Here is a 53,929-nt window from a genome sequence, read left to right on the forward strand (position 1 = left end):
GCCGCGCGCAGGGCGGCGGCCCAGAGGGCCGCGCAGGAGGCGGCGGCTCAGCAGGCGGCCGCGCAGCCGCAGATGCCCGTGGTCGCGCCCCCGGTGCCGACGCCCGACCCCGTCGCCTCCAGCACTCCGAGCCCGGACCCGACCCCCAGCCCGACGGGCTCCACGGGATGCGCGCACCCGGCGACGGATCCGTGCCCGGGATCCAGCGCGCCCGCGTCCTGACGGTCGCGGGACCTCACCCGGTGCCGACCTCGCCAGACGAACCCGACCTCACCAGACGAACGGGATGAGCCGCTTCCGCGTCGCCGCGAAACGTCGATAGGGCTCGCCGATCGCCGAGAGGAGCGCCGCCTCCTCGACCCTGATCCGCACGACGATCGCCGCCGCGGTCGGCACCCCGGCGATGAGGATCGACAGCACGTCGCCGAGTGCGACGCCGGTCCCGAGGAAGACGAGCAGCAGCCCCGTGTACGACGGGTGCCGCACCGCCCGGTACGGCCCGCGGTCCACGACCGCCTGCCCCTCCCGGACCCGCACCTCGACGGTGAAGGCGCGCCCGAGCACGATCACGGCCCAGATCCGCAGGGCCAGACCGAGCGCGATCAGCACCGCCCCGACGACGAACAACCCCCACCGCCCGACGGGGATCGCGCCGAGCCCGGTGCGCGCCACGAGCAGGGCGCCCGCCATCGCCGCCAGCAGCACGACGACGAGCAGGACGTAGCTCGCGCGTTCGCGCGGTGGCGCCCCGGCCGCGTTGCGCTGCGACGCGAGGCGGATTCCTCCCTCGACGAGCACGAATGCGACGAGCAGACTGGCGAAGACGATGGTCGCCGCGAGATCGTCGAAGGGGATCGGGATCACGTGCGGAAGGTGGGACTCGAACCCACACGCCCGAAGGCACAGGAACCTAAATCCTGCGTGTCTACCGGTTTCACCACTCCCGCGCTGCCGTCAGCCTAGGCGCACCTCAGACGCCGAACAGGCCCTCGCCGTGCCGGTGCACGGCCGCGTAGGCCTCGCGGTAGGTACGCGGGATCGGCTCGTCGGGCGCGTAGGTCGCGAGCAGCAGGGTGAGCAGCCCGATGCCGGGGGGAGAGAGCGGCCGATCGTCGTCGCCGTCCGCAGCCGGGTCGACGGCCTCCGGGTTCGGCGGCGTGTAGAGCGGGAACGTCGTCGGCCAGGTGGACGGATCCCGCGGCGCGTCGAGCGTGAACGCGTTCCGCATCGAGGGTGCATGCCGATCGCGCGCCGTGAGGGCGGGGAGGCCGAAGCGCTCGCTCAGCGTCCGGATGACCGACCCGTGGTGCATCGTGTCGTTGATGACCGTGCGCGCGGGGGTGTAGGCCGAGATGACGATCGCCGGCACCCGCACGCCCAGCCGGTCGAAACGGAATCCCATCTCCGTGTCCGTGAGCCCGCCGGTCGGCGTGACGGGCGGGGGAGGGACATGGTCGTACGTGCCGCCGTGCTCGTCGAAGGTGACGAGCAGTGTCGTGTTGAGGGCGTTCGAGCCCTGGTGCGACGAGCTCGTGCGGATCGCGGTGTAGATCTCGTGCAGGAGCGCGTCGCCCGCACGCACGTCGGAGATGCCTCCGCCTTCGATGAGCGACCCGTCGACGTCGACCCGCGTCGCCGGGCCGACGGGCGGGTGCATGTCGTTGTGGTCGTAGAGCAGCCGGGGCTCGATGAAGCTGTAGGCGGGCAGGCGCCCGTTCGCCGCGTCGTCGTAGAAGTGCGACATGGTCCGGAAGTTCGTCTTCCACTTGGCCTTGGTCTGCGGCGCGTGGAGGAGACCGGTCAGCGAGATGAGCTGACGCTCGTCGTAGTAGATGCGCCACTCGATTCCGGCGTCGTCGAGTCGGGTGAAGATCGCGTCGCCCGAGTTCTTGTCGGGGTCGACCCACTTGCCCGCGTCGGGGTTGAAGCCGTTGGTGACGAAGCCGTGCGAGGTCGAGGCGTGGAAGAAGGAGCGGTTGGGGAAGGTCTGGGACGGCACCGCGCAGTGCCAGTGGTCGTACACCGCGAACTCCCGCGCGAGCGTGGACACCACGGGCATCATCTCGGGGGTGAAGGAGCCCATGATCTGGCGGACCTCGTCGGGCTGCGGATCGCGGCCGCGGTGGTCGGCGCGCCACTTGTCGACGTAGTCCTGCAGGAAGCCCGACATCGCGGGCTTCGTGCCGGCGGGCGGCGCGTTGAACGGCGGCTGCAGCTCCGGGATCCGGTGGTGCACGTTGGCGGGCGGCTCGACCGTGCCGAACAGCTGCGTGTTGACGAAAGGGAACTCCTCGCCCGGGTCGGGGTCGGGGCTCCGCATGACGTCGTCGGTCGGCCCCGTGTACGGATGGACCGCGACCTCCAGGCCGTCGGAGGTGCGGTTCGAGAGCGACCGGCCGTCGACGCCCTCGAAGTGCTGCCCCTCCGGGACCGGCTCGGTCGAGGGTCCGTAGAGATAGCCGAGGAGGTTGTCGAACGACCGGTTCTCGAACATCACGACCACGAGGTGGTCGAAGCCCGGCCCACCGAGGCGGTTCGGGATCGCGGGGACCGGAGCACGGCCGGGCGTCGCGGCGATCGCCGCGTCGCGGGCGGCCGCGCCGCCCGCCCCCGCGGCTGCTCCGACGCCGAGGCCCGCTGCTCCGATGCCGGTGGCGCGCAGGAATCCGCGTCGGGAGGTGCGACGCTCGTCGCCGTCCTCCCCGACGCTCGGCGCGTCGTCGTCGGCCATGGACCGACCCTAACCCGGGCTTCCGACGCTGATCGAGGCGTCGTGAGGGGAGCTGTTACTTCTGGCTGTCGTACCCGCCGCGCACCATCGAGACGGTCGCGCCGACCAGCAGGACGCCCCCGACGACGCTCAGCGCGATGATGGCGATTCCGACGACGATCAGCATCGATGGGCTCCTCTGAGGCTCCGGGCGGGGTCTGCTTCGATCCTCGCAGCCCCCGCGGCGCCGCGCCAGGGGAGGCGCCCGTCTTCCTGTGGACAATGCGCGACGGCCGGCATCGGTGCTCGGCAGACTGCTCGGCGTGACGGACGCGGTCGGGCTCATCACCGGGCGGGTGCGCGACCGGGTGCGCGGCGAGGGCCTCGACCTGGGCGCAAACGGCGCGCACGCCGGCGATGTCGTCCGCGAGGAGGTGCGCCGGTACAGCGAGCACGCGCTCGGCGGATCGCTCCCGCTGCTCGCCGATGAGGAGCTCGTCACCGGCCAGGTCGTCGCACGGCTCATCGGATTCGGCGCGCTGCAGCCGTATCTCGACGACCCCGAGGTCGAGGAGGTGTGGATCAACTCTCCCGACCGCATCTTCGTCGCGCGCGACGGCGTCTCCGAGCGGGTGCCGCTGACTCTGTCGGAGACCGAGGTGCGCGACCTCGTGGAGCGGATGCTGCAGTCCACCGGCCGCCGCGTCGACTTGTCGTCGCCGTTCGTCGACGCCTCCCTGCCGGACGGATCCCGGCTCCACGTGGCCATCCCCGACATCACGCGGCGGCACTGGGCGGTCAACATCCGGCGCTTCCGGCGAGGGATGCGCGACCTGCGCGAGCTGGTCCGGCTGGGCTCGCTCACGGACCAGGCCGCGGCGTTCCTCCACCTCTGCGTGCGGAGCGGTCAGAACATCCTCGTCTCCGGCGCGACGCAGAGCGGCAAGACGACCCTCCTCGGGGCGCTGCTCGCCTCCGCACGACCCGCGGAGCGCATCGTCACGGTCGAGGAGACGTTCGAGCTGTCGCTCGACGCCGCCGACTGGGTGGCGCTGCAGTGCCGTCAGCCATCGCTCGAAGGAACGGGTGAGGTCACGCTGCGGCGTCTCATCAAGGAGGCGCTGCGGATGCGTCCCGACCGTCTCGTCGTCGGGGAGGTCCGCGAGGCGGAGGCGCTCGACCTCCTCATCGCTCTCAACTCCGGGTTGCCCGGGATGTGCTCGCTGCACGCCAACAGCGCCGCCGAGGCTCTGCGCAAGCTGGGCATGCTGCCGCTCCTCGCCGGACGCAACATCGACGCGTCGTTCGTGGTGCCGACGATCGCGGGATCCGTCGACATCGTGGCGCACGCCGAACTGGATCGTGACGGCCGGCGCAGGGTCGTCGAGATCGCGGCGGTCACGGGGTCGATCGGTCCGGACGGTCCGGAGGTCATGCCGCTCTTCGCCCTGCACGGCGGGGAGCTGCGCGCGACGGGACAGCTGCCCCCGCGCAGCGCCAAGTTCGCACGTGCGGGTGTCGAGCCGGCGGTGGTCCTGCGGGGCGCGGCGTGAATCCGATGGCGGTCGGAGTCGGGCTGCTTCTCGGCGCCGGCGTCCTGCTGATCGCGTCGCCGTGGGTGTGGCCTCGCGACGCCGGCCGATCGGCGCGCGGGCGCCGGACGTCGAACGGCGGTCTCGCCGTGCTGCTGCGGCAGGCGGGGATGTCCCGTGTCGTGCCCTCGGTCTTCGTGGCGCTGAGCGTCGTCCTCGGTCTCGCGGCGGCGGCGGTCGCGATCGCGGTGAGCGGCGTCTGGGGGCTCGGCGCGGCGATCGGGCTGCTCGGGTGCGTTCTCCCGACCGTCGCGGTGTCGGGCCGGGCGCGACGACGCCGCCGAGCGGTGCGATCGGCATGGCCGGATCTCGTCGACCACCTCGTCGCCGGGTTGCGCGCCGGTCTCCCGCTCCCGAGCGCGATCGGGTCGCTCGCCGAAGCGGGCACCCCCGAGACCCGTTCGGCCTTCGCCGAGTTCGAGCTGCGAGTGCAGGCGTCCGGCGTCATGGGGCCGGCGCTCGACGAGCTCAAGAACGCGCTCGCCGACCCGGTCGGGGATCGCGTCGTCGAGACGCTGCGACTGGCGCGCGAGGTCGGGGGCACGGAGCTGCCCTCGGTGCTCCGAACCCTGGCCGCGGCGCTGCGGGCCGATGCCGCCGTCCGATCGGAGGCGGAGGCGCGGCAGTCATGGGTCGTGATCGCGGCCCGGCTGGGTGTGGGTGCGCCCTGGGCGGTGCTCCTGCTGATCGCCTCGCGGCCGGAGGCCGCCGCCGCGTACAACTCCGCGGGCGGACTCGCCCTGCTCGGCGGCGGGCTCGTCGTCACGGTCGTCGCCTATCGCCTCATGATCGCGCTCGGGCGGCTGCCCGAGGAGCGGCGGTGGTTAGCATGAGCGCCGCCGTCGCCCTCGCGGTCCCGGTCGGGATCGTCCTGGGACTCGGCCTCTGGACCCTCGTCGCCCTCATCCCGAGGATCGGGGCCCCGCGACTCACCTCGCGGATCGCGCCCTACGTCTCGGCGGTGTCGCCGGCTGCGCGCGACCTCGTGCGACGTCGCCCGGCCGAGCCCGTCTCCGCGCTCGACGAGCTGCTGCGCCCCCTCGCGGATGGATTGCGTCGCGGGCTCTCCGGCATTCTCGGCGGTGACGAGGCGGTGGAGCGTCGCCTGCGCCAGGCGGGGTGGTCGCTGCCCGTCCCGCGCTTCCGATCGCGTCAACTCATCGGCGGCGCCATCGGAGCCGCTGCCGGGGCGGGATCGAGCGCCCTGCTGCTGCGCTTCACGGCCGTGCCCGTGATCGCGGCGATCGCGATCGCCGTGGTCGCGGCGGCGATGGGCCTCCTCGCGCCCGAGCAGATGCTGGCCCGTGCGGCGCGCGCACGCCTCGCGCGCATGGACGCCGAGTACCCGACCGTCGTGGAGCTGCTAACGCTCTCGCTCGCAGCGGGGGAGGGCGTGCTCGATGCGCTGCGCCGTGTCGCGCGGGTCGGCTCCGGCGAGCTCGCGCGCGAACTGGGCATCGTCGTGGCGGAGGTCAACGCCGGAGTCGCCCTCGCCGAAGCACTGACGCGTCGCGCATCCCTCATCGGTCTGCCCACGCTGAGTCGGACGGTCGACCAGCTGGTCGCCGCCCTCGACCGCGGGACCCCGCTCGCCGAGGTCCTCCGCTCCGAGGCTCAGGACGCCCGCGAGGAGACGAAGCGCGCGATCCTCGAAGCCGCCGGCAAGAAGGAGGTCGCGATGCTCGTACCGCTCGTCTTCCTCATCCTGCCCGTGACCGTGCTGGTCGCCATCTGGCCCGGGGTGATGGTGCTGCGGATGGGGTTCTGAGCGATCGGTACGCGCGGGCGCGCACCGAGCCCGATCAGGCCGGAGAGACGAGCAGGCTGAACCCGACGAGCGCCATGCCGCTGACCGCCGACACGATGCCGAAGCGGACGCAGTACACCTTCTGCTTCCACGCCTGCATGAGCGGGAATCCGAGGGTCGGGCAGCCCGCCCAGATGAGCGAGGCGGTACCCGCCGCCGCGGTCACGACGCCGAGCCAGAAGCCCAAGGCGGCCAGCATCGGGAGGTCGGAGGGGCGCCAGCCGGAGGCCAGCAGGGGCCCGAGGCCGACGGCCGACGTGACCAGGACGGCGGCGAGCCAGATGGTGCCGCTCTGGACGATGCGCTGCGTCTCGGCTGCCGGCGTGTCGACCGGATCGGGCGCGGCGTCCGTCGTGGGGTGCAGGGTTTCGACGAGATCGCTCACCATTTCACTATCCACCCGGGACGGTCGTCGCGCGTAATCGGAGCCATCGGCCGGCCTCCGTTCACGGCTCGATCTCAGCGATCGGGGCCTGTGGACAACTCCCGCCGCGCGGTCCGCCGCACGCGCACGATGGCGGCATGCGCGCACGACTGCTTCGAACTCTGCGGGACGAGCGGGGCGACGTCCCCGGCTGGGTGCTCATCACGCTCATGACGGCGGGCCTCGTCATCCTGATCTGGGGGATCGCCGGGCCGGCTCTCGGCAACGTGTTCGAGACCGCGCTGTCGCGGGTCACCGGCTTCTGAAGTGGGCGAGCGCGACGCCGGGTCCGCGGCCGCCGAGTTCGTCATGGTCGCGGCGCTGCTGACCGTGCTGACGCTCGGCGTGCTGCAGCTCGGCGCGGCGCTCCTCGTCCGCAATACGGTGCTCGACGCGGCGGCGGAGGGCGCGCGCTTCGGTGCGCTCGCCGACAACGCGCCGGACGAAGGCGGGGCGCGCACCCGCGACCTCATCTCGACCGCGATCGGACCGGGTTATGCGCGCGACGTCCGCGTCAGCACCGGGTCGTGGCGCGGGCATCCCGCGGTCACGGTGACCGTGCGCACGACGCTCCCCGTCCTCGGTCTGTTCGGGCCCGCGAAGGCGATGGAGGTGGCCGGGCATGCCGCTCGCGAGACGCTGCCGTGATCACGAGCGGGACGAGGGCTCGGCCTCGATCGAGTTCCTGACGGTCGGGCTGCTGCTCCTCGTCCCGCTCGTGTACCTCGTCATCGCTCTCGCCGCCGTGCAGGGCGGTGCCTTGGGCGTGGAGGGCGCTGCGCGGCAGGCGTCTCGGGTGTTCGTGGAGTCTCCCGACGATGCGTCGGCGGAGGCCGCCGCGCGCGACGCCGTCGACGTGACGCTCGCCGACTACGGGATCGCCGACGAGGTCGCGCGGGTGCGGATCGCGTGCGCGCCCGATCCCGACCGCTGCCTGACCCGGCGGGGCTTCGTCACGGTCCGGATCGACGCGACCGTGCCGCTTCCGCTCGTGCCGCCCGCGCTCGCCGCGCATCTGCCGCTGTCGGTCCCCGTCCAGGCGACGGCGACGCAGCAGGTCTCGCGCTTCTGGGGGGCACGGTGAGCGGGCGCACGCGGCGCGGCGACAACGGGTCGACGCTCCCGCTCATCCTCGTGTTCGGGATGCTCGCCCTCGTGCTGGTGCTGGTCGTGGCGGCTGCGACCGATCTGTACCTGGCCCGCAAGCGTCTCTTCACCCTCGCCGACGGGGCGGCGCTGGTAGGCGCGGAGTCCTTCCGGCTCGACGAGGTCCGCTCCGGCCCGGAGGGTGTCCGACCCGCGCTCTCGAGCGACGAGGTGCGCGCCGCGGTCACCGACTACCTCGCGGACGAGCCGATCGACGGGTTCGACGGGCTGCGGCTGGAGGCGGCGACGACGCCGGACGGTCGGAGCGCCGCCGTGACGCTCTCGGCCGAGTGGCGACCGCCGGTGCCCGTGCCGTTCGTGCCGGGCGACGTGCGGATCGAGACCACCGCCACCGCGCGCGCGGTCGTCAGCCGGCCGCCGGGGTCCGGTGCGCGTAGCGGGGGAGGTTCACCCGGAGGATGACCGCGCCGCCGAGCCCCATGATCCCGAGGACCGCCGATGCGAAGGGCAGTGACACGAGCGCGGTGAGGCCCGAGACGATGAGCGGGGCGAGCGCCCCGCCGGTGTCGTTGGTGAAGCGCCAGGCGCCGAGGAACGGCGCCGGATGCCGGGGATCGGCGAGATCGGCGCCGAGCGTCATGAGGATCCCGGCGCCGATCCCGTTGGCGAGCGACAGGAACACTGCGACGGCGACGAACCACGGCTCGCGCGCCGGGAGGAACCAGGTGAGCGCGAGCACGATGTGGCCGATGCCGAGCCCGATCATGGACGGGACGGCGACCCACAGCCGGCCGAAACGGTCCATGATCGAGCCGCCGAGGAAGAACAGCGAGAAATCGACGGCGCCCGCGATGCCGATGATGATCGAGGTCTGCGTCTCGTGCAGCCCGATCGCGACGGCCCACAGCGGCAACACGACCTGCCGGGCGGTGCGCAGCGCCGAGACGAGCATCGACCCGGAGCCGAGGGTCGCGAGCACGCGGCGGTTGGCGGCGATCGTGCGGAACAGCCCCTGCGCCTCCTGCTCGACCTCCTCCTCGCCGGCCGACCGGCTTCCGGTGCGCCCGGCGCGGGCTCCGAACATCCGCTCCGGATCCGGGAGCAGCACGAGCACGATCGCCGCCGCCGCGCAGCCGCCGACGTGCACCCAGTACGCCGACGCGGCGGAGCCGGTGAGCGCGATGACGCCGGCGCCGATGAAGGGCCCGATCAGGTAGCCCAGGCGGAAGGTACCGCCCAGCGTCGAGAGCGCCCGGGCCCGGTACTCCGCGGGCACGAACGTGGTCATGAACGCGTGGCGGGCCAGCGCGAACACGGCGGTCGCGACCCCGACGACGAGGATGCCGACCCCGAGCACGAACGGATTCGGCGCGAGGACCGCGGTCAGCAGTCCGAGCACCGACAGGACCGACGCGCCGATCATCGCGGTGCGCTCGCCGATCCGCGCGATGATGACGCCGCTCGGGATGTCGCCGACCAGCTCCCCGACGACGAGCATCGCCGAGATCAGCCCCGCGACGGCGAGGCTGGCCCCGAGATCACCGGCCGTCACCGGCAGGACCGGGATGATCGCCCCCTCGCCGGTCGAGAACAGCACCGTCGGCAGCAGGGCGGCCACCCCCACCGAGCGCCAGCGGAACGCGGGAGCGGCGGGGGAGGTCATCCCTCGATACGTTACCCGCGCTAACGATCCGCGGCTGCCGCCCCGGCGCCCGCCCGCACACCGAGCCCGCGCCCCGGAGCGCGCATCCGCCCCGCCGGTAGGCTGTCCCGGACATGATCGAGCTCGACCTCGGCGACCAGATCGCCGCCCTCCGCCAGACCTTCTCCGACATCAAGGCCGTGGTCGGGGTGGAGCGGCTGCAGGCGCAGATCGCGGAGCTCGAGACGGCCGCGGGCGCGCCCGACCTCTGGGACGACCCCGAGAACGCGCAGAAGGTCACGAGCCGGCTGAGCCACGCGCAGGCCGACCTGGCCCGCGTGACCGCGGTCGAGCGCCGCCTCGACGACCTCGAGGTGCTCGTGCAGCTCGCCGTCGAGATGGAGGACGAGGACAGCGCGACCGAGGCCCGGCAGGAGCTCGCGTCGCTCGAGAAGACGGTCGGCGACCTCGAGATCCAGACCCTCCTCGACGGCGAGTACGACGACCGCGGCGCGGTGGTCACGATCCGCTCGGGCGCCGGCGGCGACGACGCCACCGATTTCGCCGAGATGCTCATGCGCATGTACCTGCGCTGGGCGGAGAAGCACAAGTACCCGGTCAAGGTGCTCGACACCTCCTACGCCGAGGGCGCCGGCATCAAGTCGGCGACCTTCGAGGTCGACGCGCCCTACGCCTTCGGCACGCTGAGCGTGGAGGCCGGCACGCACCGCCTCGCCCGCATCAGCCCGTTCGGCTCCGCCGACAAGCGGCAGACGAGCTTCGCCGCGGTCGAGGTCATCCCCGTCATGGAGGAGGCGCAGGAGGTCGAGATCCCCGAGAACGACATCCGCGTCGACGTCTTCCGTTCCTCGGGCCCCGGCGGGCAGAGCGTCAACACGACCGACTCGGCGGTCCGGATCACGCACATCCCCACCGGCATCGTCGTCTCGATGCAGAACGAGAAATCGCAGATCCAGAATCGCGCGGTCGCGATGCGCGTGCTGCAGACCCGCCTCATGCTCCTCCAGCGCGAGGAGGAGGCGGCCAAGAAGAAGGAGCTCGCCGGCACGATCACGGCGAGCTGGGGCGACCAGATGCGCTCCTACTTCCTCTACGGGCAGCAGCTGGTGAAGGACCTGCGCACCGGATACGAGGTCGGCAACCCGGCGGTCGTGTTCGACGGCGAGCTCGACGGGTTCATCTCGGCGGGGATCCGCTGGCGCAAGCGCGCGGAGGACTGAGGCCGGGCACCGGGGAGGGTCGCTAGCCGCGGGCGCCGTCCTCGATCGGCAATAGCTCGAGGGTCGTCTCCCGCGCGAGCGGCAGGGTCATCTCGGTCGCGTACGGATCGCCGTACTTGCGCAGGAACTCCGCGTCCACCGCGGCGTCGGCGTCGCTCGCCCGGGCGACCGTCACGTCGGCCTCGATCTCGATGTCCTGCCCCGAGATGTGGGCGCCCTCGCAGGCCAGGATGTCGCGGTACCAGGCCTTCTCGGGCCCCTTCCACGACCGCACGAAGACCCGACCGCCGGTCTCCAGCACCCAGACGAGCCGCCCGGGGGACCGCTCGTCGGCGGGGGTGATCCGGATCTCCTGCACGTCGTGCAGCGTGCCCAGCTGCGAGTCGCTCCAGCCGCTCATGCGGTCAGGGTAGGGCGGAGGGCCGACCCGCGGTCAGTCCTGCGGCTCGCGCACAGGCTCCGTGACGACCGCGCGGACCGCGGCGGCCAGCTCCGCGCGGTCGGCACCGGCGAAGAGCGACCCGTCCAGCTCGGTGAGGGCCGCATCGACCGCGACGAGGGCGCGCGATCCGGCCGGCGTGAGCGCCAGAAGCGGCTCGTGCCCGGACCCCGAGGGCGCCTGCTTGACGTGCCCGACGTCGGTGAGCGAGCGCAGCAGCACCCGCAGATCATCGGGCGTGGTCCGCTGACGGCGGGCGAGATCCCGCGTGGAGAGCCCGGGGACCTCGCCGAGCTCCCGCAGGATCCCGTACTTGCGCAGCGACAGTCCGTGCGGCTCGAGCACGCGGGCGACCGCCAGGTCGACGTCGCGCGCGATGCGGAGGAGGTCGATGCTCGGGTGTCCGGGCGAGGTCACGCCGCGGGCTCCCGCACCGGCACGACGCGCAGCGCGGTCCCGCTCGACTCGACGCTCACGACCGGATCGACGTACTCGCGCGGGTACCTCCCGGCGTACGTCGCCTCGTAGGCCTCGCTGATCGCGTCGGCGAGCGACGGATCGGCGGGCTCGAACGTCCCGTCGTCGTGGACGCGCACCATCCAGATTGTCACGGGGGAGCGAAGCGAGCCGTCCGGTCGGCGGGACGCGATCCGGAGCTCGTGGTCGGTGTCGATCTCGTCGAGCTCCGCCGGGGTCCAGGTCGTCATGCCTCCATCCTCCTCCCTATGAGAACCGGCGCGGCGGGTGTCGCAACCGCGTTCCCGGTGCGACGGTGCCTAGCCTGGCCGCGCCATGATTCGTTTCGATCAGGTCACCAAGACCTACGCCGGGACGTCGCGGCCGGCCCTCGACGGTGTGAACCTCGAGGTGCTCAAGGGGGAATTCGTCTTCCTGGTCGGCGCGTCGGGATCCGGGAAGTCCAGCTTCCTCCGCCTCGTGCTGAAGGAGGAGCGACCCACCCGCGGGCAGATCCACGTGCTCGGCCAGCAGCTCGGGTCGCTGCCCAACCGCAAGGTCCCGTACTTCCGCCGCAACCTCGGCGTGGTGTTCCAGGACTTCCGGCTGTTGCCCAACAAGACCGTGTTCGACAACGTCGCGTTCACCCTGCAGGTGATCGGCAAGTCGAAGGGGTTCATCCAGGAGGCCGTCCCCGACGTGCTCAAGATGGTTGGCCTCGCCGGCAAGCAGGGCCGCTACCCGCACGAGCTCTCCGGCGGTGAGCAGCAGCGCGTCGCGATCGCTCGCGCCATCGTCAACAAGCCGGCGATCCTCCTCGCCGACGAGCCGACCGGCAACCTCGACCCGGCGACGAGCATGGGCATCATGACCCTGCTCGCGACCATCAACGCGAACGGCACGACCGTGCTCATGGCGACGCACGACTCCGGCATCGTCGACCAGATGAAGCGCCGCGTCATCGAGCTCGTCAGCGGGCACATCGTGCGCGACGAGATGGCGGGCGGCTACCAGACGCAGGCGATCCCCGTGCAGCGCCTCGACATCGACGAGAGTCTGGCGCCGCGCGGACCGTCCGCGGCGACCGGGCTCATCTCGACCGTGCGCCCGGATGCGGAGGCCGACAGCGGCGTGGCCGCGGCGGTGCCGCCTCCCGCTCCTGCGTCGGCGTCGGCACCCGCAGCATCCGCGCCGACGCCCACGGCGCCCGCGCCCGAGTCGCCCGCGCCCGAGTCGTCGGCGCCGGAGCAGCAGGCGCCGGAGCAGCAGGCGCCGGAGCGGCAAGCCCCCGAGCCGGCACCCCGCCCCGTGACCACCCCGATCGCCGTGCGCCCCGCGACGCCGAAGCCGGCACCGCAGTCCGCGCCGGCGCCTCAGGCCGCGCCCGCGCGCCGGCCCGCGTCCGGTGACGCCCCGCCACCGCTCGTCGACCCGCTCGCCGCCGACCGGGAGCGCAGCGCATGAGGCTCGGACTGATCCTCGGCGAGGTGGGGCAGGGATTCCGCCGCAACCTCTCGATGGTCGTGTCGGTCATCCTCGTCACGTTCATCTCGCTGACCTTCTTCGGCGCCGCGATCCTGCTCCAGTTCCAGATCGCGCAGACCAAGGGGTACTGGTACGACCGCGCCCAGGTGACGGTCTACTTCTGCACCGACGTCGACCTCGACGCGAAGTGCGCGCAGACCGAGGCGACGAAGGACCAGATCGCCGCGGTCGGCGCCCAGCTCAACGGCCCGACCCTGAAGCCCTATATCAAGCACGTCTACTTCCAGACGCACGAGCAGGAGTTCAAGAACTTCCAGCAGCAGTTCAAGGGCCAGGCGGCCGCTCAGCTGGCGACGCCCGACATCCTGCCGCAGACCTACCGCATCAATCTCAAGGACCCGAACCAGTCGGAGGTCGTGATCGACCAGGTGCACGGGATGCCCGGCGTCGAGAGCGTGGAGGATCAGCGCTCCGTCCTGGAGCCGATCTTCGCGATCATGAACGCCGCGAGCTTCACCGCGATCGGCATCGCGGCGCTCATGCTGGTGACGGCGGTGCTGCTCATCTCGACGACGATCCGGCTGAGCGCCTTCTCACGACGGCGGGAGCTCGGCATCATGCGCCTGGTGGGCGCCTCGAACCGCTTCATCGAGACCCCGTTCATCCTCGAGGGGGTGATCGCGGCCCTCATCGGCGCGGTGCTGGCCGCCGGCGCGGTCGTCGCGCTCGTGCAGTTCTTCGTCCAGGGCTACCTGGTTCCCTCCGTGGGCCCGGGTTTCATCTCGATCGGGCTGAGCGACGCACTCATCGTCGCGCCGATCCTGATCGTCGTCGGCGTGGTGCTCGCGGGGCTGTCGGCGTCGGTCGCGATCCGGCGCTACCTCAAGGTCTAGCCGCCGTCCCCGTAGACTGATGGGCTGGCCCATCGGAGGAGGTGCGAGATGGCGAAGAAGGATCGCGGCAACGGCGTGGTCGCGACGAACCGTCGCGCGCGCCACGACTACCTCATCGAGGACACGTACGAGGCCGGCCTCGTGCTGACCGGTACCGAGGTGAAATCGCTCCGGGAGGGGCGTGCGTCGCTCGTCGACGGCTACGCGTTCGTCGACGGCGGCGAGGCCTGGCTCGACGCGGTGCACATCCCCGAGTACACCGAGGGCACCTGGAACAACCACGCCCCGCGCCGCAAGCGCAAGCTGCTCCTCCACAAGCAGCAGATCATCAAGATCTCCCAGAAGACGGCGCAGGGCGGCTACACGCTCGTCCCACTGCAGATCTACTTCTCGGATGGACGCGCCAAGGTCGAGATCGCCGTCGCCAAGGGCAAGCGCGAGTACGACAAGCGACAGGCCCTGCGGGAGCGGCAGGACCGGCGTGAGGCGGAGCGCGCGATGTCGTCGCGCGGGCACCTGGGCGAATAGCGCGCGTTCCGATCCTGCCGCGACCGTCGCCGTCGCGTAGACTGGAGGGCCGCGCGGGCGACTGCGCGTTCACAACTCCACAGCGCGCGACACGGCCCACTCACCCGAGTGCACATGGGGATGATCGGTTTCGACATCGCCTGCGAAACTGCGAGAAGCGGGCCGAGGATGCAGGGTTATCTCGTAAACGATCTCTGCAAACCATAGGTGCCAATAACAAGCGCACCGCCTTCGCCCTCGCTGCGTAAGCAGCTCGGCATTTAAAAGGCCGTCAGCCCGGGGTCGTCCTCGACCCGGATCCTGGCGTCAGCTAGAGGACTTGCTGCGAACCTGAGTCTCAGGGGTTCGCGGGACTTTCACTGAGGCTGGGCTCGTCGACCTGGATGTCCGTGACAAAGGTCGGAGCCGAGCAGAACGCCTCCACGGACTGCGCCCGGAGAAGGCGCAGAATCACAGCGATGGACGGGGGTTCAATTCCCCCCATCTCCACCATCGGCCGGGTCGCGCGCTGCAGGGGTCCTCGTCCACCGGGTCCGCGAGTGCGAAGATCGATCGCATGAACAGCCTCCGGAGCTGGCGGGCGGGTTCGATCCTCGTCCTGGTCGGCGGAATCCTCGCGACGGCGGAGTGGTTCAGCTCGGGCCGTCTCCCCACCGGATTCGCCGCGGTCGGCGACCTCGCGGTGGGACTCGGCTTCGTCCTGTCCGGCATCGGGATCCGCCGACGCTACCCCGCGTGCTGGCTCCTGATGGTGGTCGGCGGGTCGTGGATGCTCGAGGGGGTCGTGCTCGCCGTCGCCGGAGTCGTTCCACTGCCGCGCTGGCTGCTCACCGCAGTCCTCACGCTCGTGGCCGTCACGACGGTCGCCGCCGCGGTCGGGATGATCGTGCGCGGTCGCGTCGGTGTCGTCGCCCGATGGGCCCTGGTGCTGCCCGCGATCGCGACGACCGTCATCCTGCTCGCGTGGGTGACCGGCATTGCCGTGCCTCTCGCCGCGTTCGCCTCCGCCGTTCTGGCCGGGCCCGCGGTCGCACCGATCATCGTCGGCATCGTGTGGCTCACCGTGCGCGACGAGCCACGACGCGCGCCCGAGCCCGCGATCGCCCCGAGCGCCTGAGCTACCTGCCCGAATCCTTCAGCGTTCCCGTCGTCCTCGCGGCCTTGCCCGACGCGTCGAGCGCGTACACGGTGCAGGTGACCGTCCTGTCGCCCGCGGCCCAGCTGTCTTCGGTCGGGTAGTAGTACGAGACCTGCAGGGAGGAATCCGCCGCCGCGATGCCGACGAAGTTCGCGAAGGCGTCGCCCTGGCAAGCCGTCTGCGACTCCGCCTGCACCGCATCCAGGCCCGGGTAGGAATCGCCCGACAGCGTCACCTCGGCGAAGGCCTCGGAGTCGTGCGGCTCGGAGCACGGCACGATGGCGGCGGTCGCCGTCGTGGAGCCCGCCGCCGCGTCGTCGAGGCAGTCGCCGACAGCGATGTCGCGGGAGCTCGCGTGCGCGCCGCTCGTCGCGCGCGTCGGCGTGGGAGTCGGCGCGGGAGCGGCGGTGGCCGTGCAGCCTGCGAGCGCAGCAGCGGCGAGCACGACCGCGCCGAGCGCGGCCCGGCGGTCGAGTCGGGTCACAACGCGGAAGCCTACGCGGCGGCCACGATGCGCAGAACGCCCCCGTGCAGGTGACCGTTGGTGGCGAGCAGACCGCCGTCGCGGAGCACGTCGTCGCCCCCGTCGAGCGTCGTGACCGTTCCGCCGGCCTCGCGGATGACCGGCACGAGCGCCGCGATGTCCCACGGCTTCAGGTCGAACTCGCCCGCGACGTCGACGGCGCCCTCGGCCAGCAGCATGTACGACCACAGGTCGCCGTACGCGCGGGTGCGGCCCACGGCGCGGCTCAGCTCGAGCAGCTGCGCGGACCGGCCCGCATCGTCCCATCCTTTGAGGCTGTTGTAGCTGACGGAGGCCTCCGCGAGCTCGGCGACGCCGCTCACCGCGAGCCGGCGCGGCTCGTCGTGCCCCTCGCGCAGCCACGCGCCGTGGCCCGTCGCGCCCCACCAGCGGCGGCCGAGCGCCGGCGCGCTGACGACGCCGAGTTCCGGCACACCGTCGATGACGAGGGAGAGGAGCAGCCCCCAGTTCGGCACGCCGCGCACGAAGTTCGACGTGCCGTCGATCGGGTCGACGATCCACTGCCGATGCGGGGCGCCCGCCGGGGCGTCGCTGCCGAACTCCTCGCCCAGGATCGCGTCGCCGGGCCGTGCGGCCTCGAGTTCGCGCCGGACGAGCCGCTCGACCCGCTGATCGGCGTCGGTCACCTGGCTGCGGTCAGGCTTCAGCCGCACATCGAGATCCTGCGCGCGGTAGCGGTCGAGCGCGATGAGGTCGGCATCCGCCGCGATCGCGAGGGCGAGGGCCAGGTCGTCGGCGAGGGCCGGGTCGTCGGTGCGGGCCGGGTCGTCGGTGGGAGTGCGGGCGTCGGTCACCCGGCCACGCTAGCGGGCGCTGGTTATCGTTTCTCCGTGCAGTGCGACTACTTCGACGCGGGCGTCTGCCGCAGCTGCACCCTCATGGGCGTGCCCTACGCGACGCAGCTCGCCGACAAGGAGTCCGCCACGCGCGCGCTGCTCGCCGCCTGGCCCGACCTGGACTGGATGCCCGCGGTCCCGAGCCCGGAGTCCGGCTTCCGCAACAAGGCGAAGATGGTCGTCGGCGGCACCGTGGCGGCCCCGACGCTCGGGATCCTCGACGAGCACCGGCATGGCGTCGACCTCCGTGGGTGCGGCATCTGCGCGCACGAGCTGCACGCCGCGTTCCCGGCGATCGCGGCGTTCATCGACCGGGCCGCGATCCCGCCCTACGACGTGCCGGCGCGCAGCGGCGAGCTGAAGCACGTCCACGTCACCGTGTCGCCGGACGGCGAGCTCATGGTGCGCTTCGTGCTCCGGTCGACGGAGGCGCTCGGCCGGATCCGCAAGCACCTGCCGTGGCTGGAGGAGCGGCTCCCGAGGGCCGCCGTGATCTCCGTCAACCTGCTCCCGGCCCACGTCGCCCTCGTGGAGGGCGAGGAGGAGATCGTGCTGACGGAGCGCGAGGCACTCCCCATGCGGATGCGCGCCGGCACGCTGCTGCTGCCCCCGGGAGGCTTCTTCCAGACCAACACCGGCGTCGCGCAGGGGCTCTACGACCAGGCGCGGGCGTGGACGGACCAGATCATGCCGGAGACGGCATGGGACCTCTACTGCGGTGTCGGCGGCTTCGCGCTGCATCTGGCCGCGCCGGGTCGGACGGTCGTCGGGGTCGAGGTGTCGGAGGCGGCGATCGCGGGGGCGCGAGCGGCGGACGTGCCGGGGACGTCGTTCATCGCGGACGACGCGACGGCCTGGGCCGAGGCGCAGACCGAGCGCCCGGACCTCGTCGTCGTGAATCCGCCGCGGCGCGGCCTCGGGGAGCGGCTCGACGCCTGGCTCGAGGCGTCCGGTGTGCCGTCGGTCGTCTACTCCAGCTGCAATGCGGTGACGCTCGCGCGCGACCTCGCGGCGCTGCCGTCGTACCGGCCGGTGGCCGCGCGGATGTTCGACATGTTCCCGCAGACGGCGCACGTCGAGACGATGGTCCTCCTCAGCCGGCGAGGGAGCTGAGCAGCCGGCGGAAGTCGTCGACGCGGTCCGCGCGCAGCCGCCCGCTCGCGACCGCCTCGTCGAGGGCGCAGTCCGGGGCGTCGGCGAGATGGGTGCACCCCCGAGGGCAGTCCGCGGCGACCTCGGCGAGGTCGGTGAAGGCGCGCAGCACGTTCGCCGGATCGATGTGGCCGAGACCGAAGGAGCGCACGCCGGGGGTGTCGATGATCCACCCGCCCGTCGGCACCCGCAGCGATACGGTCGACGACGACGTGTGCCGCCCGCGCCCGGTGACCGCGTTGACGACCCCGACCGCGCGATCCGTCCCGGGCACGAGCGCGTTGACGAGCGTCGACTTGCCGACACCGGAGTGCCCGACGGCGACCGTGGTGTGGCCGTCGAGGATCGGCGCGAGCTCTGCGAGCGGCCAGGCGCCTCGAGCGCTCCGCACCACGGGCACGTCGAGCGCGGCGAAGTTGGCGAGGAACGGCCCCGGGTCGGCAAGGTCGGTCTTGGTGACGACGATGAGCGGCGCGATCCCGGCGTCGTAGGCGGCGACGAGATAGCGGTCGACGAGCCGCGCCCGAGGCTCGGGGTCGGCCGCCGCGATGACGATCATCAGCTGGTCGGCGTTCGCCACGATGACGCGCTCCACCTGATCCGTGTCGTCGGCGGAGCGGCGGAGGAGCGTCGTGCGCGGGCGGATGCGCACGATCCGGGCGAGCGTCCCCTCCTCGCCGGTGGTGTCGCCGACGACGTCGACGCGGTCGCCGGTCACGATGGCCTCCCGGCGGAGCTCGCGAGCCCGCGTCGTCGTGATGACCCGCTCCTCGGCGCCGTCCTCGTCGGCCATGACCGTGTACCGGCCGCGGTCGACCGACAGCACCCGTCCCACGACCGCGTCCCCGTGGTCCGGTCGGGTCTTCGTGCGCGGCCGGGTGCCCTTCGGATTCGGGCGGATCCGCACGTCCGACTCGTCGAAGCCGAACGCGTCGTCGTCCTCGTCGTCGGGCGGCAGCCAGCTCACCGCGGACCCACCTCGGTCACACGCCCGGCCACAGGAGCGGGTCGACCGAGCGGAGCGGGTCGCCGCCGCGCAGCATCCGCGACCACAGCTCGGGGAACTCGGGGAGCGTCTTCGCCGTGGCACCGATGTCGTCGACCGCCACACCCTCGACCGCGAGCCCCACGAGCGCGCCCGTGGTCGCCATGCGGTGGTCCTCGTAGGAGCGCCACGGCCCGCCCTGCAGTGGCGCCGGCTCGAAGGCCAGCCCGTCGTCGAGCTCGGTGACCCGGGCGCCCAGCCCGCCGAGGTCGGCGGCGAGGGCGGCCAGTCGGTCGGTCTCGTGCCCGCGGAGGTGCGCGATCCCCGTGATCCGCCCGGGCGCGCCGGCCAGCGCGGCGAGGCCCGCGAACGTCGGGGCGAGCTCGCCGCCCTCCGCGAGCTCGAGCTCGACTCCCGCCAATTCGGCCGCCCCGCGGCCGGTGACGGTGACGACGTCGCCGTCGCGGTCGATCCTGGCGCCGTAGCGGGGGAGCAGGTCGAGCAGCCGGTCGCCGACCTGCGTCGTCGAGGCGGGCCAGCCGGTGACGGTGACGCTGCCGCCCGCGACGAGCGCGGCGGCGAGGAACGGGGCGGCGTTCGAGAGGTCGGGCTCGATCGTGACGTCGAGCGCGCGGATCGGCGCGGGCGGCACGATCCAGACCCCGGGTTCCGGCGACTCCACCGTCACGCCCCGGGCGGCGAGCACGGCGATCGTCATCTCGATGTGCGGCATGCTCGGCAGCCGCTCGCCCGTATGCCGGAGCACGAGGCCGTCGATGAAGCGCGGCGCCGCGAGCAGCAGCCCCGACACGAACTGGCTCGACGCGGAGGCGTCGATCGCGAGCTCGCCGCCCTGCACCTCGCCGGTGCCGTGCACGGTGAAGGGGAGCGTGCCGGTGCCGTCGTCGGCGACGTCGACGCCGAGATCCCTGAGCGCCTGGATGGTCGTGCGCATCGGGCGCCGGCGTGCGGACGGGTCGCCGTCGAACGCGACGGGGCCGAGCGCGAGCGCCGCGACGATCGGGACGAAGCGCATCACCGTGCCGGCGAGGCCCGCCTCGATCGAGATCCCGCCCGCGAGCTCGGCGGGCGCGACTCGGAGGTCGGGGCCGAAGCCGCCGTCGCCGGGCTGCTCGTGGATGCCCGCCCCGAGCGCGCGGAGCGCCTCCACCATGAGCGCCGTGTCGCGGGAGTGGAGGGGGCGGCGCACGACCGACGGCCCGTCGGCGAGTGCGGCGAGGACGAGCTCGCGGTTGGTGAGGCTCTTCGAGCCGGGCAGCGACATCCGCGCCCGCAGCGGCCCGGAGCTCGTCGGCGCGATCCACGGGCCGGTCGCCGATCGCCGGTCGGTCTCGCGGTCGCGCGCACCGTCGAGCGGCAGTTCGTCGCGGTCGGAATACCTCATCAGGCCCATCGGTTGTCCACAGTATCGCCCGGTGGGATCGAGAGGAGAGCAGACCGTGTCCGTGCTGCTGCTCGAACGACCCGCCGCGGGTGCCGACGTAGACTTCTCCGCGATGAGCGACCAGCCCGCGGACCCGCAGCAGCACGACCACGACGAGGTCGAGCAGGAGCTGGACGCCCTCGACGAGCTCGACGCCCGACGCGGCCGTCGCCGTTCGACGCTGCCGCCGGAGCAGCTCCGCTCCCTCTTCGAGGAGCAGGCCATCCCGTTCATGGACCAGCTCTACGCGGCGGCCATGCGGATGACACGCAATCCCGCCGACGCCGGCGACCTCGTGCAGGAGACGTACGTCAAGGCGTACGCCGCGTTCGGCCAGTTCGAGCAGGGCACCAATCTCAAGGCGTGGATGTACCGCATCCTCACCAACACGTTCATCAACGGCTACCGCAAGAACCAGCGCCAGCCTTACCAGAACGCGATCGACGACCTCGAGGACTGGCAGCTCGGGTCGGCCGAGACGCTCACGCAGACGCGCTCGACGCGCTCCGCGGAAGCGGAGGCCATCGACCACCTGCCGGACAGCGACGTCAAGGATGCGCTGCAGTCGATCCCCGAGGACTTCCGGCTGGCGGTGTACCTCGCCGACGTCGAGGGCTTCGCGTACCAGGAGATCGCGGACATCATGAAGACCCCCGTCGGCACCGTCATGAGCCGGCTGCATCGCGGCCGTCGGCTCCTGCGCGAGCGTCTCGCCGACTACGCACGGGACCGCGGATTCACGGTTCCCGAACCCGCCACCAGGAGCAAGCGATGACCGACTGCGGTTGCGACCAGGCCAAGGCCGAACTCGAGGAGTACCTGCACCGCGAGCTGAGCGAGCAGGACTACCGCGACGTGTCCGACCACCTCGAGAGCTGCGAGGACTGCTCGGCCGAGCACCTCGTGGGCGTGACGCTCACGCTGAAGATGCAGAAGGCGTGCCGCGAGGTGGCGCCGGCCGACCTCAAGGCGGCGGTCCTGGCGGCGCTCGGCGAGCACTGACCCGCCCGCGGATCGAGTAGCCGCGAAGCGTCGGCGCTACTCGATCCGCCGGGGAGGTCAGACGGTGATCGCCGCCGAGATCAGCGCCGCCAGCTCCGCCGCGCTCCGCTTGCTGGAGCCGGCCGCCGTCGCCGCCGACGCCGGCCGCGACACGACCCGGATCGTGCGGTCGAGCTGCGGCACGACCTGCTGGTTGATGAACGGCCAGGCGCCCTGGTTCTCCGGCTCCTCCTGGACCCACACGACCTCGGCGTTCGGGTACGACGCGATCGTCGCCTTCAGCGCGTCGATCGGGGTCGGGTAGAGCTGCTCGACGCGCACCAGCGCGACCCGCGACTCCCCGGTCTTCTCGAGCTCGCCGAGCAGGTCGTAGTGCAGCTTGCCGGCGTGCAGGAGCACCCGCGTGACGGCGCCCTTGTCGCTGACGCGCGCGTCGTCGATCACCGGCTCGAACCGACCGCTCGTGAACGCGGCGAGGTCGCTCGTCGCGCCGCGGAGACGCAGCATCGACTTCGGGGTGAAGACGACGAGCGGGCGACGCGGGCGCGCGTACGCCTGCCGGCGCAGCAGGTGGAAGTACGACGCCGGCGTCGACGGCCGGGCGATCGTCAGGTTGTCCTCCGCGGCGAGCTGGAGGTACCGCTCCATGCGCGCCGACGAGTGGTCCGGTCCCTGGCCCTCGTTGCCGTGCGGCAGCAGCAGCACCACGGAGGAGCGCTGCCCCCACTTCTGCTCGGCCGACGACACGAAGGTGTCGATCAGGCTCTGCGCGCCGTCGGCGAAGTCGCCGTACTGCGCCTCCCACAGGACGAGCGCGTCGGCCCGCTCGACCGAGTAGCCGTATTCGAACCCCATCGCCCCGTACTCGCTGAGCAGCGAGTCGTAGATCCAGAGGCGCGCCTGGTGCTCGGAGAGGTTCGCGAGCGGCAGCCACTCCTGTCCGTTGACCCGGTCGTGGAGCACGGCCTGCCGCTGCACGAACGTGCCGCGGCGCGAATCCTGGCCGGCGAAGCGCACCGGGGTGCCCTCGAGGAGCACGGAACCGAGCGCGAGGAGCTCGCCGAAGGCCCAGTCGATGCCGCCGTTGCGGCTCATGTCGACGCGCTTCTGCAGCAGCTGCTTGAGCTTCGGGTGGACCGTGAAGCCCTCCGGCACGTTCGCGAACGCGTCGCCGATGAGGTGCACGACCTCCTCGCTCACGCCCGTGGACGCGGGCTCGCCGGCCGAGTCGTCCTGCTGCGAGCTCGGCCGCTCCAGGTCGGTGCCGGAGCCGCCGTCGCCCGAGACGACCGGGATCGCGCCCGTCTGCGCCGCGTGCGTCTCCGCGAAGGCGCGCTCGAGCCGCTCCTGGAAGTCCTGGTGCGCCCGGTCGGCCTCCTCCTGCGTGATGTCGCCGCGGCCGACGAGCGCCTCCATGTAGAGCGTGCGCGTGGAGCGCTTCGCCTCGATGAGGTTGTACATGAGGGGCTGCGTCATCGACGGGTCGTCGCCCTCGTTGTGCCCGCGCCGGCGGTAGCAGACGAGGTCGATGACCACGTCGCGCTTGAACTGCTGGCGGTAGGCGACGGCCATCTCCGAGACGCGGACCACGGCCTCCGGGTCGTCGCCGTTCACGTGGAAGACGGGGGCCTGGATCACCTTGGCGACGTCGGTGGAGTACACCGAGGTGCGTCCGTCGCCGGGCTGGGTGGTGAAGCCGACCTGGTTGTTGATGTTGAGGTGGACCGTGCCGCCGGTCTTGTAGGCCCGCAGCTGCGACATCTGGAAGACCTCGTACACGATGCCCTGGCCCGCCATCGCGGCGTCGCCGTGCACCATGATCGGCAGCACGTTGTAGGTGCCGCTCGGCTGGCGGTCCTGCTTGGCGCGGACGATGCCCTCCATGACCGGGTCGACGGTCTCGAGGTGCGAGGGGTTGGCCGCGAGGTACACGGGGATCTCGGCGCCGTCGAGCGCCGTGAACGTGCCCTCGGTGCCGAGGTGGTACTTGACGTCGCCCGAGCCCTGGACCGTCTTCGGGTCCTGCGTGCCCTCGAACTCGCGGAACACCTGGCCGTAGGTCTTGCCGGCGATGTTGGTGAGCGTGTTGAGGCGGCCGCGGTGGGCCATGCCGATGACGGCCTCCGACAGCCCCGCGTGCGCGGCGGACTGCAGGATCGCGTCGAGCGAGGCGATGTAGGACTCGCCCCCCTCGAGGCTGAAGCGCTTCTGCCCGACGTACTTGGTCTGCAGGAAGGTCTCGAACGCCTCGGCCTCGTTGAGCTTGCCGAGGATGCGGAGCTGCTCCTCCTTGGTCGGCTTCTCGTACTTCTGCTCCAGGCGCTCCTGGAACCAGCGGCGCTGCTCCGGGTCCTCGATGTGCATGTACTCGACGCCGACGGTGCGGCAGTAGGCGTCGCGGAGGACGCCCAGGATGTCGCGGAGGAGCGCCGTCCGCTTGCCGGCGAAGCCGCCGACCACGAACTCCCGGTCGAGGTCCCAGAAGGTGAGGCCGTGGCTCGCGATGTCGAGGTCGGGGTGGCTGCGCTGCTTGTACTCGAGCGGGTCGACGTCGGCCATGAGGTGGCCGCGCTCGCGGTAGGAGTCGATGAGCTCCTGCACGCGCGCCGTCTTGTCGATGCGCGACGAGATGTCGACGTTGATGTCCTCGGCCCAGTGGATCGGGTCGTAGGGGATCCGCAGCGCGGCGAAGATCTCCTCGTAGAAGTCCTTCTGGCCGATGAGGCGCTCGTGGACCTTCTTGAGGAACTCGCCCGAACCGGCGCCCTGGATGACGCGGTGGTCGTAGGTGCTGGTCAGGGTGATGGTCTTGCCGATGCCGAGCTCGGCGAGGGTCTTCGGGCTCGAGCCCTGGAACGCGGCCGGGTACTCGAGGGCGCCCGCGCCGATGATGCAGCCCTGGCCCTTGGTGAGGCGCGGGACCGAGTGCTCGGTGCCGATGCCGCCCGGGTTGGTCAGCGAGATCGTGATGCCCTGGAAGTCGCCCGCCGTGAGCTTGTTGGCGCGGGCGCGCGCGACGACGTCCTCGTAGGCGGCGATGAACTCGCCGAAGGTCATCGTGTCGGCGCGCTTGATGCCCGGCACGAGGAGCGAGCGGGTGCCGTCCGGCTTCGGGATGTCGATCGCGATGCCGAGGGTGACGTGCGCGGGGACGACGACGCTGGGCTTGCCGTCCGGCTCGTCGTAGTAGACGTTCTGGCTCGGGAACTCCTTGAGCGTCTGCACCATCGCCCAGGCGATCAGGTGCGTGAAGGAGATCTTGCCGCCGCGGGCGCGCTTCAGGTGGTTGTTGATGACGATGCGGTTGTCGATCATCAGCTTCGCCGGGATCGTGCGGACGCTCGTCGCGGTCGGGACGGAGAGGCTCGCGTCCATGTTGGCGGCGATGGTCTTGGCGATGCCGCGGAGGGGGGTCACCTCGTCCTGCTCGGCCTCGGTGACGATCGGGTTGGCGCCGGTCTGCGGGGCGTCGGCGGGGACGGGCTGCGGCTTCGGCGGAGCGGACGTCGTGCGGGCGACGGGCTGCTGCGGTGCGGCGGCGGGAGCCGGTGCCGCCGGTGCGGCGGCGGGCTCGGTCGGTGCCGGCAGGTCGGGGGTCACGGCGCCGGCGGACGGCTCCGCCGGGATCAGCGGCTCACTGGTCGGCGGCTCCGGCGCGACGACCTGCGCGGGAGGGAGGGTGATCGCGGCGGTCGGGGTGGGGTCGACGGGGTGGTACGACTCGAGCACCGGCCACCAGCTCCGGTCGACGGAGTTCTTGTCCTGCCGGTAGCGCTCGTAGAGCTCATCCACCAGCCATTCGTTGGCTCCGAACTCCGATGAGTTCGCATCTTCGGACTCGACACCCGTCACGGGGTTGGTCACGGCTGAATCGCCCTCTTTCTCCGTCGACAACGCCCCCAAGTTAACCACCTCGGGGTCCCTCGCGCCGACGCCCGAGGTGGGGGCGAACCCGGAAATCCCCGCGTTCTTGCAGATACCGTGGAGACATGCGATTCCTGGGTGAGCGACCGCCTCACGACCTCACCTACTCGGACGTCTTCCTGGTCCCCAGCCGCTCGGACGTGACGAGCCGGCTCGACGTGGATCTGTCCACCGGCGACGGCACCGGGGCCACGATCCCGATCGTCGCCGCGAACATGAACTCGGTCACCGGACCGCGCCTCGCGGCGACGCTCGCCCGACGCGGCGGCCTCGGTGTGCTGCCGCAGGACCTGCCGCTCCAGGAGCTCGACGCCGCGATCCGCTGGGTCAAGGACCAGCCGATCCTCTGGGACACCCCGCTCGTCCTGCCGCCGTCGGCCACGGTCGCCGACGCGCTCGCCCTGCTGCCGTCGAGCGAGGGCCACGGCATCGTGCTCCGCGGCGACGATGGCGCCCCGCACGGCGCGATCCCCGCGGTGCGCCTCGCGACCGCCCTGCCCGACGCCCGCCTCGGCGACCTCGTGCACGGCGCGATCCCCGCGCTCGACGCGGAGGAGCTGGAGGCCGACCCCCGCGGCGGCGCCCGCGCCGCGTTCGACCTCATGGCCGAGGGCGGGATCGACTTCGCGCTCGTCGAGCGGCACGGCCGCGTCATCGGCACGACGAGCCCGCGCAGCGCCCTCCGCGGCACGCTGTACCGGCCCGCGCTCGACGCGCAGCGCCGGCTCCGCGTCGCGGCGGCCGTCGGCATCAACGGCGACGTCGCCTCCAAGGCGGCGGCGCTCGCCGGGGCCGGTGTCGACGTGCTCGTCGTCGACACCGCCCACGGGCACCAGGAGGGGATGCTGCGCGCGCTCGCCGCGGTGAGCGGCCTCGGCCTCGGCATCCCGATCGTCGCCGGCAACATCGTCACCGCCGACGGCGTGCGCGACCTCGTCGACGCGGGTGCCACGATCCTCAAGGTCGGCGTCGGGCCGGGTGCCATGTGCACGACGCGCATGATGACCGCCGTCGGGCGTCCGCAGTTCTCGGCCGTGCTCGAGACGGCGGAGGCCGCGCGCTCGCTCGGCGCGCACGTGTGGGCCGATGGCGGCGTGCGCTACCCCCGCGACGTCGCGCTCGCCCTCGCGGCCGGGGCGGCCTCCGTCATGATCGGCTCCTGGTTCGCCGGCACGATCGAGGCGCCGGGCCGGCTCGAGCTCGACGAGCGCGGGCGCCTCTACAAGCAGAGCTGGGGGATGGCGTCGACGAAGGCCGTCCACGACCGCTTCGGCCGGCTCGACGCCTACGAGCTCGCCCGCAAGGAGCTCTTCGCCGAGGGGATCTCGAGCTCGCGGATCTATCTCGACCCGCTGCGCCCGTCGCTCGAGGACCTGCTCGACATGATCACCTCGGGTGTCCGCAGCTCCTTCACCTACGCCGGCGCGAACGACCTCGAGGCGTTCCACGAGCGGGCGGCGGTCGGCTTCCAGAGCGCCGCCGGGTACGAGGAGGGCAAGCCGCTCCCCGTCGGCTGGTGAGCCCGCGGCCCGTGAGCGCATGAGGGCGGATGCCCAGGCGACGGGCCCGGCCCTGCCGGTAGACTCGCCGGACCATGGGCGACCCTCCGTCTGAACGCGGCACCCTCCTCCGATGAGCGGCGACATCATCCTGCTGGTGATCGGGATCGTTCTCACGATCGGCACCGGCTTCTTCGTCGCGAGCGAGTTCACGCTCGTCAACCTCGACCGCGCCGATCTGGAGGCGCGTCAGGCCAAGGGCGAGACGATGCTGGGCCCGGTCATCCGCGGCCTCCGGCACACGTCGACGCACCTCTCGAGTGCGCAGCTCGGCATCACGCTGACGACGCTCCTCACGGGCTTCACGCTCGAGCCCGCGTTCAGCGCCTTCCTCGAGCCACCGATCCGCGCCATGGGGCTCCCGCAGGGCGCCGTGGTGCCCGTCGCGTCGATCGTGGCCGTGGCCATCGCGACGCTCCTGTCGATGATCATCGGCGAGCTCGTCCCCAAGAACCTCGCGCTCGCGGTGACGCGGCAGATCGCGAAGATCGTTATCCCGTTCCAGCTCGGTTTCTCGACCGTGTTCAAGCCGGCGGTCTGGCTGCTCAACTCCTCGGCGAACGGCGTGCTCCGCCTGGTCGGGATCGAGCCGAAGGAGGAGCTGAGCTCCGCGCGGACGGCGGAGGAGCTGCGCACGCTCGTCCGCCGCTCGGCGAGCGAGGGATCCCTCGACCGCGACACGGCGACCCTGCTCGCGCGCACGCTCGTGTTCTCGGACCACGACGCGTCCGACGTGATGACGCCGCGCCCGCGGGTCGCGAGCGTCGACCGCTCGCAGAGCGCCCAGGCCGTCGTCGAGCTCGCGCGGCGAACCGGGTACTCCCGGTTCCCGGTCATCGACGACGACATCGACGACGTGACGGGCCTCGTGCACGTGAAGCAGGCGGTCGCCGTGCCGCGCGAGCGCAGAGCCGAGGTGCCGGTGTCGGCGCTCGCGACCGAGGCGCTCCGCGTGCCGGAGACGATGGGGCTCGACATGCTCCTCGGCGAGCTCCGCGGCCGCGGCTACCAGATGGCCGTCGTCGTCGACGAGTACGGCGGCACCGCGGGCGTCGCGACGCTCGAGGACCACGTCGAGGAGCTCGTCGGCGAGGTGTCGGACGAGCACGACCGGAGCCGCCCGGACGTGGTCCGCAGCCGCGACTGGCTGACCTTTCCGGGCGCACTCCGGCCCGACGAGCTGCAGGAGCGCGCGGGCGTGCGGGTGCCGGAGGACGGTCCCTACGAGACCGTGGCCGGCTGGCTCATGAGCGAGCTCGGACGTGTCGCCCGCGCCGGCGACGAGGTCGCGGTGGAGGCCGGGACCTTCCGCGTCGAGCGCATGGACGGACGGCGGATCGACCGGATCCGGTTCACGCCCGCGCCGGACGCCGAGCCGACCGGGGAGCGCTCGTGATCGCCGCGGCCGTCGCGGCCGTCGCCCGTGCGGCAGAGGGCGCCGACGGCCCGAGCGGCGCCGACTGGTGGGGCATCTTCTGGCTCGTCGTGCTCCTCGTCTTCAACGCCTTCTTCGTCGCGGCGGAGTTCGCGATCATCTCCGCCCGCCGATCGCAGATCGAGCCGAAGGCCGACGCCGGCTCCCGCATCGCCAAGACGACGCTCTGGGCGATGGAGCACGCGACGCTCATGCTCGCCTCGACCCAGCTCGGCATCACCATCTGCTCGCTGCTGATCCTCAACGTGTCGGAGCCCGCCATCCACCACCTGCTCGCGGCACCGCTCGGGTTCACGGGCTGGCCCGACGAGGTCATCAGCACCCTCGCGTTCATCGTGACGCTCGTCGTCGTCTCGTTCCTGCACGTCGTGTTCGGCGAGATGATCCCGAAGAACATCTCCTTCTCGATCCCGGACCGCGCGGCGCTCGTGCTGACGCTGCCGCTCGTCGGCTGGGCGACCGTGTTCCGCCCGATCGTCGCGGCGCTCAACGGGATCGCGAACGGCGCGGTGCGCCTGTTCGGCATCGAGCCGAAGACGGAGGCGACGAGCGCGTTCACCGTCGACGAGGTGGCCACGATCGTCGCCACCTCGACCCGCGAGGGGGTGCTGACCGACTCGACGGGCACGCTCGGCAACGCGTTCGAGTTCAGCACGAAGACCGTGCGCGACGTGGCCGTGCCGCTCGCGCAGCTCGTGACGCTTCCGGAGGACGCCACGCCCGCCGACCTGGAGCGCGCGGTCGCCCAGCACGGGTTCAGCCGCTACCCGCTCGTCGACGAGGCGGGCCAGCCGACCGGCTACCTGCACCTCAAGGACGTCATCGACCTCGACGACGACGAGTTCGATGAGCCCGTGCCGCCCAAGCGCATCCGTCAGATCGTGTCGATCTTCCGCGACACCGAGCTGGAGGACGCGCTCGCGATCATGCGGCGGTCGGGTGCGCACCTCGCGCGCTCGTTCGACGAGCAGGGCGCCACCCACGGGGTGCTGTTCCTGGAGGACATCATCGAGGAGCTGGTGGGGCAGGTCGACGACGCGACGCGTCGCTGACGCGGGTCGAGTGTCGGACGCTGCGCGGGCTACTCGACCCGCGTGGGGCGCGCTCGCTCGTAGGCCCCCGGCCAGGGGACGTCGACGCCGAGCTCGTCGGCGGCGCGGAGCGGGAAGTGCGGATCGCGCAGCAGTTCCCGCGCGAGGAGCACGATCTCGGCCATCCCGGAGTCGACGATGTCGGCGATCTGGTGCGCCTCGGTGAGCATGCCCACGGCGCCGACCGGGGCTCCCGACACCTGGTGCACCGTCGCGGCGAACGGGACCTGGTAGCCCGGCCCGGTGCGGATCCGCTGCGCGCCGACGAGCCCGCCGGACGAGACGTCGACGAGGTCGGCCCCCGCCTCCCGCGCCCAGCCGGCGATCTCCCCGACCTCCGCCGGCTCGAGGCCGCCCGGGGTCCAGTCGCTCGCCGAGACGCGGACGAGGAGCGGCATCCCGGCGGGGATCCGCGCGCGCACGGCCCGCACGATGTCGAGCAGGAGTCGCGCTCGGTTCTCGGTCGAGCCGCCGTAGGCGTCGTCCCGCCGGTTGCTGAGCGGCGACAGGAACTGGTGCAGCAGGTAGCCGTGCGCCGCGTGCAGCTCGAGGAGGTCGAATCCCGCGCCCACCGCGCGCTCGGCCGCCGCGGCGAACGTCGCGGGCAGTGCGGCGACCTCGTCGCTGGTCAGCGCCCGCGGCACGGGATGCGTGCCGAAGGGCAGCGCCGACGGAGCGACCGTGCTCCAGCCGCCCGCCCCCTCCGGCTGGTGCCCGCGCCGGCCGTCCTCGTCCCACGGCGCCCACGACGAGGCCTTGCGCCCGGCGTGCGCGAGCTGCATGCCGATCGGGGCGCCCTGGGCGTGCACGAAGTCGACGATGCGCCGCCAGGCGGCGGCCTGCGCGTCGGTCCAGATGCCGGTGTCGCGCGGCGAGATGCGGCCGATCGCCTCGACCGCGGTCGCCTCGGTGAGGATGAGCCCCGCCCCGCCGACGGCGAACTGGCCGAGGTGCATGAGGTGCCAGTCGCCCGGCATGCCGTCGTGCTCCCGGCACTGGTACTGGCACATCGGGGAGACCCAGATGCGGTTGCGCGCGGTGACGTCGCGGAGCGCGTAGGGCTCGAACAGGCGCGTCACGAGGCCAGGCCCTGGAGGAACGCGCGCAGCCCGGCCACCCCGGTGAAGTGGTGCGTCGCGATGCCGAGGGCCGCGGCGGCCTCGACGTTGTCGGCGCGATTGTCGATGAACGCCGTGCCCGTCGGGTCGGTGCCGAGCTCGGCCATGGCGCGGCGATAGATCTCGGGGTCCGGCTTGATGAGATCGAGCTCCGCGCTCACGATGACGGTCTCCATCAGCGAGCCGAGCGGCGAGAAGCGGAACGGGTCGCCGAAGTCGAAGCCCGCGTTCGACAGCAGCGCCAGGCGCGTGCCGCCGTCGTGGAGCTCGGCGAGGAGGTCGAGAACCGCGGGCTCCGGATCGAACCAGCTCGTGAAGTCGCGGGCCCACAGCTCGTGGACGCGGGCCAGGCTCCAGTTCGCGCCGGTCTCGCGCTCGATGGCGCGCCAGTACTCGACGACGCTCAGCCGGCCCTGGTCGAGCGCGTGCCGGTGGCGGTCGTAGGCGGCGCGGAACGACGCCTCGTCGACGCCGGCGAGCGCGACCAGCTCGGCCTGGGACGTCGCCGAGGGGCTCCGGGAGATGACCTCCCCGTAGTCGAAGACGACGACCCGGTCGGGGATGCTGATGGCCACGTCGCCAAACTATCGTGGCTGCATGGACGCGTTCTTCGGCCCCGTCGACGCGGCCCGCTGGATCGCCGTCCCCGGCCCCGACGACGACAAGTACGCGCGCGGCGTGGTCGGCTTCGTGACCGGGTCGGAGCGCTACCCGGGGGCCGCCGTCCTGGGCGTCGAGGCCGCCGCGCGCACCGGGGTCGGGATGATCCGCTACCTCGGGCCGGAGCGGCCGTCCGGGCTCGTGCTGCAGCGCCGCCCGGAGGTCGTGACGGCCGACGGGCGGGTGCAGGCCTGGGTGCTCGGGTCGGGGCAGGAGGCCGCCCGGCGCGACGACGCGGAGCACGCGCAGCTCGTCCACGCCCTGGGGCAGGAGGTGGCGGTCGTGCTCGACGCGGGGGCGCTCGACCTGCACGACCGGGCGCGCGGTCCCGTACTGCTGACGCCCCACGCGGGGGAGCTGGCGCGCGCGGTCGGGAGCTCGGTCGAGGCGGTCCGGGCCGATCCCGAGCGCGCCGCGCGGGATGCCGCGGCCGCCCTCGGCGCCACGGTGCTGCTCAAGGGCCACACCACGCACGTCGCGACGCCGGAGGGCGAGGTCCTCCGCGTGCGGAGCGCCCCGGCCTGGCTCGCGACCGCCGGCGCGGGTGACGCGCTCGCCGGGGTGCTCGGCGCGCTCCTCGCGACCCATGCCGCCGCGATCGCCGACGACCCGGCCGTCGTCGCGCGGCTCGCCGCCACGGGGGCCGTGCTCCACGGGCTCGCCGCCGAGCGCGCGAGCGGCGGCGGTCCGCTGACGGTCCTCGACCTCGCCGCCGCGCTGCCGCGCGTCATCGCCGAACTGCTCGCCGCGTGACGGCGGCGTCCCGCGCGCTCCGGCATCCGCTGCCGCTGTGGATCGCGTTCGTGCTGGTGCACCTGATCGTCGGCGTCGCCGCCTTCTCGTACCCCGACGGCAGCGGCATCGGCGACGTCCGCACCACCTACCCGATCTGGGTTCAGCACGGGTTCGAGACGGGGCGCTGGGTGGGGCTGCAGCTGCCGTGGGTCTACCCGATCCTCGCGCTGCCGCCCATGATCGCGGCCGACGCGCTCGGCCCGGCGTTCGTCGCGCCGATCTGGCTCGGCATCGTGTTCGTCGTCGACGCGGTCGCCTTCGCGTTCGTCGTGCACGGCGACCCGGAGCGTCGGCGGGCGCCGGCCGCGTGGTGGTGGCTCGTGTTCCTGCTGCTGCTCGGGCCGATCGCCCTCACCCGGATCGACTCCCTCGCGACCGCGCCCGCGCTGATCGGGGTGCTGCTGCTGGCCCGGGCGCCGCGCACCGCGGGGGCGCTGCTCGCCGTCGGGGCGTGGGTCAAGGTCTGGCCGGCGGCGCTCGTCGCCGCCGCGGTCGTCGCCGTGCGCCGGCGCTTCGAGGTGCTGCTCGGCGCGGTCGTGCTGACGGTCGTCGTCGTCGCCGTGACGCTCCTGCTCGGCGGGGCCGCTCACCTGCTGTCGTTCGTCACCGAGCAGTCGGGACGGGGCCTGCAGATCGAGTCCGGCCTCGCGACGCCGTGGATGTGGTCGGCGGCGCTGCACCCGGGCGGCCCCATCTCCGTCTACTACGACCTCGGGATCCTGACCTATCAGGTGCGCGGACCGGGCGTCGCGGGCACCGCCGCCCTCGCGACGCCGCTCCTCGTGCTCGCGGTCGGGGCGGTGCTCGTCCTCGGCATCGTCGCGGCACGGCGCGGGTCCGACGCCGCCGAGATCCTGCCCGCGATGGCGCTCGGGTTCACGACGGCGCTCATCGTCGCCAACAAGGTCGGATCGCCGCAGTACGTGGGCTGGATCGCGGTCCCGATCGTGCTGGGGCTCGCGGTCCGCGCGACGGGGCGCGGCCAGTCGTTCGCCGGACCGGCCGGCCTGACGCTCGTGATCGCGATCCTGACCCAGGTCATCTACCCGATGTTCTACGGGCGGCTCCTGAACGTGGATCCGACCCTCGTCCTCGTGCTGACGGTGCGGAACCTCCTGCTCCTCGGGCTCTTCGTCTGGGCCCTCACGCTGCTCGTCCGGCGCGTCGCGCGTCCGGTCGGGGAGGATGGGGAGTGGCTGCCGGCGATCCTCGGCGGCCGTCCCCCTCGACTCGCACTCCGGGAGTGACCATGCTCGTCGCCTTCTCCGTCGCCCCGAGCGGCGATCGCCCCGACGGCGCCCCGCGCCCCGCGGGCACGCCGGAGGACTCCGTGCACGACGCGGTCGCGGCGGCCGTACGGATCGTGCGCGCGTCGGGGCTCCCGAACCGCACCGACGCGATGTTCACCACGATCGAGGGCGAGTGGGACGAGGTCTTCGACGTCGTGAAGCGCGCGACCGAGGCGGTCGGCGCGTACGGGTCGCGCGTGTCGCTCGTGCTGAAGGCCGACATCCGCCCCGGCCACACGGGCGAGCTGACCGGCAAGGTCGAGCGGGTCGAGCGCGCGCTCGGCGACGCGTGACGGGCCTGACGCCCGGACGCACCCGCCTCGCGCTCCTCGCGCTCGCCCTCGGCGGGTTCGGGATCGGCTCCACCGAGTTCGTCGCGTCCGGACTCCTCCCGCAGATCGCGTCCGCGCTGCTGCCGGGACTCGACGCCGCGCACCACGACCAGGCGATCGCCCGGTCCGGGCTCGTCATCTCCGCCTACGCGGCGGGCGTCGTCGTCGGAGCCCCGACCATCGCGATCTTCGCCGCGCGGGCACCGCGGCGGGCGCTGCTCCTCGCCGCGATCGCGGCGTTCGTCGTCGGCTCGATCGGGTCGGCGCTCGCGCCGACCTTCGAGGCGCTCGTGATCGCCCGCTTCGTCGCGGCGCTGCCGCACGGCGCGTACTTCGGCGTCGCCTCGCTCGTCGCGGCGCGGCTGCTCGGGCCAGGCAAGCAGGGCCGGGGCATCGCCTTCGTGATCGGCGGTCTGTCGGTCGCCAACATCGTCGGCGTGCCGGCCATCACCTTCCTCGGCCAGTCCGTGGGCTGGCGCTGGGCGTACGTCGCGGTCGCCGTCGTCTTCGCGCTCTCGTTCGCGGCGATCCTGTGGCTCGTGCCGTCGTCCCCGGGCGACCCGGGCGCGACGCCGGCGCGGGAGCTGCGCGGATTCCGGCATCCCCAGGTCTGGTTCGCCCTGCTCACGGGGATGATCGGCCTCGGCGGCCTGTTCGCGGTGGAGAGCTACATCGCCCCCATCACGACGCGTCTCGTCGGCCTGCCGGCGGACGCGGTGCCGATCGTGCTGGTCCTGTTCGGCGTCGGGATGACGGCCGGCAACTTCGCCGGCGGCCCGCTCGCCGACCGGCACGCGTTCCGCGGGCTCATGATCGGCTTCGCGATGACGATCGCCTCGTTCGTCGTTATCGGTCTCGTGATCGCGACGCCGGTCGGCGTGTTCGTGAGCGGGTTCCTGCTCGGCGCCGTCACGGGGATTCTCGCGGTCGCGATCCAGACCCGACTCCTGGAGGTCGCGCCCGAGAGCCAGACGCTCGCGGCGGCCGCCAACCACTCGGCCCTCAACTTCGGCAACAGCCTGGGCGCGTTCCTCGGCGGCGCCGTGATCGCGGCCGGCTACGGCTACGCGGCGACCCCGTGGCTCGGTCTCGCGATGTGCGTGCCGGGAGTCGTGTTCGCGGTGCTCAGCGGGGTGCTGGAGAGCCGCTCGCGGAGGCGCTCAGAAGGAGCCGGAGGGCGCGTCCTGGATGAGGATGCCGTCTTGGATCGCCCGCTTCCGTAGCGCGACCTTGGTGCCGACGTCGATGCCGGCCACGCGGTACTTCTCGCGGATGCGCTTGAGGTAGCTCTTCGCGGTCTCCTCGGAGATGCCGAGCTGGTAGGCCACCGACTTGACCGGCTCGCCGCCGCCGTAGAGCGCCATGACGCGGCGCTCCTGCGCGCTCAGCTTCGGCGCGCCGCCGATGTCGCCCGCGTTCAGCGCGAGGTCGAGCTCGGCCGAGATGAAGCTCTCGCCCTGCGCGGCGGCGCGGATCGCCTCGACGATCATGCCCGCGTCCTCGCTCTTGACGAGGTAGCCGAGCGCACCGGCCGCGAGCGCCTCGCGCACGACGTTCGGCTCGGAGTAGGTGCTCATGAGCACGACGCGCACACCGGTCGTCTTGAGCGTCGAGATCTTCAGCGCGACCGGGATGTTGTCCTTCAGGTCGAGGTCGAGCAGCACCACGTCGACCGGGAACGCCGGGCTCGTCAGCAGCTCCGGCCAGGTGGCGAAGGCGCCGACCATGTCGATGTCGGAGGCGGCGCTGCGGATCCACTCCGTGAGCGCGCCGAGCAGCATCTTGTGGTCGTCGACGATGGCGAGGCGGATGGGGGCCACGAGCACTCCTTGGGTCGGTCTCGGGGGAGGGATCACTGATCGGCGGGGTTGTCGACGAGGCACTGGATGTCGACGCGCAGACTGCCGTCCTGAGTGGAGTCAGAGTAGCGCCCGACCCGGCTCAGGGCGTCCCAGACGCCCGAGTCGACACGATTCCGTGCCACACCGGTCGTCGTGATGACGATCGGGACGAGGATCTTGCGGTCGGGCACCTCGCCGCCGGGCGTCACCGGCCCGAGCTGGATCGTCAGGGTGCGGTTCTGGCTCGGCTTGAGGTTCTCGCTGACGAGCAGCCAGGCGGTCGAGAGGAGGCCGTCGCGCTGGTTGGGGTCGAGCAGGCCGGCGAGCGCCGACTTGTCGACGAGCGTGACGGAGCGGCCGAGCATCTCCGACTCGGTGATCGCGTGGTAGAGCCAGGTCTCGCGCCGTCCCTCGATGAGGTGGAGGCGGAGCTCGGTCGCGAGCTGCGCCGCGATCGACGCGTTCTTCGGGATGAGGGGCAGCACGACCTTGCGGTTCGCGACCGACTCGAGCAGCTCCTCGGCGGCGAGGTCGAGGCGGGCGAGCTCTTCCGAGGCGAGCATGCCGACCGCGAAGCGCGGGGCCTGGACGGTGCTCTGCACGAGCACGCGGTCGAGCTCCACCTGCACCAGGCGCCGGAACGTCTCCACGACGACGACGCCGATGATCGTCGGGAGAACCGCGAGCGCGACGCCGGTGACCTGCGGCGCGATCCACGCGGCGTCGATCGGGTCGTCGGGGAGAGCATCGAGGAACATCGCGATCGCGAGTCCGACCCCGAGTGTGCTCGTGGCGACGACGAGCTCGGCGCGGCCGCGCAGGGTCACGAGCAGCAGGAGCGCCATGCCTGCCGCGAGGCCCGCGGTGGCGTTCCTCCCGATGTCGTGCAGCTCCCAGATGGCAACCAGGTCGAGCACGGTCGATGCCGCGACCCCCGCGAGGAAGACCGCGAACATCCAGTCGGGGAGCCGGTCGCCGATCGCGCGCGAGGCGACGATCGCGAGCACGATGATGGCGATGAGCACGAGCCAGGACGCGACGGCGAACTCCGGCCGAGGGTAGCTCGGCCAGAGGGCGGCGAACCAGCTCAGACCGTAGACGGTGCGGAGGCACACGACGATCGCGGCGCCGAGGCCGAGGAACGCGGTGCCCAGCGTGCCCCGGTGAGCACTCGCCCGGCCGACCCGACGGGCGGTGCTGCTGACCCGGCGTCGGGCGTTGCCGACGATCGCGCCGAGGGTGTTCTCCTCGGGGGCGGTGAACGTCACGACGTCACCTCCGCCCGGGGCACCTCGAGCACGACGGTGGTGCCCGATCCGGGAGCCGAGAACAGCCGCGCCGTGCCGCCCACCTCGCGCAGGCGCCCGACCACCGACTCCGTGAAGCCGAGCTTCGTCGCCTCGATGTCGGCGATGTCGAAGCCCACCCCCGAGTCGGTGACCATCGCGCGCACCGTCGTCTCGTCGTCGGTGATCGTCACGTGCGCCTCGGTCACCCCGGAGTGGCGGCGCACGTTCTCGAGGCACTCGGCGAGCGCCAGCAGGAACGCGTCTAGCGTGTGGCTCGGCAGGAGCACCTGCCCGGCGCCGTGCCAGCTCACCTGCAGGCCCATCCGTCCGAACCGCTGCTTGACCGAGGCGAGCGTCGTGCCGAGCACCGGCTCCTCCGGGACGGGCACGGGCGAGGTCCCGGTGCCGACCTGGGCCTGACCGTCGGGGACGTTCGGGCTGGTGCCGAGCCGGAGCTGGCGCAGGAGCTGGGCGTCCTCCTTCGCCTGCTCGCGCAGCGCGTCGGGGGTGACGCCGACGCCGGAGTGGGCGAGCAGGGTGAGCGTCGCGAGGACCGTGTCGTGGAGGAGGCGCGCGCCCTGGCGGCGCTGCGCCTCGAGCTCGCTCGCCTGACGCTCCGCCCGGTGGGCGCGGCCGATGCTGGCGATGCGCTTGGCGGCCTGCGGGACGGCGGCCATGATCCACGCACCGACGAGCGCCGGGAGAGCCCACCCCACGACCACGAGGGCTCCGGTGCGGAGGCCGGTCGCGAGGTCCGGCGCCGTCAGCTCCACGGCCGCGCCGACCGCGGCGAACGAGACCACGAGGAGCACGATCCGCCACCAGGAGTTCACGAGGACGAGTGCCGCGGCCGGGACGGCGGCAGCGGTCAGCTCGATGAGGGACGCCTGCGCGGCCGGGGTCGGGCTGGTCGTCGACAGGACGTCGACGGCTCCGACGATCGCGATGCCGGCGGCGACGGAGAGGAGGGCCCAGAGCGTCGGACGCATCCAGCCCATGAGGAACTGGAACGCGCCGAGCACGACGTAGATCGGGACGCCGACGAGCAGCACCCGGCTCGGAGTCGCCCCGGGCAGTACGAAGCAGATGAGCGAGACCGCGGTGAAGCTCAGCCCCCAGACGCGCGCGGCGCGCTGCAGGAGCTGGTCGCGCTCCTTGGAGATGAGATCCATCGCACCCGATTCTTGCCTACCGGGGCACCCGGACGGGGGGTGCCGCGCCCTGTGTCGCGTCGGGAGCGGGTGGTCAGCGGGCCAGAAGACGGCGGAGCTCGGCGCCGACGAGCGCGTCCTCGATGAGGAACGCGTCGTGCCCGTAGGGCGAGGAGACGACGACCGGGGCGTCGCCGTCGATGTTGCCGGCGATGTGCCGGGCGATGATCTGCTGCCCGGGCACCGGGAACAGCCGGTCGCTGTCGACCCCGAGCACGAGCGTGCGCGCGGTCACGCGGGCGAGCGCCGCCGCCACGCCGCCGCGGTCGCGGCCCACGTCGTGCGAGTTCATCGCGTCCACGAGCACGAGGTAGCTGTTGGCGTCGAAGCGGCGCGTGAACTTGTTGCCGTGGAATCCGAGGTAGCTCTCGACGGCGAACACGCCGCCCCCGCCGAGCGGGCTGAGACCTGACTGCCAGGAGCGCTCGAAGCGATCGTTGAGCTCGGTCGGCGAGCGGTAGTTCAGAAGCGCCATGCGGCGGGCGAGCGCGAGGCCGCGGTGCGGGCCTCCGCCGTCGGGCGCGTCGTAGTAGGCGCCGCCGTCGAAGGCGGGATCCATCCGGATCGCCTCCGACTGCACCGAGTTCAGCGCGATCTGGTCGGCGCTGGAGATCGGGGGAGCGGCGAGCACCGCCAGCCGCTCGACGCGCTCCGGGTGCGTCACGGCCCACTCGAGGGCCTGCATCCCGCCCATCGATCCGCCGATGACGAGCGCCCAGCGCTCGATCCCGATGCGCTCGGCGAAGAGCCGCTGCGCCTCGACCTGATCGCGGATGGTCAGGTACGGGAATCGCGCGCCCCACTCCTCGCCGTCGGGCGCGATGGAGGCGGGGCCGGTGGACCCCTGGCAGCCGCCCAGCATGTTGGGCGCGACGATGAACCACTCGGCCGGGTCGAGGGGTGCGCCCGCGCCGACCATGCCGGACCACCATCCGGCCGTCGGATGCCCGGGGCCGGCGGGTCCGATGACGTGGCTGTCGCCGGTGAGCGCGTGGAGGACGAGGACCGCGTTGTCGCCGGCGGCGTTCAGCTCGCCCCAGGTCTCGTAGGCGATGACGGCGTCGGGGACGACGCCGCCGCGCTCGAGCGGCACGTCGCCGATGCCCGCGAAGAGACGGTCGCCCGCGGGATCGCCGAGGCGCCAGGCGCCGGTCGCGGGCGGGAGCGCGGCGAGGGCGCGGCGGTTGGACTCGGTGACGAACGCCGAGGGGACCGCATCCTCGGGTGTCTGCCAGTCCACGGTCCCATTCTCCCGGGTGCGCCGGCCCCGTTACGCACGAGCGCGTCGAGCAGCCGCGAAGCGGCGTATCGAGACCCCCGCGCGGAGGGAGGTCTCGATACGCGCCTGCGGCGCTACTCGACCCGCTGGAGTGAGGCGTTACGCGTTCGCGTTCGCCGCCGAGTTCGCGCGCGCGGCCGCGAAGCCGGCCTCGAGGTCCGCCTTGAGGTCCTCCACGTTCTCGAGCCCGATGGAGAGGCGCACGAGACCGGGGGTGACGCCGGTCGTGAGCTGCTGCTCCGGGGTGAGCTGCGAGTGGGTCGTGGACGCCGGGTGGATGATGAGCGAGCGCACGTCGCCGATGTTCGCCAGGTGGCTGAACAGGTTCACGCTCTCGACGAGCGTGCGGCCCGCGTCGACGCCGCCCTTCAGCTCGAAGGAGAGCACGGCGCCCACGCCCTTCGGCGCGTACCGGTTGGCGGCCGCGTACCAGGGGCTCGACGGCAGACCCGAGTAGTTGACCGAGGCGACGTCCGGGTGGTTCTCGAGCCACTCGGCGATCGCCTGCGCGTTCTCCACGTGGCGCTCGATGCGCAGCGACAGCGTCTCGATGCCCTGGATGAGCGTGAACGCCGAGTCGGGCGAGAGGGCGGCACCCGTGTCGCGGAGCAGCTGCACGCGCGCCTTGATGACGTAGGCGATCCCGTCGCCGAGCACGCCGGTGTAGGAGGCGCCGTGGTACGACGGGTCCGGCTCGGTGAGGCCCGGGAACTTGTCGACGTGCTGCGACCACGGGAACTTCCCGCCGTCGACGATCACGCCGGCGATGACCGTGCCGTGGCCGCCGAGGAACTTCGTGGCCGAGTGGACGACGATGTCGGCGCCGTGCTCGAACGGACGGATGAGGTACGGCGTCGCGATCGTGTTGTCGACGATGAGCGGCAGGTCGTTCTCGTGCGCGACCCCCGCGACGGTCTCGATGTCGAGGATGTTGATCTTCGGGTTGCCGATCGTCTCGGCGAAGAACAGCTTCGTGTTCGGCCGCACCGCGCGGCGCCACTCCTCGGAGTCGTCCTGGTTCTCGACGAAGGTGACCTCGATGCCGAGCTTCGCGAGCGTGTACTTGAAGAGGTTGTAGGTGCCGCCGTAGATGGAGCTCGACGAGACGATGTGGTCGCCCGCCTGCGCGATGTTGAGCACGGCGTAGGTGATCGCCGACGAGCCGGAGGCCGTGGCGAGCGCGGCGGTGCCGCCCTCGAGCGCGGCGACGCGCTGCTCCACGACGTCCTGCGTCGGGTTCATGATGCGCGTGTAGATGTTGCCGAACTCGGCGAGCGCGAAGAGGTTCTTCGCGTGGTCGGCGCTGTTGAAGACATACGACGTCGTCTTGTAGATCGGCGTCGCGCGTGCGTTGGTGACCGGGTCGGGTGCCGCCCCGGAGTGGATCTGCTTGGTCTCGAACTTCCAGTCGTCGGCCACGATGGTCCCTTCTTCGGATTCGCGAGCCAAGGTACGCAGGCGGCTGGTGCGTCGGCAACGACGACGACACACGGCGTCACAGACGGCGTGGTCTCCGCTTGACACACGCGACTGCTTTCGCGAGAGTAGTTTCGTGTCCAGCATCCGCCTCTACATCCTCGGTGCGCTCGCCGACGAGGGCGAGATGCACGGGCACCAGCTCCGTCAGCTGGCCGAGAAGGAGCACATCGACGAGTGGACCGAGGTCACCGTCGGCGGCCTCTACGGTGCGCTCAAGCGTCTCGCGGCCGAGGGCCTGATCGAGGAGGCGCGGACCGAGCGATCGGGCTCCTACCCGGAGCGGCTCGTGTGGCGCATCACGCGGGCGGGGAGCATCGCTCTCGCGCAGCTGCGCGAGCAGGGCCTCCGTGAGATCGTCTACCGCGCCGACCCGTTCGATCTCGCCATGAGCCGCCCCGACCTCGAGCAGGCCGACCGCATCCCCGACCTCGTCGCCGCACGACTGTCGGAGCTGCGCGCCATGCTGGCCTCCAACGAGGCCCGCGACGCCATGATCGAGCAGTACCTCAGCCCCCTCGAGCAGCACGTGATGCAGCACAAGGCCGCCCGGCTGCGCGCCGACATCGCGTGGCTCGAGGAGCTCGTCTCCCGCTTGCCCGAATTGCTCGCCCACGAGAAGTCCCGGAAGGACGACCGATGACCGACCCGACCCCCACCCGCGCGGAGCACGCCGCCCACGGCGCCCACGCGCATGCGCACGGCGAGCACGCGCACGCGCTCCCGCTCAGCGAGGCGCCGGTCACCCGCCGCACCTGGCTGGCCTTCGCCGTGGTGCTGCTCGGCACGTCGATGGCGCTGCTCGACACGACGATCGTCAACGTCGCGCTGCCGGTGATCCGCACCAGCATCCACGCCGACGAGTCGACCCTGTCGTGGATCGTTTCCGGCTACGCGCTCGCCTACGGGCTCGCGCTCATCCCCGCCGGCCGCATCGGCGACCGCCTCGGGCACAAGTGGGTCTTCGTCGTCGGCATCGCGCTCTTCACCGTCGCGAGCTTCGCGGCGGGGATGTCGCAGAGCTCCGGCGAGCTGATCGCCGCGCGGGTCGTGCAGGGCCTCGCCGGCGGCATCTTCTTCCCGCCGGTCACCGCGCTGATCCAGCTGATGTTCCCGGGGCGGGTGCGCGGGCGGGCCTTCGCCATCATGGGCGCCGTCATCGGCGTGTCCACCGCTCTCGGCCCGATCGTCGGCGGCCTGCTGATCCAGTGGCTCGGCGACGAGCACGGCTGGCGGTACATCTTCTTCGTCAACCTCCCGTTCGGCGTGATCGCGTTCGTCGCGGCGCTCCTGCTCCTGCCCGCGGGAGCCGAGGGCGGCGAGGCGAAGGGCGTCGACCTGGTCGGCTTCGTGCTGCTGGCCGGGGCGCTGACCGCGATCCTCGTCCCGCTCATCCAGGGGCAGGACGAGGGCTGGCCGCTCTGGACGTGGCTCTCGCTCGGCGGCGGCGTCCTGCTGCTCGTGCTGTTCGCGCTCTGGGAGGTCGGGGTCGCGCGGCGTGGGCGCACGACGCCCCTGGTGCCGCCGCACCTCTTCACCCATCCGGCCTTCACGGGCGGCGTGATCCTCGCGCTCGTCTACTTCGCCGCGTTCACCAGCATCTTCTTCACGATCTCGCTGTTCTGGCAGTCGGGTCTGCAGCACACGGCGCTCGAGTCGGGGCTCGTCTCCATCCCGTTCGCGATCGGCAGCATCGTGGGCGCGTCGCAGTCGAACCGTCTCGCTGCGAGACTCGGTCGCACCGTGCTCATCATCGGCACCGCGCTCGTCAGCATCGGGCTCATCACGACCTGGCTGATCGTGTGGCGGGTGTCGCCTCTCGACATCACCAACTGGGAGCTGCTGCCCGGCCTCCTCGTCGCGGGCTTCGGCTCCGGCCTGTTCATCGCCCCGAACGCGCAGTTCATCGTCGCGACCGTCGACCGACCGGAGGCGGGGGCGGCCTCCGGCGTCATCGGGACCGCCCAGCGGATCGGCGCGGCCATCGGCATCGCGGTGATCGGCTCGATCCTCTTCGGCAGCCTCCCGAGCTCGTTCGGCCCCACGAAGGCGCAGATCGCGGAGGCCGGCCAGAAGTACGGAGCACAGGGGAAGGACGCGGTGAAGGCCGCCCTCAAGACGGTGGTCGACCACAACCTGGCCCACGGCTTCGGCGCGGGTGCGGCCTGGGCCCTGTTCACGAGCGCGGTCTTCGCGATCGCCGCCTTCGTCCTCGTCTTCACGCTGCCGAAGCGGATCTCGCGCGGCTACTGAGCCGCCGGCGACCGCGGATCAGCGGTCGCGCCCGCCCGCCCGCTGCTCGGTCGCCGCGCACCGGTCGCCGCGCACCGGTCGCCGTCCCGTGGTCGCCGTCCCCGTCAGAAGTTCAGGTGATCAGCGGCGATTCCGCTGTCGCTGGTCCGGACGCGCCGCGAACGACCTGAACTTTCGACGGGGATGGCGGGGATGGCGGGGACGTGCGGGGACGTGGCGGGGACGCTGCGGGGCCGGCGTGCGCGGTGCCGCCCCCGCGGCGCCGGGCGGATCGCCGGGCCGGTGTGCGCCGGGCCGGGCACCGGGATCGACGCGGGTCAGCGGTCGCGGCGGGAGCCGGTGGGGTCGACGCGTGACGGTCCCACCGGCTCCTCCCGTCGGATGAGGAGCCACCTCGGCTTCGGCTCGACGATCGGCCGGAACACCCGGCGCACCAGCGGGCTCGACAGGGCGATGGCGATCGCGATCGACGCGAAGACCATCGTCAACAGCCAGGTCGCCGAGGCGTGATCGTCCGTGAGGATCCCGGACTCGCGGATCGGATAGAGGACGAACGAGTGCAGCAGGTAGACGTACATCGTCGCCTGCCCGAACGCCGTCCAGAACGTCTCGCTCCGCGGGATCAGCGCGAAGAATGCGGCGCTCAGGGCCGCCGCCAGCAGGATGAGCCCGAGCCGCACGAAGCCGGCCCACCACTGCTGCGCGTCCAGCCCCGAGTACGAGTCGTCGTAGAAGAACCAGTGCACGCTGAGGACGCGGAAGGCGCGGATGTTGACGACCACGGCGACGAACCACGCGGCGAAGACCACGACGGCGGCGAGCCGGAACAGCCAGACGGAGGCCTTCAGCGCCATCCACCGGTCGGCGAGCTTCCACTGCCGCAGCTGCCAGCCGAGCACGAAGAAGGGCAGGATCCCCACCGTCCGGGCGAGCGAGAGCGTCGAGTCGACGCCGGGGGAGTAGCCCACCGCGACCGACAGGACGACCGCCCAGAGCAGCGGGAACCGCAGCAGCACGAGGTACGGCATGAGGATCCGGAACACCGCGAGCGAGAGCAGGAACCAGAGCGTCCAGTGCGGCTGCGCGAGATCGAGGTTCGTGTCGCCCTCGAAGATCCACTGCACGCCCGACCAGATCGACTGGAAGATCACATACGGGACGACGATGTCGGTCAGCACCTTGAGCATCTGCCGCGAGCTCGGCGGCGACGCCTTCGAGAAGTGGCCGCTGATCATCGCGAACGCGGGCATGTGGAACGGGTAGACGGACGGTGAGGAAGCGGGCGTTGTCCCAGAACGGGACGCGCACCTTCGCGGGCGCCGACGTCGGCACCGCCGGGGAGGCGATCGACATCCCCCTAACGTAGGGGGCATGTCTCCTTCGGTCGTCGTCACGGGTGCCAGCTCCGGAATCGGGGAGGCCGCATCCCGGTTGCTCGCCGCGCACGGCTGGACGGTGCTCGGCGTCGCCCGCCGCGCGGAGCGGCTCGCGACCCTGGAGGCGGAGGCGGGCGTGATCCCGGTGGTCGCCGACGTCACCGACCCGTGGGGCGTGCAGACGGTGGTCGACGCGGTGGGGTCCCGGCTCGGCGGCCGGCTCGACGCGCTCGTCAACAACGCGGGCGGCGCGCTCGGCCTCGACTCGGTGGAGGATGCGGACCTCGACGACTGGCGCACGATGTTCGAGACCAACGTGCTGGGCACGCAGCGGATGATCGCCGCGCTCCTGCCCGCGCTGCGGGCGGCCGCGCGCGTCGCGTCGTCGGACGGGGGAGCGGCGCACGCCGACATCCTCGCCGTCACGTCGATCGCCGGCACGATCGCCTACGAGGGCGGCGCCGGCTACAACGCGGCGAAGTTCGCGCAGCACGCGCTCATGAAGGTGCTCCGCCTCGAGCTCGCCGGCGAGCCGCTGCGCGTCATCGAGATCGCCCCCGGCATGGTGAAGACCGACTTCTCGCTCGTGCGGTTCAAGGGCGACGCGGCGCGCGCGGACGCGGTTTACGCCGGGGTCGAGAACCCGCTCTCGGCCGACGACATCGCCGAGGCGATCGTCCACGCGCTCGAGCTGCCCGGCCACGTGAACCTCGACGAGGTGGTGATCAAGCCCGTCGCGCAGGCCGCGCCGCACAAGGTGATCAAGGCGCCGCTCGCCCCGAAGGGGTAGCCGTCCGGTTCTCCGTCCGACGCGGTCCGGATCAGCGCCCGGGTTCAGAGGACCGGTTCGCGCTCCGGGACCTCCGGCATCGCCGCGTCGCCGAAGGCGCGCCGCGGGACCAGGAACAGCAGCGCCCCGGCGACGAGGGCGCCGGCCCCGCAGATCGTCCAGACGATGAGGTAGCTGCCGAGCCCCGCCCCCGAGGAGACGTCGCCGGAGAGCCCGGCGTGCAGGACGACGCCGAAGACGGCGGAGGCGAACGCGCCGCCGAGGGTCTTGGTCGTGTTCGTGAGCCCGGTCGCGATCCCGGACTGTCCGCGCGGGGCTGCCGCCGCGGCCGCCGACGGCAGAGCAGCGACGAGCGTGCCCGACCCGATGCCCGCGATCACCATGTTGAGCAGCACCTGCCAGAGCGCGGCGTGCAGGGGCAGGAAGAGCAGGTAGCCGCCCGCGACGAGGAACGCCGCGACGATGAGCGCCGCCCGCGGCGAGACCCGCCGCGAGAACAGCGGGAAGAGCACGGCGCCGACGATGAGCGAGACGAGGTAGGCCCCGATGACGTAGGAGACGGAGTCCGGGTCGAGCCCCAGCCCGTAGCCGACCTTCGCCGGGTCCGCGGCCGCGAACGCCGAGAGCGGGATCTGCGCTCCGAGCACGCTGATCCCGAACAGCCCCGCGGTGAGCTGCACCGGCCACATCGTCGGCTGCTTCAGCACCCGGAGGTCGATGGCGGGGTCGCGGTGGCGCAGCTCCCACCGCCCGAACGGGAGGAGCAGTAGCAGCCCGATCGCGATCGGCACCCACACCGTCCACGAGGCGGGTCCGTTCAGCCGGAGGAAGGTCAGCCCACCGGTCACGAACAGCAGGGCGAGGGTGAGGAGGACGAAGCCGCCGACGTCGAGCACCCGGCCCGGCACCGGCTCCGACTCGGGCACCCCGAACAGGATCGCGACGAACACGAGCGTGACGCACACCGCCGGCACGACGAGGGTCGGCGGGATCTCGCCCCCGACCGCGGCGAACACCTTGCTGGAGGCGAGCGCGCCGAGGATCGCGCCGGCCTCGAGCGCCACGACGAGGAAGCCCGCCGCGCGCCGCGTCTGCGTCGCCCCGGTGCCGGTGCGACGCCCGCGATCGAAGATGAGCGCCACCTCGAGCGGCAGCCACACGACGTAGAAGCCCTGCAGCGCGAACGCGACGAGGTAGACCGCGAACGAGCCGCCGTTCAGCACCAGACCCCAGCTCGCGAGCGCCGTCACGGCGGTCGAGATCAGCAGGATCCGCTTGTGCCCGAACATGTCGCCGAGCTTCGCGAGCACCGGCACGACGAGAGCGGAGACGAGGAGCTGGGCGGCCTCCGTCCAGTTGTAGTCGGCCGTCGTGACGTGCAGGCTGCTCGCGATCTGGGTGACCAGCGGCACGTAGTAGCCCTGGAGGATGCCGCTCGTGAGCTCGACGAGGAAGAGGAATCCGACGAGCTGGAAGGTGATCGCGCCCGCGCTGGGCCGCTGCGTCGACGCCGACATGATCGGAGACTAGTGCCGTGACGGACGACGACGCGGCACGGCCGCTCACCCCGCTGGACCTCGGCGACGGCCGCACGATCCTCGTCGACGACAGCGGACCGAGCACCCGGGAGGACCCGGCGCTGTTCTGGCATCACGGTTCGCCGCACACCGGCGCCCTCTACGAGCCGCTGCTCGGCATCGCGCGCGAGCGGGGGCTGCGCATCGTGGCCGTCGCGCGACCGGGGTACGGCGGGAGCGAACCCCGTCCGGGCCGGACCGTCGCCGACTCCGCGCGTGACGCGCTGGAGGCGGCCGACCGGCTCGGCCTCGGTCGGCTCCTCGCGCTCGGCGCCTCCGGCGGCGGCCCGCACGCCCTCGCCATGGCGGCGCTCGCCGAGCCGGGCCGGATGGTCGGCGTCGTGGCGCAGGCGTCGCCCGCGCCCTTCGACGGCACGGATGCCTGGTGGCGGGGCATGGCCGACGACGGCGGGTTGCGCGTCGCGGTCCGCGGTCGGGATGCCCGCCTCGCGCACGCCGAGACGGACGAGTTCGACCCGGCGAGCTTCGTCGACACCGACTACGCGGCGCTGGAGGGGGAGTGGGCCGCCCTCGGGCGGGACGCGGGCGTTCATGCGGCGGCGTTCGGGCCGGTCGGACTCGTGGACGACGACGTCGCGTTCACCCATCCTTGGGGCGTCGAGCTCGCGCGGATCGCCGCTCCGGTCGTGCTGCTCCAGGGCGCCCGCGATCGGGTGATCCCCCCGGCCCATGCGCAGCTGATCGCCGCGGCGGTGGCGGATGCCGAGGTCCGCATCGACCATGCAGCCGGTCACGTGGCGGCGCTGGGCGGGCTGCCGGCGGCGATCGACGCGGTCCTTGCCAGAATGGGGGGATGAGCGACGAGCGCGAGGTCCTGACGTACGAGCTGTTCGGCCGGGCGGCCCGCGAACTGGCCCAGACGATCGCCGACGACCGCTTCCAGCCCGACGCGATCGTCGGCATCGCGCGCGGCGGCCTCACCCTCGCCGGCGCCCTCGGTTACGCCCTCGACGTGAAGATGCTCGGCAGCCTCAACGTCGAGTTCTACACGGGTGTCGGTTCGACGCTCGAGGCGCCGGTCGTGCTGCCGCCGACCCTCGACCAGGACTCGCTGCGCGGCAAGAGGGTCCTCCTCGTCGACGATGTGGCCGACTCGGGTCGCACTCTCGCGATGGTGCTCGAGTTGCTGCGCGCCGGCGGCGGCGAGGTCCGCACCGTCTGCATCTACAGCAAACCCTCGACGATCGAGGAGCCGTACTACGTCTGGAAGCGCACCGACCGCTGGATCAACTTCCCCTGGTCGGTCGAGGGCCCGGTGACGGCGCGGACGTCGGCCACCGTGGTCGACGCGTGAGCATCCATCTGGTCGGCGGCGGCTGGCGCCCGGCCGGCGACGCCGACGTCGTCGGGGTGTTCCTGGAGGAGGCGGCCGGCCGTGCCGCGGGCTCCGGCCGGATGGTCCCGCGCATCGGCGTCCTCCTCGTGGTGCCGGACGACGCCGAGGGCGACCCCGCGGAGTTCGCCGCCGCGTTCGCCGCCGTCGCGCCGGCCCAGCCCGTCGTGACCGCGATCGCGGAGGGCGAGGTTTTCACGAGCGCGGTGCTCTCCGACATCGACGGACTGGTCGTCGGCGGGGGCCTGGCCCCGGCGTATCTGGCCGCGGTCCACCCGCTCATCGACGAGATCCGCCTGCTCGTGGGCGACGGACTGCCGTACCTCGGCTACTCGGCGGGCGCCATGATCGCGGCCGACCGCGCGATCGTCGGCGGGTGGCGCATGGACGGCGTCCCGGTCTGCCCCGCGGAGACCGCCGAGGACCTGGACGAGGTCGCGGTCGCGGAGGGCATCGGTCTCGTCGACCTGGCCGTCGACGTGCACGCCGCGCAGTGGGGCACCCTCGGCCGGCTCGTCGCCGCGACCGAGGGCGGTCTCGTCGAGGGCGGCGTCGCGATCGACGAGGGGACCGTCCTCATCGTCAACGACGACGGCCTGCGGATCTCGGGCGCCGGCAACGTGTGGCGGGTGCTCGACGACGCGGCCGGCATCCTCGTCGGCACGCTCGACGCGTAGTCGCGGATGACCGTCCGGAAGCCGCTCGACGAGCTCGTCGACCCGGGCTGGGCGCGAGCCCTCGCGCCCGTCGCCCCGCAGATCGCGCGGATGGGCGACGTCCTCCGCGCGGAGACCGCGGCGGGGCGGCGCTATCTGCCCGAGGGGCGGCGCGTGCTGCGCGCCTTCGAGCAGGCGTTCGACGAAGTGCGCGTGCTCATCGTCGGCCAGGACCCCTACCCGACCCCCGGGCATCCGATCGGCCTGTCGTTCGCCGTGGACCCGGACGTGCGCCCCGTCCCGCGGAGCCTCCAGAACATCTATCGTGAGCTGCGCGACGACCTCGGCGTCGCGACGCCCGAGCACGGCGACCTGAGCGCCTGGTCGCGTCAGGGCGTGCTGCTGCTGAACCGCTCGCTCACGGTGCAGGCGGGGTCGAGCGGATCGCATCGCGGCAAGGGCTGGGAGCCGATCACCGAGCACGCGATCCGCGCGCTGGTCGCCCGCGGGACGCCGCTCGTCGCGATCCTCTGGGGGCGCGACGCGGGCACCCTGCGGCCGCTTCTGGGGGCGACGCCCGTCATCGCCTCCGCGCACCCGAGCCCGCTCTCCGCCTCGAACGGGTTCTTCGGCTCCCGGCCGTTCAGCCGGGCGAACGCCCTGCTCGAGGGGATGGGCGCGGCTCCGGTCGACTGGCGGCTCCCGCCGTCGCCGCCCGCGCTCGCCTAGGCTCGGACGCATGCTGGAGGAGGAGTACAACCCGCGCCGCGAACTGCCGCGCCACCTCCGTCCCGCCCCCGAGCCGGAGCCGGAGTTCGCGTTCGAGATCCGCGCCGCGGAGCCGACCGACGTGCCCGACATGCGCGAGATCTACAACCACTACGTCGCCAACTCCACGGTCACCTTCGACGAGGACGCGCTGACGCTCAAGGAGTTCCGCGACAAGTTCCGTCGCGGCGTCCAGGGCGGGTATCCGTGGATCGTCGCCGTGTCGCCGAGCGGTCAGGTCCTCGGCTACGCGAACGTGTCGCCCTGGAAGGAGAAGGCGGCCTACCGGTACACGGTCGAGGACTCCATCTACCTGCGCGCCGCCGCCACCGGCAAGGGGCTCGGCACGGCGCTGTTCCGGGAGCTCCTCGACCGCTCGCGCGACGCCGGCATGAAGGAGGTCATTGCGGTGATCGCGGACAAGGGCGCGGAGGCGTCGATCGCGATGCACAAGCGTTTCGGCTTCACCGAGGTCGGGCACATGGGCAAGGTCGGGTTCAAGTTCGACCGCTGGCTCGGCACCTACATGCTGCAGAAGAGCCTCAAGAAGAAGCGATAGGCCTTCAGAGGCATCGAGAGGGGAACCCGTGACCGTCCATCAGCTTCGTCTGGTCCTCGAGGTCGACGACGTCGACGCCGCCGTCCGGTTCTACCGTGAGGCGCTCGGCCTGCCCGAAGCGGAGGCCTACGAGGCCGCCGGCGGTGCGCGCGTCGCGATCCTGCCCATCGAGACGGCGACGCTCGAGCTCGCCAACCGCGCCCAGATCGAGTTCATCGACGAGGTCGAGGTCGGGCACCCGGTCGCGCACCCGTTCCCCGGCCGCATCCGCGTCGCGTTCGAGGTGACGGACGCGGAGGCCGCCGCGATCGACCTCGAGGCCGCCGGGGCGACGCCGGTGGCCCCGCCCACGCGGACGCCGTGGGACTCGCTGAACGCCCGGGCCGAGGCGCCCGACGGGATGCAGGTGACGGTGTTCCAGGAGCTGGGCGCGGGAGCCGCCCGCCACGAGCGCGCGGGCGACGGCGTCGAGCCGGGGGCGGGCTCGGGCCCCGACGGCGCGGCCGGCTGAGCTCGTCGACACCGGGGCGCCGCGTCGATCTCGGCGGGCTCACCCGGCGAGGGTCAGGACCAGCTCCGTGACGTCCTCGCCGCGCGCCGCGGCGAACGTCACCTCGCGTCCGGTGAGGCGGAAGCCCGCCTTCTCGAGCACGCGACGCGATGCGGCGTTGTCCTCGGCGACCCGGCCCCCGAGGGGGCGCTCGGCGACCTCGGCGAGCAGCGCCCGCACGGCCGCCGTGGCGATGCCGCGCCCCCACCGCTCCGGCGCGACCGAGTAGCCGATCTGCAGCACGCCGTCCATCGGATAGCAGCAGACCATCCCGGCGAACGCGCCGTCCGCCTCGACGATCCAGGTGCGGTTCTCGGGGACGGTCGTGATGAGCGCCCAGTGCGCCGGCCAGGTCTCGCGCGTGCGCGGCGCCCCGAAGGCCGCCATCGCGGCGACGCGCGGGTCGGCCTCGAGCGCGAACAGCGGCTCAGAGTCCTCCGGGCGGAGGTCGCGGAGCCGCACGTCCATGGGTCGATCCTGCCTCACGACTTCGGGGTGGCGCCCCGCAGGATGAGGAAGCCCGCGACGGCGAAGACCGCGGTCGGAACGAGACTCCAGAGCGCGAGCCCGAGCGGCAGGCTCGCATCGAGCCAGCGGCCGAAGGCCGACCAGGCGTCGAGCAGCGCGATCACCAGGCCGGCGAGCACGACGATCGCCAGCAGGATCCCGCCGAAGATCAGGAGCCCGTTGCGCCCCCATCGCACGAACACCGAGCCGAACGCCGAGCCCGTGAACGTGAAGAACAGGAACAGGCAGAAAATGACGGCGATGCGCTCGCCCCAATTCTCGCCGAAGTACACCGGCGTGAACATCCGGCCCTGCAGGCCCCATCCGTTCGTCGCCCGCTCGAGGAGGCCGAGGACGGTGATCGTCGCCGTGAAGACCGCCGACATCGCGACGAAGACGACGCTCGATCCGAGGGAGAAGTCGCGGCGGGTGGCGCCGTAGCCGAGCGCGAGCCGGAACGTGTTGTTCATGGCTTGGATCGCGACCACCGCCATGTAGAAGAAGATCCACGCGGTCGACCCGGAGTAGCTGAACCCCTCCGCGAAGTCCGTCTTGCCCGGGGACGAGATGACGACAATGGCCCAGATCGCCAGGTTCAGCAGGAAGATCGCCGCGAGCACGATGAAGGGCGTTACCGCGATCGTCATCGGGTTGGCGAAGTACAGGCGGATGACGCTCCCGATCCGGCTCGAGCCGAGGCGGCGCGACGGGGCGGGGGCGATCGCGGCGGCGGTCATGCGAACTCCTTCTCGGACGTGCGGGTGAGGTGGACGACGAGCTGCTGCAGCGAGACCGGCCCGAGCTCCAGCCCGGCCGCGCTCGCGGCGGCGCGCTCGTCGGGACGGAGCCCGGCGACGGTGACGGAGGCGAGGCCGCCGATCCCGTCGCGGTGCAGCACCTCGCGCGAGCCGAGGAACGCGTCGATCTTCTGGCGGGGCCCGACGAGCGTCGTGGCGCTCTCGCGCAGCTCCTCCGCGTCCTCGTCGAGGATCATCCGGCCCCGGTCGATGACGAGCACGTGCTCGAGGAGGTTCGCGACCTCGTCGATCAGGTGGCTCGACAGCACGATGGTGCGCGGGTGCTCCGCGAAGTCGGCGAGCAGCCGGTCGTAGAACGTCTGCCGCGCGACCGCGTCGAGGCCGAGGTAGGGCTCGTCGAAGAAGGTCAGCGGCGCGCGGCTGGCCAGGCCGACGATGACGCCGACGGCACTCAGCTGGCCGCGGGAGAGCTTCTTGATGCGCCGGGTCATCGGCAGCTCGAAGTCGTCGACGAGCCGGGCCGCGAACTCCGCGTCCCAGTTCTCGAAGAACCACGGGGCGCTCCGCAGCACGTGCTTGACCTTGAAGTCGTCGGGGTAGCGCTGGCTCTCCTTGATGAAGCAGAGCTGCTGCAGCACGCCCGCGTTCTCGGCCGGCGCGTGCCCGAAGACCTCGAGCTCACCCGCGGTCGGGAAGTCCTGCCCGGTGAGCAGGTGCATGAGCGTCGTCTTGCCGGCGCCGTTGCGGCCGAGCAGGCCGTAGATGCGGTCCCGTTGGAGCTCGAACGCGACGTCGTCGATGGCCGTCACGTCGCCGAAGCGGCGGGTGAGCCCGGTCGCGCGGACGATCGGGTCCGGTTCGGCGCGGGTCATGCCCGACCTCCCCGGATCATGTCGGCGAGCTGCCCGGGCGCGATGCCGAGCTTGTCGGCCTCGGCCAGGAGGGGCAGCACGTACTGCTCCCGGAACTGCTCACGGCGGGCGGCCATGATGCGGGCGCGGGCGCCCTCGGCGACGAACATGCCGATCCCTCTCTTCTTGTAGAGGATCCCGCGGTCGACGAGCAGGTTGACGCCCTTGCCGGCCGTGGCCGGATTGATGCGATGGAAGGCGGCGAACTCGTTGGTCGACGGGACCTGGGTCTCCTCGGGGAGCGCCTCGGAGAGGATGTCGTTCTCGATCAGCTCGGCGATCTGGAGGAAGATCGCGCGGCTGTCATCCACGGTGCGCCCCGGTCATCTGGTTCATTACTCGACTAATGAACCATCGAACCGACCCGCTGTCAACCCTCGAAGCCGATGACCCGCGCCGCCGTGCGGATTAGGGCGCGGCGCGGCACGAGCCGGGTCCCGGCCGCGAACGCGGCGTTGAGGCGCCCCGAGATCGCGACCGGGGGAGTCGAGCGCCGGTCGAGCGCGCGCAGCGCGGTCGCCGTCACCTGCTCCACGGTCTGCATCGGCCCGCCGCCCGAGAGCTCGCGCCCCACGACATCGAAGAACTCGGTCCGGGTGACGCCGGGGCAGAGCGCCGTCACCTTCACGCCGTGCGGCTTCGCCTCCCACCAGATCGCCTCGGTGAAGCTGCGCACGAACGCCTTCGATGCGGCGTACACCGCCTGACCCGGGACCGGCTGGAACGACGCTGTGCTCGCGACGTTGACGATCGCCCCGCCGCGCGCCGCGATGAGATCGGGCAGGAACGCACGCGTGACGTCGACCAGGGCGCGGACATCGGTGTCGATCATCCCGGCCGAGACCTCCGGATCCGTCCCGGCGAACGCGCCGAAGGAGCCGAAGCCCGCCGCATTGACGATCGTGTCGACCGGGCCGCCGACGAGGTCGTGCAGGCGCGCACCCGCCCGCGGCTCCGCAAGATCGACCGGGAGCACCTCGACGCGGACCCCGGCGCTCGCCGCGAGCTCGTCGGCCAGGCGTCGCAGGCGCTCCTCGCGCCGGGCGACGAGGACGAGGTCCGAGCCGCGGCGCGCGAGGGCGCGGGCGAGATCCTCACCGATCCCGGAGCTGGCGCCGGTGACGAGCGAGAGGTGCGGCTGGTACA

58 protein-coding genes, 1 tRNA gene and 1 other RNA gene (2 of these 60 only partly in view) are annotated in these 53,929 nt (G+C 72.3%); 33 read left to right on the forward strand and 27 right to left on the reverse strand.

Annotated elements, in window-relative coordinates:
* Positions 1-222, forward strand: the 3' end of a protein-coding gene (locus tag ACTHM3_RS12960) for a hypothetical protein (RefSeq protein ID WP_440406524.1). The gene continues 312 nt to the left of window position 1, outside the view; only the last 222 of its 534 coding nucleotides appear in the window; its start codon lies off the left edge, out of view; it ends in the stop codon at positions 220-222.
* Positions 223-270: 48 nt separating this feature from the next.
* Here ACTHM3_RS12960 and ACTHM3_RS12965 read toward each other — a convergent pair whose 3' ends face one another.
* From ACTHM3_RS12965 to ACTHM3_RS12975, 3 genes are all read right to left on the reverse strand, one after another.
* A complete protein-coding gene (locus tag ACTHM3_RS12965; protein WP_440406525.1) occupies positions 271-864 on the reverse strand; it encodes a methyltransferase family protein in 594 nt (197 codons plus the stop codon).
* 1 nt (position 865) lies between these two features.
* Positions 866-947: transfer RNA gene (locus ACTHM3_RS12970), tRNA-Leu, on the reverse strand.
* 23 nt (positions 948-970) lie between these two features.
* Entirely contained in the window at positions 971-2,731 is a 1,761-nt protein-coding gene (locus tag ACTHM3_RS12975; RefSeq protein ID WP_440406526.1) for an alkaline phosphatase family protein, read from the reverse strand.
* A gap of 302 nt (positions 2,732-3,033) precedes the next feature.
* On the opposite strand from ACTHM3_RS12975, the gene ACTHM3_RS12980 reads away from it, so the two are divergent.
* From ACTHM3_RS12980 to ACTHM3_RS12990, 3 genes are read left to right on the forward strand one after another with little or no spacing between them, the layout of a single operon-like run.
* Entirely contained in the window at positions 3,034-4,263 is a 1,230-nt protein-coding gene (locus tag ACTHM3_RS12980; protein ID WP_440406527.1) for a CpaF family protein, read from the forward strand.
* A 5-nt stretch (positions 4,264-4,268) separates the two neighbouring features.
* Entirely contained in the window at positions 4,269-5,135 is an 867-nt protein-coding gene (locus tag ACTHM3_RS12985; RefSeq protein WP_440406528.1) for a type II secretion system F family protein, read from the forward strand.
* Positions 5,132-6,070, forward strand: coding sequence for a type II secretion system F family protein (locus ACTHM3_RS12990; protein ID WP_440406529.1), 939 nt, complete (start codon positions 5,132-5,134; stop codon positions 6,068-6,070). Before ACTHM3_RS12985 ends, ACTHM3_RS12990 begins: the two co-directional genes overlap by 4 nt.
* A 34-nt stretch (positions 6,071-6,104) precedes the next feature.
* On the opposite strand, the gene ACTHM3_RS12995 is transcribed toward ACTHM3_RS12990, so the two are convergent.
* Positions 6,105-6,494, reverse strand: a complete 390-nt coding sequence (locus tag ACTHM3_RS12995; RefSeq protein WP_440406530.1) for a hypothetical protein — start codon at positions 6,492-6,494, stop codon at positions 6,105-6,107.
* 137 nt (positions 6,495-6,631) lie between these two features.
* Here ACTHM3_RS12995 and ACTHM3_RS13000 point away from each other — a divergent pair, with 137 nt between their 5' ends.
* From ACTHM3_RS13000 to ACTHM3_RS13015, 4 genes are read left to right on the forward strand one after another with little or no spacing between them, the layout of a single operon-like run.
* A complete protein-coding gene (locus tag ACTHM3_RS13000; RefSeq protein ID WP_440406531.1) occupies positions 6,632-6,799 on the forward strand; it encodes a hypothetical protein in 168 nt (55 codons plus the stop codon).
* Position 6,800: 1 nt separating this feature from the next.
* A complete protein-coding gene (locus ACTHM3_RS13005) occupies positions 6,801-7,181 on the forward strand; it encodes a TadE/TadG family type IV pilus assembly protein (RefSeq protein WP_440406532.1) in 381 nt (126 codons plus the stop codon).
* Positions 7,156-7,617: a hypothetical protein gene (locus ACTHM3_RS13010; RefSeq protein ID WP_440406533.1), complete on the forward strand. Its 462-nt coding sequence runs from the start codon at positions 7,156-7,158 to the stop codon at positions 7,615-7,617. Before ACTHM3_RS13005 ends, ACTHM3_RS13010 begins: the two co-directional genes overlap by 26 nt.
* Positions 7,614-8,102: a pilus assembly protein TadG-related protein gene (locus ACTHM3_RS13015; protein ID WP_440406534.1), complete on the forward strand. Its 489-nt coding sequence runs from the start codon at positions 7,614-7,616 to the stop codon at positions 8,100-8,102. The genes ACTHM3_RS13010 and ACTHM3_RS13015 overlap by 4 nt, the downstream gene beginning before the upstream one ends.
* On the opposite strand, the gene ACTHM3_RS13020 is transcribed toward ACTHM3_RS13015, so the two are convergent.
* Positions 8,047-9,303, reverse strand: a complete 1,257-nt coding sequence (locus tag ACTHM3_RS13020) for an MFS transporter (protein WP_440406535.1) — start codon at positions 9,301-9,303, stop codon at positions 8,047-8,049. The genes ACTHM3_RS13015 and ACTHM3_RS13020 overlap by 56 nt on opposite strands.
* 113 nt (positions 9,304-9,416) lie before the next feature.
* Here ACTHM3_RS13020 and prfB point away from each other — a divergent pair, with 113 nt between their 5' ends.
* Positions 9,417-10,523 (forward strand): peptide chain release factor 2, encoded by a 1,107-nt coding sequence (gene prfB / locus ACTHM3_RS13025; RefSeq protein WP_440406536.1) that lies wholly within the window; start codon positions 9,417-9,419, stop codon positions 10,521-10,523.
* 22 nt (positions 10,524-10,545) lie between these two features.
* Here the strand turns inward: prfB and ACTHM3_RS13030 are convergent, their stop codons facing one another.
* Genes ACTHM3_RS13030 through ACTHM3_RS13040 form a run of 3 tightly spaced genes read right to left on the reverse strand, consistent with a single transcriptional unit; the run spans position 10,546 to position 11,669 of the window.
* Entirely contained in the window at positions 10,546-10,923 is a 378-nt protein-coding gene (locus ACTHM3_RS13030; RefSeq protein WP_440406537.1) for a DUF2255 family protein, read from the reverse strand.
* A 33-nt stretch (positions 10,924-10,956) separates the two neighbouring features.
* Positions 10,957-11,379, reverse strand: a complete 423-nt coding sequence (locus tag ACTHM3_RS13035) for a MarR family winged helix-turn-helix transcriptional regulator (RefSeq protein ID WP_440406538.1) — start codon at positions 11,377-11,379, stop codon at positions 10,957-10,959.
* Positions 11,376-11,669: a DUF2255 family protein gene (locus tag ACTHM3_RS13040; protein ID WP_440406539.1), complete on the reverse strand. Its 294-nt coding sequence runs from the start codon at positions 11,667-11,669 to the stop codon at positions 11,376-11,378. The genes ACTHM3_RS13035 and ACTHM3_RS13040 overlap by 4 nt, the downstream gene beginning before the upstream one ends.
* An 85-nt stretch (positions 11,670-11,754) precedes the next feature.
* On the opposite strand from ACTHM3_RS13040, the gene ftsE reads away from it, so the two are divergent.
* The 5 genes from ftsE (at position 11,755) to ACTHM3_RS13065 (ending at position 15,441) form a co-directional block, all read left to right on the forward strand.
* A complete protein-coding gene (ftsE, locus tag ACTHM3_RS13045; RefSeq protein ID WP_440406540.1) occupies positions 11,755-12,882 on the forward strand; it encodes a cell division ATP-binding protein FtsE in 1,128 nt (375 codons plus the stop codon).
* Complete coding sequence (gene ftsX, locus ACTHM3_RS13050; RefSeq protein ID WP_440406541.1) at positions 12,879-13,796, forward strand: permease-like cell division protein FtsX; 918 nt, start codon at positions 12,879-12,881, stop codon at positions 13,794-13,796. The genes ftsE and ftsX overlap by 4 nt, the downstream gene beginning before the upstream one ends.
* 48 nt (positions 13,797-13,844) lie before the next feature.
* A complete protein-coding gene (gene smpB / locus ACTHM3_RS13055) occupies positions 13,845-14,324 on the forward strand; it encodes an SsrA-binding protein SmpB (RefSeq protein WP_440406542.1) in 480 nt (159 codons plus the stop codon).
* Positions 14,325-14,440: 116 nt separating this feature from the next.
* Positions 14,441-14,816: a transfer-messenger RNA gene (gene ssrA / locus ACTHM3_RS13060) on the forward strand.
* A gap of 64 nt (positions 14,817-14,880) precedes the next feature.
* Entirely contained in the window at positions 14,881-15,441 is a 561-nt protein-coding gene (locus tag ACTHM3_RS13065; protein ID WP_440406543.1) for a hypothetical protein, read from the forward strand.
* A gap of 1 nt (position 15,442) precedes the next feature.
* Here ACTHM3_RS13065 and ACTHM3_RS13070 read toward each other — a convergent pair whose 3' ends face one another.
* Together ACTHM3_RS13070 and ACTHM3_RS13075 are read right to left on the reverse strand one after the other, a co-directional pair.
* Positions 15,443-15,946 carry a septum formation family protein gene (locus ACTHM3_RS13070; RefSeq protein WP_440406544.1) on the reverse strand — a complete coding sequence of 168 codons (504 nt, stop codon included), beginning with the start codon at positions 15,944-15,946 and terminating at the stop codon, positions 15,443-15,445.
* Between the two features lie 11 nt (positions 15,947-15,957).
* Complete coding sequence (locus ACTHM3_RS13075; protein WP_440406545.1) at positions 15,958-16,800, reverse strand: inositol monophosphatase family protein; 843 nt, start codon at positions 16,798-16,800, stop codon at positions 15,958-15,960.
* A gap of 36 nt (positions 16,801-16,836) precedes the next feature.
* On the opposite strand from ACTHM3_RS13075, the gene rlmC reads away from it, so the two are divergent.
* Positions 16,837-17,955, forward strand: coding sequence for a 23S rRNA (uracil(747)-C(5))-methyltransferase RlmC (gene rlmC, locus ACTHM3_RS13080; RefSeq protein ID WP_440406546.1), 1,119 nt, complete (start codon positions 16,837-16,839; stop codon positions 17,953-17,955).
* Here rlmC and rsgA read toward each other — a convergent pair.
* On the reverse strand, positions 17,936-18,961 hold the full coding sequence (gene rsgA, locus ACTHM3_RS13085; protein ID WP_440406547.1) for a ribosome small subunit-dependent GTPase A: 1,026 nt from the start codon (positions 18,959-18,961) through the stop codon (positions 17,936-17,938). The genes rlmC and rsgA overlap by 20 nt on opposite strands.
* 16 nt (positions 18,962-18,977) lie before the next feature.
* Positions 18,978-20,393 (reverse strand): 3-phosphoshikimate 1-carboxyvinyltransferase, encoded by a 1,416-nt coding sequence (gene aroA / locus ACTHM3_RS13090; protein WP_440406548.1) that lies wholly within the window; start codon positions 20,391-20,393, stop codon positions 18,978-18,980.
* Between the two features lie 103 nt (positions 20,394-20,496).
* On the opposite strand from aroA, the gene ACTHM3_RS13095 reads away from it, so the two are divergent.
* On the forward strand, positions 20,497-21,198 hold the full coding sequence (locus ACTHM3_RS13095; RefSeq protein ID WP_440406549.1) for a sigma-70 family RNA polymerase sigma factor: 702 nt from the start codon (positions 20,497-20,499) through the stop codon (positions 21,196-21,198).
* Positions 21,195-21,425 carry an anti-sigma factor family protein gene (locus ACTHM3_RS13100; protein WP_440406550.1) on the forward strand — a complete coding sequence of 77 codons (231 nt, stop codon included), beginning with the start codon at positions 21,195-21,197 and terminating at the stop codon, positions 21,423-21,425. The genes ACTHM3_RS13095 and ACTHM3_RS13100 overlap by 4 nt, the downstream gene beginning before the upstream one ends.
* A 57-nt stretch (positions 21,426-21,482) precedes the next feature.
* Here the strand turns inward: ACTHM3_RS13100 and ACTHM3_RS13105 are convergent, their stop codons facing one another.
* Complete coding sequence (locus ACTHM3_RS13105; RefSeq protein ID WP_440406551.1) at positions 21,483-25,289, reverse strand: multifunctional oxoglutarate decarboxylase/oxoglutarate dehydrogenase thiamine pyrophosphate-binding subunit/dihydrolipoyllysine-residue succinyltransferase subunit; 3,807 nt, start codon at positions 25,287-25,289, stop codon at positions 21,483-21,485.
* Positions 25,290-25,414: 125 nt separating this feature from the next.
* On the opposite strand from ACTHM3_RS13105, the gene ACTHM3_RS13110 reads away from it, so the two are divergent.
* From ACTHM3_RS13110 to ACTHM3_RS13120, 3 genes are all read left to right on the forward strand, one after another.
* Complete coding sequence (locus ACTHM3_RS13110; RefSeq protein WP_440406552.1) at positions 25,415-26,869, forward strand: GuaB1 family IMP dehydrogenase-related protein; 1,455 nt, start codon at positions 25,415-25,417, stop codon at positions 26,867-26,869.
* A gap of 112 nt (positions 26,870-26,981) precedes the next feature.
* Complete coding sequence (locus tag ACTHM3_RS13115; RefSeq protein WP_440406553.1) at positions 26,982-28,304, forward strand: hemolysin family protein; 1,323 nt, start codon at positions 26,982-26,984, stop codon at positions 28,302-28,304.
* Positions 28,305-28,378: 74 nt separating this feature from the next.
* Positions 28,379-29,395 (forward strand): hemolysin family protein, encoded by a 1,017-nt coding sequence (locus ACTHM3_RS13120; protein WP_440406638.1) that lies wholly within the window; start codon positions 28,379-28,381, stop codon positions 29,393-29,395.
* A gap of 29 nt (positions 29,396-29,424) precedes the next feature.
* On the opposite strand, the gene ACTHM3_RS13125 is transcribed toward ACTHM3_RS13120, so the two are convergent.
* Positions 29,425-30,513, reverse strand: coding sequence for an NADH:flavin oxidoreductase/NADH oxidase (locus ACTHM3_RS13125; protein ID WP_440406554.1), 1,089 nt, complete (start codon positions 30,511-30,513; stop codon positions 29,425-29,427).
* On the reverse strand, positions 30,510-31,127 hold the full coding sequence (locus tag ACTHM3_RS13130; protein ID WP_440406555.1) for an HAD family hydrolase: 618 nt from the start codon (positions 31,125-31,127) through the stop codon (positions 30,510-30,512). The genes ACTHM3_RS13125 and ACTHM3_RS13130 overlap by 4 nt, the downstream gene beginning before the upstream one ends.
* Before the next feature lie 22 nt (positions 31,128-31,149).
* Between ACTHM3_RS13130 and ACTHM3_RS13135 the strand changes: the two genes are divergently transcribed.
* The 4 genes from ACTHM3_RS13135 to ACTHM3_RS13150 are packed head-to-tail and all read left to right on the forward strand — an operon-like array spanning position 31,150 to position 34,851.
* Positions 31,150-31,965, forward strand: coding sequence for an ADP-dependent NAD(P)H-hydrate dehydratase (locus ACTHM3_RS13135; protein WP_440406556.1), 816 nt, complete (start codon positions 31,150-31,152; stop codon positions 31,963-31,965).
* The gene (locus tag ACTHM3_RS13140) at positions 31,962-33,254 is read left to right on the forward strand and encodes a glycosyltransferase 87 family protein (RefSeq protein ID WP_440406557.1); all 1,293 of its coding nucleotides are present in this window, start codon (positions 31,962-31,964) and stop codon (positions 33,252-33,254) included. The genes ACTHM3_RS13135 and ACTHM3_RS13140 overlap by 4 nt, the downstream gene beginning before the upstream one ends.
* A 2-nt stretch (positions 33,255-33,256) precedes the next feature.
* Positions 33,257-33,589 (forward strand): thiamine-binding protein, encoded by a 333-nt coding sequence (locus ACTHM3_RS13145; RefSeq protein ID WP_440406639.1) that lies wholly within the window; start codon positions 33,257-33,259, stop codon positions 33,587-33,589.
* A complete protein-coding gene (locus ACTHM3_RS13150) occupies positions 33,586-34,851 on the forward strand; it encodes an MFS transporter (protein ID WP_440406558.1) in 1,266 nt (421 codons plus the stop codon). Before ACTHM3_RS13145 ends, ACTHM3_RS13150 begins: the two co-directional genes overlap by 4 nt.
* On the opposite strand, the gene ACTHM3_RS13155 is transcribed toward ACTHM3_RS13150, so the two are convergent.
* The 5 genes from ACTHM3_RS13155 to ACTHM3_RS13175 form a co-directional block, all read right to left on the reverse strand.
* Positions 34,789-35,448, reverse strand: a complete 660-nt coding sequence (locus ACTHM3_RS13155) for a response regulator (RefSeq protein ID WP_440406559.1) — start codon at positions 35,446-35,448, stop codon at positions 34,789-34,791. The genes ACTHM3_RS13150 and ACTHM3_RS13155 overlap by 63 nt on opposite strands.
* A 32-nt stretch (positions 35,449-35,480) precedes the next feature.
* A complete protein-coding gene (locus ACTHM3_RS13160) occupies positions 35,481-36,737 on the reverse strand; it encodes a hypothetical protein (RefSeq protein ID WP_440406560.1) in 1,257 nt (418 codons plus the stop codon).
* Complete coding sequence (locus ACTHM3_RS13165; protein ID WP_440406561.1) at positions 36,734-37,930, reverse strand: sensor histidine kinase; 1,197 nt, start codon at positions 37,928-37,930, stop codon at positions 36,734-36,736. The genes ACTHM3_RS13160 and ACTHM3_RS13165 overlap by 4 nt, the downstream gene beginning before the upstream one ends.
* 73 nt (positions 37,931-38,003) lie before the next feature.
* Positions 38,004-39,209, reverse strand: coding sequence for a homoserine O-acetyltransferase MetX (gene metX / locus ACTHM3_RS13170; RefSeq protein ID WP_440406562.1), 1,206 nt, complete (start codon positions 39,207-39,209; stop codon positions 38,004-38,006).
* A gap of 138 nt (positions 39,210-39,347) precedes the next feature.
* On the reverse strand, positions 39,348-40,667 hold the full coding sequence (locus tag ACTHM3_RS13175) for a bifunctional o-acetylhomoserine/o-acetylserine sulfhydrylase (protein ID WP_440406563.1): 1,320 nt from the start codon (positions 40,665-40,667) through the stop codon (positions 39,348-39,350).
* Between the two features lie 133 nt (positions 40,668-40,800).
* On the opposite strand from ACTHM3_RS13175, the gene ACTHM3_RS13180 reads away from it, so the two are divergent.
* Both ACTHM3_RS13180 and ACTHM3_RS13185 read left to right on the forward strand, forming a co-directional pair.
* Entirely contained in the window at positions 40,801-41,367 is a 567-nt protein-coding gene (locus ACTHM3_RS13180; protein WP_440406564.1) for a PadR family transcriptional regulator, read from the forward strand.
* Positions 41,364-42,977: an MFS transporter gene (locus tag ACTHM3_RS13185; protein ID WP_440406565.1), complete on the forward strand. Its 1,614-nt coding sequence runs from the start codon at positions 41,364-41,366 to the stop codon at positions 42,975-42,977. Before ACTHM3_RS13180 ends, ACTHM3_RS13185 begins: the two co-directional genes overlap by 4 nt.
* Before the next feature lie 317 nt (positions 42,978-43,294).
* Here the strand turns inward: ACTHM3_RS13185 and ACTHM3_RS13190 are convergent, their stop codons facing one another.
* The gene (locus ACTHM3_RS13190) at positions 43,295-44,227 is read right to left on the reverse strand and encodes an acyltransferase family protein (RefSeq protein ID WP_440406566.1); all 933 of its coding nucleotides are present in this window, start codon (positions 44,225-44,227) and stop codon (positions 43,295-43,297) included.
* A 121-nt stretch (positions 44,228-44,348) separates the two neighbouring features.
* Here ACTHM3_RS13190 and ACTHM3_RS13195 point away from each other — a divergent pair, with 121 nt between their 5' ends.
* A complete protein-coding gene (locus tag ACTHM3_RS13195; protein WP_440406568.1) occupies positions 44,349-45,143 on the forward strand; it encodes an SDR family NAD(P)-dependent oxidoreductase in 795 nt (264 codons plus the stop codon).
* A 44-nt stretch (positions 45,144-45,187) separates the two neighbouring features.
* Here the strand turns inward: ACTHM3_RS13195 and ACTHM3_RS13200 are convergent, their stop codons facing one another.
* Complete coding sequence (locus ACTHM3_RS13200) at positions 45,188-46,660, reverse strand: MFS transporter (RefSeq protein ID WP_440406570.1); 1,473 nt, start codon at positions 46,658-46,660, stop codon at positions 45,188-45,190.
* Between the two features lie 17 nt (positions 46,661-46,677).
* On the opposite strand from ACTHM3_RS13200, the gene ACTHM3_RS13205 reads away from it, so the two are divergent.
* Genes ACTHM3_RS13205 through ACTHM3_RS13230 form a run of 6 tightly spaced genes read left to right on the forward strand, consistent with a single transcriptional unit; the run spans position 46,678 to position 50,568 of the window.
* Positions 46,678-47,538: an alpha/beta fold hydrolase gene (locus ACTHM3_RS13205; RefSeq protein WP_440406571.1), complete on the forward strand. Its 861-nt coding sequence runs from the start codon at positions 46,678-46,680 to the stop codon at positions 47,536-47,538.
* A complete protein-coding gene (locus ACTHM3_RS13210) occupies positions 47,535-48,035 on the forward strand; it encodes a phosphoribosyltransferase (protein WP_440406572.1) in 501 nt (166 codons plus the stop codon). Before ACTHM3_RS13205 ends, ACTHM3_RS13210 begins: the two co-directional genes overlap by 4 nt.
* Complete coding sequence (locus ACTHM3_RS13215) at positions 48,032-48,751, forward strand: Type 1 glutamine amidotransferase-like domain-containing protein (RefSeq protein ID WP_440406574.1); 720 nt, start codon at positions 48,032-48,034, stop codon at positions 48,749-48,751. Before ACTHM3_RS13210 ends, ACTHM3_RS13215 begins: the two co-directional genes overlap by 4 nt.
* A gap of 6 nt (positions 48,752-48,757) precedes the next feature.
* Positions 48,758-49,459, forward strand: a complete 702-nt coding sequence (locus ACTHM3_RS13220; protein WP_440406576.1) for a uracil-DNA glycosylase — start codon at positions 48,758-48,760, stop codon at positions 49,457-49,459.
* 10 nt (positions 49,460-49,469) lie between these two features.
* Positions 49,470-50,057 (forward strand): N-acetyltransferase family protein, encoded by a 588-nt coding sequence (locus ACTHM3_RS13225; RefSeq protein WP_440406578.1) that lies wholly within the window; start codon positions 49,470-49,472, stop codon positions 50,055-50,057.
* 28 nt (positions 50,058-50,085) lie between these two features.
* The gene (locus tag ACTHM3_RS13230; RefSeq protein WP_440406580.1) at positions 50,086-50,568 is read left to right on the forward strand and encodes a VOC family protein; all 483 of its coding nucleotides are present in this window, start codon (positions 50,086-50,088) and stop codon (positions 50,566-50,568) included.
* Positions 50,569-50,607: 39 nt separating this feature from the next.
* Here ACTHM3_RS13230 and ACTHM3_RS13235 read toward each other — a convergent pair whose 3' ends face one another.
* The 5 genes in view from ACTHM3_RS13235 to ACTHM3_RS13255 are tightly spaced (at most 59 nt apart) and all read right to left on the reverse strand, a layout consistent with a single transcriptional unit that may run on beyond the window.
* A complete protein-coding gene (locus tag ACTHM3_RS13235) occupies positions 50,608-51,075 on the reverse strand; it encodes a GNAT family N-acetyltransferase (protein WP_440406582.1) in 468 nt (155 codons plus the stop codon).
* A gap of 14 nt (positions 51,076-51,089) precedes the next feature.
* Complete coding sequence (locus tag ACTHM3_RS13240) at positions 51,090-51,851, reverse strand: ABC transporter permease (RefSeq protein WP_440406584.1); 762 nt, start codon at positions 51,849-51,851, stop codon at positions 51,090-51,092.
* Positions 51,848-52,744 (reverse strand): ABC transporter ATP-binding protein, encoded by an 897-nt coding sequence (locus ACTHM3_RS13245; protein ID WP_440406586.1) that lies wholly within the window; start codon positions 52,742-52,744, stop codon positions 51,848-51,850. Before ACTHM3_RS13245 ends, ACTHM3_RS13240 begins: the two co-directional genes overlap by 4 nt.
* Entirely contained in the window at positions 52,741-53,094 is a 354-nt protein-coding gene (locus ACTHM3_RS13250) for a GntR family transcriptional regulator (RefSeq protein ID WP_440406588.1), read from the reverse strand. The genes ACTHM3_RS13245 and ACTHM3_RS13250 overlap by 4 nt, the downstream gene beginning before the upstream one ends.
* A gap of 59 nt (positions 53,095-53,153) precedes the next feature.
* Positions 53,154-53,929: the 3' portion of an SDR family NAD(P)-dependent oxidoreductase gene (locus ACTHM3_RS13255; protein WP_440406590.1), read on the reverse strand. The gene runs 1 nt beyond the window's last position; only the last 776 of its 777 coding nucleotides appear in the window; its start codon straddles the right edge of the window (only 2 of its three bases are visible, at positions 53,928-53,929); the stop codon is at positions 53,154-53,156.

This window comes from Pseudolysinimonas sp. (assembly GCF_051954455.1).
Lineage (GTDB): Bacteria > Actinomycetota > Actinomycetes > Actinomycetales > Microbacteriaceae > Pseudolysinimonas.

What these genes read in the sequence shown, in the direction of transcription:
- ACTHM3_RS12975 (WP_440406526.1), bottom strand. Translation starts at nt 2,731, where the DNA reads ATGGCCGACGACGACGCGCCGAGCGTCGGGGAGGACGGCGACGAGCGT.
- ACTHM3_RS12985 (WP_440406528.1), top strand. Translation starts at nt 4,269, where the DNA reads ATGGCGGTCGGAGTCGGGCTGCTTCTCGGCGCCGGCGTCCTGCTGATC.
- ACTHM3_RS12990 (WP_440406529.1), top strand. Translation starts at nt 5,132, where the DNA reads ATGAGCGCCGCCGTCGCCCTCGCGGTCCCGGTCGGGATCGTCCTGGGA.
- ACTHM3_RS13000 (WP_440406531.1), top strand. Translation starts at nt 6,632, where the DNA reads ATGCGCGCACGACTGCTTCGAACTCTGCGGGACGAGCGGGGCGACGTC.
- ACTHM3_RS13010 (WP_440406533.1), top strand. Translation starts at nt 7,156, where the DNA reads ATGCCGCTCGCGAGACGCTGCCGTGATCACGAGCGGGACGAGGGCTCG.
- ACTHM3_RS13020 (WP_440406535.1), bottom strand. Translation starts at nt 9,303, where the DNA reads ATGACCTCCCCCGCCGCTCCCGCGTTCCGCTGGCGCTCGGTGGGGGTG.
- prfB (WP_440406536.1), top strand. Translation starts at nt 9,417, where the DNA reads ATGATCGAGCTCGACCTCGGCGACCAGATCGCCGCCCTCCGCCAGACC.
- ACTHM3_RS13030 (WP_440406537.1), bottom strand. Translation starts at nt 10,923, where the DNA reads ATGAGCGGCTGGAGCGACTCGCAGCTGGGCACGCTGCACGACGTGCAG.
- ACTHM3_RS13040 (WP_440406539.1), bottom strand. Translation starts at nt 11,669, where the DNA reads ATGACGACCTGGACCCCGGCGGAGCTCGACGAGATCGACACCGACCAC.
- ftsE (WP_440406540.1), top strand. Translation starts at nt 11,755, where the DNA reads ATGATTCGTTTCGATCAGGTCACCAAGACCTACGCCGGGACGTCGCGG.
- ftsX (WP_440406541.1), top strand. Translation starts at nt 12,879, where the DNA reads ATGAGGCTCGGACTGATCCTCGGCGAGGTGGGGCAGGGATTCCGCCGC.
- smpB (WP_440406542.1), top strand. Translation starts at nt 13,845, where the DNA reads ATGGCGAAGAAGGATCGCGGCAACGGCGTGGTCGCGACGAACCGTCGC.
- ACTHM3_RS13065 (WP_440406543.1), top strand. Translation starts at nt 14,881, where the DNA reads ATGAACAGCCTCCGGAGCTGGCGGGCGGGTTCGATCCTCGTCCTGGTC.
- aroA (WP_440406548.1), bottom strand. Translation starts at nt 20,393, where the DNA reads ATGGGCCTGATGAGGTATTCCGACCGCGACGAACTGCCGCTCGACGGT.
- ACTHM3_RS13095 (WP_440406549.1), top strand. Translation starts at nt 20,497, where the DNA reads ATGAGCGACCAGCCCGCGGACCCGCAGCAGCACGACCACGACGAGGTC.
- ACTHM3_RS13100 (WP_440406550.1), top strand. Translation starts at nt 21,195, where the DNA reads ATGACCGACTGCGGTTGCGACCAGGCCAAGGCCGAACTCGAGGAGTAC.
- ACTHM3_RS13110 (WP_440406552.1), top strand. Translation starts at nt 25,415, where the DNA reads ATGCGATTCCTGGGTGAGCGACCGCCTCACGACCTCACCTACTCGGAC.
- ACTHM3_RS13115 (WP_440406553.1), top strand. Translation starts at nt 26,982, where the DNA reads ATGAGCGGCGACATCATCCTGCTGGTGATCGGGATCGTTCTCACGATC.
- ACTHM3_RS13135 (WP_440406556.1), top strand. Translation starts at nt 31,150, where the DNA reads ATGGACGCGTTCTTCGGCCCCGTCGACGCGGCCCGCTGGATCGCCGTC.
- ACTHM3_RS13145 (WP_440406639.1), top strand. Translation starts at nt 33,257, where the DNA reads ATGCTCGTCGCCTTCTCCGTCGCCCCGAGCGGCGATCGCCCCGACGGC.
- ACTHM3_RS13165 (WP_440406561.1), bottom strand. Translation starts at nt 37,930, where the DNA reads ATGGATCTCATCTCCAAGGAGCGCGACCAGCTCCTGCAGCGCGCCGCG.
- ACTHM3_RS13185 (WP_440406565.1), top strand. Translation starts at nt 41,364, where the DNA reads ATGACCGACCCGACCCCCACCCGCGCGGAGCACGCCGCCCACGGCGCC.
- ACTHM3_RS13190 (WP_440406566.1), bottom strand. Translation starts at nt 44,227, where the DNA reads ATGCCCGCGTTCGCGATGATCAGCGGCCACTTCTCGAAGGCGTCGCCG.
- ACTHM3_RS13195 (WP_440406568.1), top strand. Translation starts at nt 44,349, where the DNA reads ATGTCTCCTTCGGTCGTCGTCACGGGTGCCAGCTCCGGAATCGGGGAG.
- ACTHM3_RS13200 (WP_440406570.1), bottom strand. Translation starts at nt 46,660, where the DNA reads ATGTCGGCGTCGACGCAGCGGCCCAGCGCGGGCGCGATCACCTTCCAG.
- ACTHM3_RS13210 (WP_440406572.1), top strand. Translation starts at nt 47,535, where the DNA reads ATGAGCGACGAGCGCGAGGTCCTGACGTACGAGCTGTTCGGCCGGGCG.
- ACTHM3_RS13220 (WP_440406576.1), top strand. Translation starts at nt 48,758, where the DNA reads ATGACCGTCCGGAAGCCGCTCGACGAGCTCGTCGACCCGGGCTGGGCG.
- ACTHM3_RS13225 (WP_440406578.1), top strand. Translation starts at nt 49,470, where the DNA reads ATGCTGGAGGAGGAGTACAACCCGCGCCGCGAACTGCCGCGCCACCTC.
- ACTHM3_RS13235 (WP_440406582.1), bottom strand. Translation starts at nt 51,075, where the DNA reads ATGGACGTGCGGCTCCGCGACCTCCGCCCGGAGGACTCTGAGCCGCTG.
- ACTHM3_RS13240 (WP_440406584.1), bottom strand. Translation starts at nt 51,851, where the DNA reads ATGACCGCCGCCGCGATCGCCCCCGCCCCGTCGCGCCGCCTCGGCTCG.
- ACTHM3_RS13245 (WP_440406586.1), bottom strand. Translation starts at nt 52,744, where the DNA reads ATGACCCGCGCCGAACCGGACCCGATCGTCCGCGCGACCGGGCTCACC.